The sequence below is a fragment of the Streptomyces sp. NPDC107562 genome, from assembly GCF_055657325.1.
Genome location: NZ_JBVKBE010000011.1, coordinates 233,136 through 276,757, shown reverse-complemented (window position 1 = coordinate 276,757; position 43,622 = coordinate 233,136). Strand labels below are relative to the sequence as shown.

39 protein-coding genes and 1 pseudogene are annotated in these 43,622 nt (G+C 70.4%); 23 read left to right on the top strand and 17 right to left on the bottom strand.

What is annotated here, in order from left to right:
* A pseudogene (locus ACZ7LV_RS27985) lies at positions 1–1,460 on the bottom strand (FG-GAP repeat domain-containing protein); the annotation flags it as partial.
* Positions 1,461–1,580: 120 nt separating this feature from the next.
* Entirely contained in the window at positions 1,581–2,570 is a 990-nt protein-coding gene (locus ACZ7LV_RS27980) for an SDR family NAD(P)-dependent oxidoreductase (RefSeq protein WP_471943198.1), read from the bottom strand.
* A gap of 165 nt (positions 2,571–2,735) precedes the next feature.
* Between ACZ7LV_RS27980 and ACZ7LV_RS27975 the strand changes: the two genes are divergently transcribed.
* On the top strand, positions 2,736–3,320 hold the full coding sequence (locus ACZ7LV_RS27975) for a TetR/AcrR family transcriptional regulator (RefSeq protein ID WP_471943196.1): 585 nt from the start codon (positions 2,736–2,738) through the stop codon (positions 3,318–3,320).
* 43 nt (positions 3,321–3,363) lie between these two features.
* Here the strand turns inward: ACZ7LV_RS27975 and ACZ7LV_RS27970 are convergent, their stop codons facing one another.
* A complete protein-coding gene (locus ACZ7LV_RS27970; RefSeq protein ID WP_471943195.1) occupies positions 3,364–3,861 on the bottom strand; it encodes a DUF6841 family protein in 498 nt (165 codons plus the stop codon).
* Between the two features lie 539 nt (positions 3,862–4,400).
* Here ACZ7LV_RS27970 and ACZ7LV_RS27965 point away from each other — a divergent pair.
* From ACZ7LV_RS27965 to ACZ7LV_RS27940, 6 genes are all read left to right on the top strand, one after another.
* Positions 4,401–4,895: a hypothetical protein gene (locus tag ACZ7LV_RS27965; RefSeq protein WP_471943193.1), complete on the top strand. Its 495-nt coding sequence runs from the start codon at positions 4,401–4,403 to the stop codon at positions 4,893–4,895.
* A gap of 151 nt (positions 4,896–5,046) precedes the next feature.
* Positions 5,047–5,577, top strand: a complete 531-nt coding sequence (locus ACZ7LV_RS27960; protein ID WP_471943192.1) for a (2Fe-2S)-binding protein — start codon at positions 5,047–5,049, stop codon at positions 5,575–5,577.
* Positions 5,564–6,553 carry an FAD binding domain-containing protein gene (locus ACZ7LV_RS27955; RefSeq protein WP_471943190.1) on the top strand — a complete coding sequence of 330 codons (990 nt, stop codon included), beginning with the start codon at positions 5,564–5,566 and terminating at the stop codon, positions 6,551–6,553. The genes ACZ7LV_RS27960 and ACZ7LV_RS27955 overlap by 14 nt, the downstream gene beginning before the upstream one ends.
* On the top strand, positions 6,550–8,763 hold the full coding sequence (locus ACZ7LV_RS27950; RefSeq protein WP_471943189.1) for a xanthine dehydrogenase family protein molybdopterin-binding subunit: 2,214 nt from the start codon (positions 6,550–6,552) through the stop codon (positions 8,761–8,763). The genes ACZ7LV_RS27955 and ACZ7LV_RS27950 overlap by 4 nt, the downstream gene beginning before the upstream one ends.
* Before the next feature lie 148 nt (positions 8,764–8,911).
* Entirely contained in the window at positions 8,912–9,622 is a 711-nt protein-coding gene (locus ACZ7LV_RS27945; protein WP_471943187.1) for a S1 family peptidase, read from the top strand.
* A gap of 117 nt (positions 9,623–9,739) precedes the next feature.
* Positions 9,740–10,327, top strand: a complete 588-nt coding sequence (locus tag ACZ7LV_RS27940; RefSeq protein ID WP_471943185.1) for a hypothetical protein — start codon at positions 9,740–9,742, stop codon at positions 10,325–10,327.
* Here the strand turns inward: ACZ7LV_RS27940 and ACZ7LV_RS27935 are convergent.
* The 3 genes from ACZ7LV_RS27935 to ACZ7LV_RS27925 all read right to left on the bottom strand — a co-directional run bounded on the left by ACZ7LV_RS27935 (position 10,264) and on the right by ACZ7LV_RS27925 (position 12,708).
* Complete coding sequence (locus tag ACZ7LV_RS27935; RefSeq protein ID WP_471943184.1) at positions 10,264–10,968, bottom strand: GNAT family N-acetyltransferase; 705 nt, start codon at positions 10,966–10,968, stop codon at positions 10,264–10,266. The two genes, ACZ7LV_RS27940 and ACZ7LV_RS27935, sit on opposite strands and share 64 nt — an antisense overlap.
* A gap of 176 nt (positions 10,969–11,144) precedes the next feature.
* Complete coding sequence (locus tag ACZ7LV_RS27930) at positions 11,145–11,843, bottom strand: 2-phosphosulfolactate phosphatase (RefSeq protein WP_471943182.1); 699 nt, start codon at positions 11,841–11,843, stop codon at positions 11,145–11,147.
* Positions 11,844–11,904: 61 nt separating this feature from the next.
* Positions 11,905–12,708, bottom strand: coding sequence for an MBL fold metallo-hydrolase (locus ACZ7LV_RS27925; RefSeq protein WP_471943180.1), 804 nt, complete (start codon positions 12,706–12,708; stop codon positions 11,905–11,907).
* 87 nt (positions 12,709–12,795) lie between these two features.
* Between ACZ7LV_RS27925 and ACZ7LV_RS27920 the strand changes: the two genes are divergently transcribed.
* Positions 12,796–13,389, top strand: coding sequence for a CGNR zinc finger domain-containing protein (locus tag ACZ7LV_RS27920; protein WP_471943178.1), 594 nt, complete (start codon positions 12,796–12,798; stop codon positions 13,387–13,389).
* A gap of 476 nt (positions 13,390–13,865) precedes the next feature.
* Here the strand turns inward: ACZ7LV_RS27920 and ACZ7LV_RS27915 are convergent, their stop codons facing one another.
* Together ACZ7LV_RS27915 and ACZ7LV_RS27910 are read right to left on the bottom strand one after the other, a co-directional pair.
* Entirely contained in the window at positions 13,866–14,588 is a 723-nt protein-coding gene (locus ACZ7LV_RS27915) for a hypothetical protein (protein WP_471943176.1), read from the bottom strand.
* Positions 14,585–15,217: an RNA polymerase sigma factor gene (locus ACZ7LV_RS27910; RefSeq protein WP_471943174.1), complete on the bottom strand. Its 633-nt coding sequence runs from the start codon at positions 15,215–15,217 to the stop codon at positions 14,585–14,587. The genes ACZ7LV_RS27915 and ACZ7LV_RS27910 overlap by 4 nt, the downstream gene beginning before the upstream one ends.
* A gap of 376 nt (positions 15,218–15,593) precedes the next feature.
* Here ACZ7LV_RS27910 and ACZ7LV_RS27905 point away from each other — a divergent pair, with 376 nt between their 5' ends.
* Together ACZ7LV_RS27905 and ACZ7LV_RS27900 are read left to right on the top strand one after the other, a co-directional pair.
* Positions 15,594–17,873 (top strand): peptidoglycan recognition protein family protein, encoded by a 2,280-nt coding sequence (locus ACZ7LV_RS27905; protein WP_471943172.1) that lies wholly within the window; start codon positions 15,594–15,596, stop codon positions 17,871–17,873.
* Between the two features lie 30 nt (positions 17,874–17,903).
* Positions 17,904–18,824, top strand: coding sequence for a hypothetical protein (locus ACZ7LV_RS27900; protein ID WP_471943170.1), 921 nt, complete (start codon positions 17,904–17,906; stop codon positions 18,822–18,824).
* A gap of 84 nt (positions 18,825–18,908) precedes the next feature.
* Here ACZ7LV_RS27900 and ACZ7LV_RS27895 read toward each other — a convergent pair whose 3' ends face one another.
* The 4 genes from ACZ7LV_RS27895 to ACZ7LV_RS27880 form a co-directional block, all read right to left on the bottom strand.
* Entirely contained in the window at positions 18,909–21,344 is a 2,436-nt protein-coding gene (locus tag ACZ7LV_RS27895; protein ID WP_471943169.1) for a SpoIIE family protein phosphatase, read from the bottom strand.
* A gap of 502 nt (positions 21,345–21,846) precedes the next feature.
* Positions 21,847–22,113 (bottom strand): hypothetical protein, encoded by a 267-nt coding sequence (locus ACZ7LV_RS27890; RefSeq protein ID WP_401669802.1) that lies wholly within the window; start codon positions 22,111–22,113, stop codon positions 21,847–21,849.
* A 258-nt stretch (positions 22,114–22,371) separates the two neighbouring features.
* Entirely contained in the window at positions 22,372–23,430 is a 1,059-nt protein-coding gene (locus tag ACZ7LV_RS27885) for a serine hydrolase domain-containing protein (RefSeq protein WP_471943167.1), read from the bottom strand.
* The gene (locus ACZ7LV_RS27880) at positions 23,430–24,263 is read right to left on the bottom strand and encodes an IclR family transcriptional regulator (protein WP_471943166.1); all 834 of its coding nucleotides are present in this window, start codon (positions 24,261–24,263) and stop codon (positions 23,430–23,432) included. Before ACZ7LV_RS27880 ends, ACZ7LV_RS27885 begins: the two co-directional genes overlap by 1 nt.
* 54 nt (positions 24,264–24,317) lie before the next feature.
* Between ACZ7LV_RS27880 and ACZ7LV_RS27875 the strand changes: the two genes are divergently transcribed.
* From ACZ7LV_RS27875 to ACZ7LV_RS27855, 5 genes are read left to right on the top strand one after another with little or no spacing between them, the layout of a single operon-like run.
* Positions 24,318–25,892 carry an ABC transporter substrate-binding protein gene (locus tag ACZ7LV_RS27875; protein WP_471943164.1) on the top strand — a complete coding sequence of 525 codons (1,575 nt, stop codon included), beginning with the start codon at positions 24,318–24,320 and terminating at the stop codon, positions 25,890–25,892.
* The gene (locus ACZ7LV_RS27870) at positions 25,889–26,878 is read left to right on the top strand and encodes an ABC transporter permease (RefSeq protein WP_471943162.1); all 990 of its coding nucleotides are present in this window, start codon (positions 25,889–25,891) and stop codon (positions 26,876–26,878) included. The genes ACZ7LV_RS27875 and ACZ7LV_RS27870 overlap by 4 nt, the downstream gene beginning before the upstream one ends.
* Positions 26,875–27,789, top strand: coding sequence for an ABC transporter permease (locus ACZ7LV_RS27865; RefSeq protein WP_471943160.1), 915 nt, complete (start codon positions 26,875–26,877; stop codon positions 27,787–27,789). The genes ACZ7LV_RS27870 and ACZ7LV_RS27865 overlap by 4 nt, the downstream gene beginning before the upstream one ends.
* Positions 27,786–28,631, top strand: a complete 846-nt coding sequence (locus tag ACZ7LV_RS27860) for an ATP-binding cassette domain-containing protein (protein WP_471943158.1) — start codon at positions 27,786–27,788, stop codon at positions 28,629–28,631. The genes ACZ7LV_RS27865 and ACZ7LV_RS27860 overlap by 4 nt, the downstream gene beginning before the upstream one ends.
* A complete protein-coding gene (locus ACZ7LV_RS27855) occupies positions 28,628–29,512 on the top strand; it encodes an ATP-binding cassette domain-containing protein (RefSeq protein ID WP_471943156.1) in 885 nt (294 codons plus the stop codon). The genes ACZ7LV_RS27860 and ACZ7LV_RS27855 overlap by 4 nt, the downstream gene beginning before the upstream one ends.
* An 11-nt stretch (positions 29,513–29,523) precedes the next feature.
* On the opposite strand, the gene ACZ7LV_RS27850 is transcribed toward ACZ7LV_RS27855, so the two are convergent.
* Positions 29,524–30,483: an ROK family protein gene (locus ACZ7LV_RS27850; protein WP_471943154.1), complete on the bottom strand. Its 960-nt coding sequence runs from the start codon at positions 30,481–30,483 to the stop codon at positions 29,524–29,526.
* A gap of 41 nt (positions 30,484–30,524) precedes the next feature.
* Between ACZ7LV_RS27850 and ACZ7LV_RS27845 the strand changes: the two genes are divergently transcribed.
* From ACZ7LV_RS27845 to ACZ7LV_RS27835, 3 genes are all read left to right on the top strand, one after another.
* Positions 30,525–31,289 (top strand): creatininase family protein, encoded by a 765-nt coding sequence (locus ACZ7LV_RS27845; protein ID WP_471943152.1) that lies wholly within the window; start codon positions 30,525–30,527, stop codon positions 31,287–31,289.
* A 70-nt stretch (positions 31,290–31,359) separates the two neighbouring features.
* The gene (locus ACZ7LV_RS27840; protein WP_471943150.1) at positions 31,360–32,487 is read left to right on the top strand and encodes a mandelate racemase/muconate lactonizing enzyme family protein; all 1,128 of its coding nucleotides are present in this window, start codon (positions 31,360–31,362) and stop codon (positions 32,485–32,487) included.
* The gene (locus ACZ7LV_RS27835; protein WP_471943148.1) at positions 32,484–32,879 is read left to right on the top strand and encodes a RidA family protein; all 396 of its coding nucleotides are present in this window, start codon (positions 32,484–32,486) and stop codon (positions 32,877–32,879) included. Before ACZ7LV_RS27840 ends, ACZ7LV_RS27835 begins: the two co-directional genes overlap by 4 nt.
* 141 nt (positions 32,880–33,020) lie before the next feature.
* Here ACZ7LV_RS27835 and ACZ7LV_RS27830 read toward each other — a convergent pair whose 3' ends face one another.
* The gene (locus ACZ7LV_RS27830) at positions 33,021–34,547 is read right to left on the bottom strand and encodes a hypothetical protein (protein WP_471943146.1); all 1,527 of its coding nucleotides are present in this window, start codon (positions 34,545–34,547) and stop codon (positions 33,021–33,023) included.
* Positions 34,548–34,673: 126 nt separating this feature from the next.
* Positions 34,674–35,366: an NAD(P)-dependent oxidoreductase gene (locus ACZ7LV_RS27825; RefSeq protein WP_471943144.1), complete on the bottom strand. Its 693-nt coding sequence runs from the start codon at positions 35,364–35,366 to the stop codon at positions 34,674–34,676.
* A gap of 76 nt (positions 35,367–35,442) precedes the next feature.
* On the opposite strand from ACZ7LV_RS27825, the gene ACZ7LV_RS27820 reads away from it, so the two are divergent.
* On the top strand, positions 35,443–36,072 hold the full coding sequence (locus tag ACZ7LV_RS27820; protein WP_471943143.1) for a TetR/AcrR family transcriptional regulator: 630 nt from the start codon (positions 35,443–35,445) through the stop codon (positions 36,070–36,072).
* Here the strand turns inward: ACZ7LV_RS27820 and ACZ7LV_RS27815 are convergent.
* On the bottom strand, positions 36,064–36,933 hold the full coding sequence (locus ACZ7LV_RS27815) for a PIG-L family deacetylase (protein ID WP_471943141.1): 870 nt from the start codon (positions 36,931–36,933) through the stop codon (positions 36,064–36,066). The two genes, ACZ7LV_RS27820 and ACZ7LV_RS27815, sit on opposite strands and share 9 nt — an antisense overlap.
* 1,379 nt (positions 36,934–38,312) lie before the next feature.
* On the opposite strand from ACZ7LV_RS27815, the gene ACZ7LV_RS27810 reads away from it, so the two are divergent.
* Together ACZ7LV_RS27810 and ACZ7LV_RS27805 are read left to right on the top strand one after the other, a co-directional pair.
* Positions 38,313–38,594, top strand: coding sequence for a hypothetical protein (locus ACZ7LV_RS27810; protein WP_401669760.1), 282 nt, complete (start codon positions 38,313–38,315; stop codon positions 38,592–38,594).
* A 404-nt stretch (positions 38,595–38,998) separates the two neighbouring features.
* Positions 38,999–40,021 (top strand): DUF4331 family protein, encoded by a 1,023-nt coding sequence (locus ACZ7LV_RS27805; RefSeq protein WP_471943139.1) that lies wholly within the window; start codon positions 38,999–39,001, stop codon positions 40,019–40,021.
* 40 nt (positions 40,022–40,061) lie between these two features.
* On the opposite strand, the gene ACZ7LV_RS27800 is transcribed toward ACZ7LV_RS27805, so the two are convergent.
* Positions 40,062–41,669 carry a hypothetical protein gene (locus ACZ7LV_RS27800; RefSeq protein WP_471943138.1) on the bottom strand — a complete coding sequence of 536 codons (1,608 nt, stop codon included), beginning with the start codon at positions 41,667–41,669 and terminating at the stop codon, positions 40,062–40,064.
* Positions 41,670–42,114: 445 nt separating this feature from the next.
* Between ACZ7LV_RS27800 and ACZ7LV_RS27795 the strand changes: the two genes are divergently transcribed.
* Positions 42,115–42,789 (top strand): nitroreductase, encoded by a 675-nt coding sequence (locus ACZ7LV_RS27795; protein ID WP_471943224.1) that lies wholly within the window; start codon positions 42,115–42,117, stop codon positions 42,787–42,789.
* A 226-nt stretch (positions 42,790–43,015) separates the two neighbouring features.
* Positions 43,016–43,498: a GNAT family N-acetyltransferase gene (locus ACZ7LV_RS27790; RefSeq protein ID WP_471943136.1), complete on the top strand. Its 483-nt coding sequence runs from the start codon at positions 43,016–43,018 to the stop codon at positions 43,496–43,498.
* The last annotated feature ends 124 nt before the right edge of the window (positions 43,499–43,622 follow it).

Sequence of the window (43,622 nt, the reverse complement as noted above, 5' to 3'; positions counted from 1 at the left end):
GTCTGCTCGGTGGCCGTCCGGTGGATGAGGTAGTCGCCGGAGACGTCGGTGATCCGTCCGCCGGCCGGAACCGTGCGCTGCCAGGGGCCGGACGGGCCGGCGATCCGGATCAGGTCCTGCTCGGCCGAGCGGTGCTCCAGCCATGCGATGCGGCCGTCGGTGGTGCCCCGGACGGGGGCGCAGGTGTCGTCGTCGGCCGCGCAGTGGGCGACGAAGGCGGAGGAGAAGAGGTCCTTGGCCGGCCCGAAGGTGGGAGTGCCGGACGGCGCGACGGTGCGGGTCCGTGCGGACCGGGAGCCGTCCGTGCCGTCGGAGGTGCCGTAGTCCGTGACAACGAGTCGGCCGTGGTCGAGTGCGAGCCCCTGGATCGGGAACGACGGCGCGGCGAGGGACACCACCTGCGTGACGAGGGGTCTGCCGTCGGGGCCCGGCAGGATGCGCTGGATCCCCCAGTCGTCCGTGCCGGTACGGCCGATGGCGAGGGCGGTGCCCTCGGACGACGCCGAGATGCCGGGGCTCGACTCGACCATGAGCTTGACCTCGGGACCACCCGCGATGGGTTTGGCGTACACGGCGTCGCTGCCGGTGGGCCGGTGAACCAGCCAGTCACCGACCACGGCCAGGCCCTGCACCGGGTTCGTCCCGCCCTCCAGCGTGACCTGGACCGGAGCGGCTGACAGGTCGGCGCGGTCATACACCTGGGCGGTCGGATCACCGAGGTTGAACAGGACCAGGTGTTCCCTGGAGACCAGTGCCCTGAGGTAGGACGTGGCGTACATCCCGGTCGCGTCCGCGACTTGCCCGGTCCTCCGGTCGACCGCAACCACCATGTACTGCCCGTTCTTGTGAGCGCGGAACAGCAGACTGTTCGCGTCGCGACCCACGGGCTGCCCCAAGGACGTGTCCTGCGGCACCCCGGTGACCGGCACATCTCGGGTGCTTCCGTCACTGGCCGGGAGCAGCAGATGCACCTCCGGCCGGAGGACACCGTTGTCGTCGGGCACCTTGCGGGAGGCGACGGCCACACCCTCATAAGTGGTGAGCACTGTCAGGCCCTCGGGGACATTGAGCGTGCGTGTGGTGCCGTCGACCGCGCTCCACAGGTCCACGACCTGGGCGCCGGGGTAGCGGAACTGGATCTCGTCGGCGCCCTTCGTCATCACGTAGGAGACGGACGGACGAGGCACGGAGACCGATCGCCCGTCGGCGTACCGCGTCCAGAGCAGCCCTTTGCCCTCGACGGAATGGAAGAAGCCCTGCTCACCCGCACCGTCGTGGCCCGCGTACGTCGGGTCGTCGGAGAGGTCGGCCCAGAGATAGGTGCTCCGCTGCGTCGCCGGCACCACCGTCTCCTGCGACGTGTCCGCCATGGCGGTGCCCGGCAGGAGCGGGGTCAGACCACCTGCCAGGACGGCGCAGGCGGTGACGAGATGCAGGCGTGTGTAGCCATGGCGAGCCATGGAAGTCCCTCCCCGGAAGCGTGGAGACGGTCCGACGCCGTACGGCGACCGCGGCCCCCCGGCCTGCACACCCGTCTCATGAGTCGGCTGATCGTACAGCCGACACACAGCCCTGGTGGATCACGTCACCGACTGTTCACCAGGACCGGCGACTTCGCGGCGCGTGGCGGCCTCGAGCATGTCGAGGGAGACCTGCCACAGGAGGGCCGCCCGTTCGGGGTCCATGGCGTGGGCCGCCACGCCGCGGCGGACGCCGGGGCGGTGCGGGGCGGCCTCGTTGCAGTCCTCGAAGTATCGGCCGGTGACCCCCTCGACCAGAGGGGATGCGGCGAGCAGTACCGAGGTGGCGGCCCCCTGCGGGATGTCCTTCCAGGACACGTCGGTACTGGAGGCCTCGAACGTGGCCGGGCTGTTGGAGACGTCACCGATGTGGCGGCCGAGCCGGGTGGCGGTGATGCGGCCGGGATTGAGGGCGTTGACCGTGATCATGTCCGGTGCCCAGCGGCGGCTCGCCTCGACTGCGAAGAGGACGTTGGCGGTCTTGGACTGGCTGTAGGCGGCCCAAGGGTCGTAGGGGTGGTGCTCGAAGTTGAGGTCGTCGAACAGGACGTCGCCGTTGACGTGCCCGACGGAACTGACGACGACCACGCGGGCCCCGTGAGCCGCAGCGAGGGCCTCGTGCAGGCCGCCTGCGAGGGCGAAGTGCCCGAGGTGGTTGGTGGCGAACTGCACCTCCCACCCCTCCTTCGTCCGCTTTAGCGGCGAGGCCATCACGCCGGCGTTGAGGACCAGCATGTGCAGCGGACCCCGCCACGCCGCCACGAACGAGCGCACCGAGTTCTGGTCGGCCAGGTCGAGCCGAGCGGCCCGCACACTTCCCGGGCCGCTCGGCGGGGTGATCTCGCGAGCGACGCGTGTCCCCGCGGCCATGTCGCGGACGCCGAGGGTGACCTCGGCGCCGGCGGCCGCCAGCACGCGAGCGGTTTCCCGTCCGATCCCGGAGGCCCCGCCGGTGACGACGGCGCGCCGGTCGCCGAGGTCGGTGCCGGCCACCACCTCGGCGGCGGTCGTCCGTGCGCCGAAAGGGAGCGTGATGAGGTGGTCCGTCATGGTGTCCTCCAAGGCACGTGAGGCGGGGAGGGTGGGCACGGCCGGGTGGCGCGCGGGCACGACACAGCCGTACTCTCGTATCCGGAACTGGTTCCGTTTCGCCTGCATGTCGACGGTAAGCGGAACTGGTTCCGGTTGCAAGCGGCGGCATGACGGGAGCGCGGATTGACCAGCAACGGCGGGGGTGCGACGCGGGGGCGCAGGTCCCTGCGCGCCGACGCCCAGCGCAACGAGGACCGGCTCCTGGAAGCGGCGGCAGCGGCGTTCGCGCGCGAGGGAGCGAGGGCGTCGGTCAAGGACATCGCCCGCGCGGCCGGCGTCGGAGTGGGCACCCTGTACCGCCGCTTCCCCTCGAAGGAAGTGCTGATCGAGGCGATCTACCGGCACGAAGTGCAGAGGCTCTGCGAGTCGGCACCCCACCTCGCGGCCACGCTGCCCCCGGTGGAGGCCCTGCGGACATGGATGGAGGATTTCATCGACTTCATGATGGCCAAGGACGGCATGGCCGACGCGCTGCGCGTGGTGCTGACCGACGACAGCGAGAAGCTGCACACCCGGGCTCTGCTGGCCGACGCCGTCGCCCACCTGCTCGCCGCTACCAGGGAGTCGGCCGCGCAACGCCCGCACGTGGACGCCGAAGTGGTGCTCATGGCGCTGGGCGGGATCAGTCTCATGGCCTCGGGCGAGGGCCGGCGCGACCTCGCCACCCGGCTCGTCGACCTGCTCCTGCACGGTGTCGTGGGCACCTGACAGTCCGACGCGTGCCGCCCAGCGGCGGTGAAACGCAGTCAGGTCACAAGGACACGACGACCCAGGTGTCGGTGAGCCGCTCCGCCTCCGTCGGATGGCCGGCGATGGCGATCATGTGCCAGGTGCCGGAGTCGTCCCGACGGACCTCGAAGTGGACGGCCACGCGCTCGATCTCGCGCTCGTCAGCCGCGCGACGTGACCAGATGGCGTCGATCCCGACGGCGCGTGAACTGTAGGCCGTGACACGGCAGTCGGGGACCTCGGTGTGCGTGTAGCCGGCCGCCTTCAGCGGCGCCTGACGGGCAGCCAGGTAGCTCAGCACCGATTCCGGGTCGGGGCACCAGTGGTACCTGGCGCGCGCTGGATCCAGGTCGTCGGAGGAGACGTGGAGCGGAGGACGCCAGTACTCCAGGACGGATCGGGGATCGGTGGCCGCGTTCCTGGCAGCGGCGACCCAGGCGGGGAAATACGCGTCGAAGAACCAGCCGCGGGCCTCCTCCGCCGCGCGTGCCAGGTCGTCCCGGTGAGATGCGGAGTGCATGCGCTTTCACCCTCTCTGCCGTCCATGTGAAGCGCAGCCCGCCTGACCGTTTTGGGGTCTGTGTCTGCGTCAAGGCGTCGGCTGCATGTGCAGGGCGATCATCGGCCGGGTACTCGCGACCGTACCCTTCGGCGCAGTCGTCCGCGCGGCGTGGTGCACGGTGCCTGTCGGGGGAGTGGCGCCGGAGGGTCCTTGCATCGCATAGGCTCTGCCCGAACTGATGACCGTTCCGCTGGGCGGGGTCGGCCAGTTCCTGATCAAGTCGCATGCCGGAGCACGTGAGAGACGCCGTGATTTCTGAGCCGGAAATGGTGGAGGACGCCCCTTCCTTCGGGGCGCATCGAGTGGTCGCCGATCCTGGCAGTGAGCCGGGGCAGCACCGCAGCGCACATCGGTGGCTGTGGGCCCTCGGTGGCATGCTGGTGGCATCGGCGGTGTGGTCGGTTGCGGTGTTCCGTCCAGGGTTCGGTGTGCCATGGTGGGAGACGCGCGACTACCAGCTGACGCAGCGCGCCTGCCGCACCGTTCAACTGCCCTCCATGAGCACGGAGATCGCGCCCATGGACAGCGTCAGCGTGATGTCCTCAGGGCTGACACAGGATCCCGCCCTCGATCACCTCCAGTGCTTCATACACCTGCGCCCCGACGCGCCGGCGGTGGGAGCCGGTGGAGGCTGGTTCGTCGACTACACCGTCAGTGTCGGTGTCACACTGCACAAGGAGACCGATCCCGGCGTCGAGTTCGACGCGCAGCGGCGGGTGACGGGCCTCGGGGTCGTGGCCGAGGAGGAGGTGGAAGCCGTCGCCGGCCTCGGGGACGGTGCGTACCTGATCACCTCGGATCTCAGCACCACGGAGCTGCGGGTTCGGGACGGCGGTGCGGTGCTCTCCCTCGGACTCTCGGCCGTGGTCAGCTACCTCGGCGACGACTCGGAACAGTCGGCGGACGAGGCCCCGGAGACCCCGGACGTGTCCACGTATGAAGAGGCGATGGTCAACGACATGCGTGTCCTCATGTCCCACCTGAAGAGGTAGATGTCGGGGGACTCAGGCGGTCCGCGCGGACATGATCCATCCCACGAATGGCGGGCTCCGACAGGCCGGTTTTAGTATCGACGAATAGCGCTTCGGACGTCGAGGTGCTCTGTCATATCGCCCTGGCCGGGATCGATCGAATCGAGGCGCTATGAAGCATGCCGAAACCACGACGCGCCCGAGCGCAGACACTCCAGAGCTCCCGAGCGTGGACGTCACCCTGCGGGTCAACGGCGAGTCCTATCGACTGCGCTTCGACTCACGGGTCACGCTCCTCGACGCCCTGCGCGACCACCTGGGGCTCACGGGCGCGAAAAAGGGCTGTGACCAGGGAGCCTGCGGCGCCTGTACCGTCCTTGTCGACGGGCGGCGCATCGTGTCGTGCCTTGCCCTGGCGGCCCAGTACGACGACTGCGAGATCACCACGATCGAGGGGCTCGGGGACGACGACAATCCGCACCCGATGCAAGAGGCCTTCGCCCGTCACGACGCGTTCCAGTGCGGTTACTGCACGCCAGGACAAATCATGTCCGCGGTGTCCCTGCAAGCCGAGGGACGCGCAGGCACCGACGAGGACATCCGTGAATTCATGAGCGGAAACATCTGTCGCTGCGGGGCCTATCCGAATATCTGCGCCGCGATACGCGAAGTCGCCGGGGAGGGCAACGATGCGTCCCTTTGAATACGTCCGGCCCACCCGGACCGACGATGCGGTAGCCGTCGCCACCGCGGATTCCCAGGCATCCTTTCTCGCCGGTGGCACCACGCAGCTGGACCTGATGAAGGACGGCGTCCTGCATCCCGACCGACTGGTCGACATCACCAGGCTGCCGCTGCGGGGCATCATGCACTCCCCGGAGTCCGTGCATGTCGGTGCCCTCACGACGATGGAGGACCTCGCCGCGGACTCGGTGCTGCGCGAACGGCTGCCGTTCGTGCGGGAGGCACTCCTGCTCGGAGCCTCGACCCAACTGCGGAACATGGCCACCATCGGCGGCAACCTCCTCCAGCGCGCGCGGTGCCGTTACTTCCGCGACCCCACCGTGGGTGCCTGCAACAAGCGCGACCCCGGGTCGGGTTGCGCGGCGATCACCGGTATCCAGCGCATGCACGCCATCCTGGGCACGAGCGAGCACTGCATCGCCCTGCACGCGTCCGACGTCGCGGTTCCCTTCGTCGCCCTCGACGTGATCGTCCACGTCCAGGGTCAGGACGGGCCCCGGTCCGTTCCGCTGACGCAGTTCTACCTCCCACCCGGCACCACGCCACACATCGAGAACGTCCTGAACCACGGTGAGCTGATCACCGAGGTGGAGATCCCGCTGCTGCCGGAAGGCACGCGCTCGCACTACATCAAGGTGCGCGACCGCGTCTCCTACGAGTTCGCCCTGACCTCGGCGGGCGTCGCCCTGGAGCTGGACGGCGACATGATCCGCGAGGCCAGGATCGGCCTCGGCGGAGTCGGCACCATCCCGTGGCGGGCCTGGGGCGCCGAAGAGGTGCTGCGCGGAACCAGGGCGTCCGACGGCACCTTCCGGGAGGCCGCCGAGGCCGCCCTCGAAGGCGCCCGCACGCTGCCCGGCACCGCTTTCAAGGTCGAACTGGCCAAGCGCACCTTGGTGCGCACTCTGGAGACCGTCGCGGGAGTGCCGTCATGACGACCGTGGAGACTCGCACGCCGGTGGTCGGCGAAGGCATCGACCGCGTCGACGCCCCGCTGAAGGTCACCGGCACGGCGAACTACCCCAACGACTTCAGCTACCCCGGCATGGTGCACGCGGCCCTGGTCGGCAGCACCGTCGCCGCCGGGCGCATCCGCAGCATCGACGCCTCCGACGCGCAGTCCGCACCGGGCGTCCTCACCGTCATCACGCACCTGACCGCCCCGCACCTGGAGCGCGGGCCGATGACCCTGCTCGGGCCGTCCGTGCCGGCGCCCATGCAGGACGACCGGATCCTGCACTACGGCCAGCACGTGGCCGTCGTCGTGGCCGACACCCCGGAGCAGGCCCGGCACGCGGCCTCCCTGGTGCGCGTCGCGTACGAGACCACCGAGCCCTTGCTCGACACGGAGGACCCCCGCGCTCAGATCGTGGAGGACCCGTGGGGCATGGACCACGAACGCGGCGACGTCGAGGCCGGTTTCGCCGAGGCCGACGTGGTGATCGACGAGCGGTACACCACCCCGGACAACACCAACAACCCGCTCGGTCTGATGGCCACCGTCGCCGCCTGGCACGGCGACTCGGTCACCATCCACGACTCCACGCAGTGGCCGCACAACGTACGCACCTCGATCGCGCACATCTTCGGAATCCCCGAGAGCGGGATCCGGGTTCTCGTCCCCTTCATCGGCGGCGGGTTCGGTGCGGGCCTGCGCGTGTGGTCCCACACCATCCTGACGGTGCTGGCGGCCCGCGAGGTCAGGCACCCGGTGAAGCTGGTACTCACCCGGCCGCAGATGTTCACCTCCGTCGGGCACCGCCCCGACAGCGTGCAGCAGATCAAGATCGGCGTCACCCGGGCCGGCGACCTCACGGCCATCGAACACCACAGCCTCTCGTCGGTGACCATGGAGGACGACGACTACGAACCGGTGGCCTCCGGCTCGGCGGTCGCCTATGCCTGCCCCAACGCCCTTACGCGGGACCGGCAGGCACGGCTGAACATTCCGTGCCCCGGCTCCATGCGCGCACCCGCCGAAGCACAGGGCAACTGGGCCCTGGAGTCCGCCATCGACGAGGCGGCCCACGCCATCGGCATGGACCCGCTGGCATTCCGCCTGCGCAACTTCGCCGAGACGAACCCGGTACTGGGACTGCCCTGGTCGAGCAACGCGCTGCGCGAGTGCTACACCCTCGGCGCGGAACGCTTCGGCTGGTCCCTGCGCACGCCCGAGATCGGCTCGATGCGGGACGGGCGGTGGCTCGTCGGGTACGGGATGGCGGCCGGGGCCTTCCCCTTCTTCCAGACCCCCTGCCAGGCACGGGCGTCGCTGCGCCGCGACGGCTCGGCCTATGTGCGCAGCGCCGCCGCCGACCTCGGCACCGGCACCTACACGGTCATGACGCAACTCGCGGCCGAACTCCTCGGACTGGAGATCGGCAAGGTCCGCTTCGACCTCGGCGACTCCGACATGCCGTACGCGCCCATGGCCGGCGGGTCCGGACTCACCGGAGCCCTGTCGGGCGCGGTCCGGATCGCGTGCGAGAAACTCGTCCACGAGTTCCTCGACGTCGTCCGGGACGACGAGGACTCCCCACTGCGGGGTGCCCGACCTGAGGACGTGGCGGTCGGCGGGGGCCGGCTGTACCGCATCGACGCACCGGACCAGGGGGAGGCGTTCGTCGACATACTCGCCCGGCACGGCCTGGAGGAGCTCAGCGCGGACGGCCGTAACACGCCGCCCGAGGCCGAGAAGATCGGCATGGCCCCCGCCGGTGCCTTCGGAGCGAAGTTCGTCGAGGTCCGTATCGATCCGCAGCTGGGGCTGTTGCGAGTGGCGCGCGTGGTCACCGCCATCGACGGCGGCCGCATCCTCAACGAGAAGACCGCCAGGAGCCAGATCATCGGAGGCACCGTCGGCGGTATCAGCCAGGGCATGTTCGAGGAGACCGCCACCGACGCCGGTACCGGACGTGTCGCCAACGCCACCTTCGGCGACTACCTGATGCCGGTCAACGCGGACATCCCCAAGATCGAGGTCATCTTCTGCGGTGAACCCGACCGCGCCTCCAAGACCGGCACGAAGGGTGTCGGAGAAGTCGGCCTGGTCGGTCTGGCGGCGGCCATCGGCAACGCCATCCACCACGCCACCGGCCGTCGACTGCGGTCCCTGCCCATGACCATCGACCAGCTGATGCTCTGACCTCGGCCCGAGCCGGGCCGCCCACCGCACCAGCTCCCCTGCCCACCAACCGGTTTGACCTGTGCACGCGCCGGAGTTGGCGTCTTTCAGCCTGCCCATCCGATCCGGAGAGCTGCACACTGGCAGGTGCATGGCAGGGGAGGTACTGGTGAGTCCGACGCATCGCGGAAGCCCCGTCCGAGGAGTCGTCCGGGCCGTCGTCGTGCTGGCGCTGCTCTTCGGCTGGTCCACCGCCTTCGGATCGGCGTCGCATGCCGCCGCGCCGTCGGCGCGACAGCCGGCCGTGTCGGTGCGCGGGGGTGACACCCTGTACAGCAACGGCACCCGCTGCACCGTGGGCTTCAACGCCCGCTCCGGCTCCGCGATGTACGCGTTGCTGTCGGGCCGGTGCGCCCAGGGCGCCCACACCTGGTACGCCGACGCAGCCCTGACGGTAGCCGTCGGCGTCACCGCGGGAGTGAGTTTCCCGGGCAACGACTACGCGAGCGTCCGGTACACCGACACGGCGGTCGCCTACCCGGGCGAGGTCTCGCTCGGCGCGACAGGTACCCGCGACATCACCGGTGCGGCCAACCCCTTCGTCGGACAGTCGATCTGTCACGTCGGGCGGGCCGGCGGATACCGCTGCGGGACCGTCCAGGCCGTGAACGTCACCGTCACCTACGGCGGGGGCACCGTTCACGGCCTCTTCCGGTCCACCGTCTGCTCCGAGCCCGGGGACACCGGTGGTCCCGCCTTCTCGGGCGGGACGGCCGTCGGCATCATCGTCGGAGGCAGCGGGAACTGTGGCTCCGGGGGCTCCACTTACTACCAGCCGGTCGTCGAGGGGCTGTCGGCGTACGGCCTGAGTGTCTACTGAGCTCCTTCCGCGAGCGGGTCACGTCGAGGAGGCCGGAGCTGCCCGAGTCGTGACCGCTGGAGGCGCGACGCGAGACCAGTTTTGAACGTGTTCAATCAGGGGCGTACGCTGGCCGCCATGAGCGACAGAGCCGCCCTGCTCAAGGGCATCCGCGTCTGGGTGGTCGTCTTCGTGGTCTGCTTGACGTTGAGCGGTGTCACGGCCTTCCCCTTGGTGCACGAACTGCGCCTGGCCGAGGACCTGTTCCGGTCCCTGTCCGTGCCGGAACACCTTCCGGGACTCATGGAGTGGATCGAGCGGGTCCGGCGCGGACTCGACACCGCCGACGCCGAGTACCCCTTCCTGCTCTACGGCACCGACTGGCTGGCGTTCGCCCATCTCGTCATCGCCGTCGCCTTCTACGGCCCCTATCGCGATCCCGTACGCAACATCTGGGTCGTCGAGTTCGGGATGATCGCCTGCGCCGGCATCGTCCCGCTCGCCCTGATCTGCGGGCCGATCAGGGGCATTCCCCTGTGGTGGTCGCTGATCGACATCTCGTTCGGGGTGTTCGGCGTGATTCCGTTGTGCATGGTGCGCAACAAGATCAAGCGCTTGGAGGCCATCACCTCAAGTCCCGTACCGGCGTGGGCTTCGAGCCCTCACGGCGTACGGAACCCGCGGAAGGTCACCTGCTTGCGGGGGACGAAGCCGAGTCGCTTGTAGAGGGCGATCGCGGTGGAGTTCGCCTCCGCCACGTGGAGGAAGGCTCCCTCGTCGCGGGCGGCGATGCGCGCGACGAGCGTGCTCACCAGACGGGCGGCATATCCGCGCCCCCGGGCTTCAGGGGCGGTGCAGACCGCGCTGATCTCCGTCCAGCCAGGAGGCCGGAGCCGTTCACCCGCCATCGCCACCAGCGTGCCGTGCTCACGAATGCCGAGATAGGTGCCCAGTGCGTAGGTGCGCGGCCAGAAGGGCCCCGGCTGGGCCCGCGCCACGAGGTCGAGCATCTCCGGCACGCTGTCCGCGCCGAGTTCGACCACATCGGGGCCTGCCCCCTCATGCGGCGGACCTGCCGGACCGTCGTCCGGCCAGACCATTTGCTGTCCGTCGAGCACGAAGACCGGTTCCCAGTCGGACGGCGGGGTCGCCGGACAGCTGAACATGTCGGCGAACTCGCCCCGGCCGAGGAGGCGGGCGAGGTCCTCCCACCTCGCCGGGTCCGGATCGGAGGACACCGAGGCGAAGGTGGCGACGTCGGGCAGATAGACGGCAGCTCCACCCAGGCTGCGGGCGAGATGCCGGTGGCGACCGCGCAGCGACTCACCCACCGGGTCGTCGAGTACGAAGTCGTCGCGCTTCACCATCGTGCCGTACCTCTGATGTCGTGTGCGGGGCCAGTTCAACGACACGATGCCATGCCCGCCCCATCGCCTCCGCCGCGGCATCGACGGCCCGGTCGACCGGGACGTCGCACAGCGGTGGTGGCGGTGCCGGGCACCTCGTGCGGGAGGAAGCCCCGCGTCGCCCGGCGCCGGCCCGCTCATCCCGCCTCGTCGGTCAACGAGGGTACGGCGCACGGCCGAAGGACCATGAGGGAGTCCTCGGGGGCCGCCACCATGGCGAAGGGGAACCGGTCGAGTGCGAGGCAGAGCGCGACGTCGTCAGGGTGGGTTCCCTGACGCACGCCCGTCGTCAACTCGGCGGCGGCACGCGACTCGCGGGCGCGGCGGAGGAACGTGGCGGCATCCGTCTCGCGCCCAGCGGCCCTGTGGGCGATGTACTGCGCGCACGCCAGATCTTCCTCGGCGCGCCCGTCCTCACCGGTGACCACGAAGGTGACACTGTCGCATCGGCGTGTCCGCAGGAGTCGTGCCGTCGCCTCGGCCACCACGAAGCCGGCGCACAGCACCAGTGGCGCGTCCTTGACCGCGAGAGCCCCGACCGTGCCGGCTGTGGTCTTCTGGACGACGGTCCTTCCGGCGAGGTCGAAGGACCGCAGCAGACCCGGTGAGTTGACGGCGTCGAACCCGATGACGGGCGGACCGTCCTTGAGCGCCACCCAGTCCGGGTGGCGCGCCTTGATCGACAGCGCCTCGTCCAGCGACTCGGCGAGGACGATCTTTTCCGCCCCCTGGGCGAAGGCCCAGGCGGCCACGGTGAAAGCACGCATGACATCGACCACGACCGCCGCGGGCGGGATGTCGACCAGCTCAGCCATGCCGAGGAATCGGGCGTCCATCCGGTCATGTTCGCGTATCCCGGCTCAAGGGAGCCAGGAATACGGTGGAGGCCCCAGCGGCTCAGTCCCGTCGGCCCCAGTCCAGGCGGTCGGTCAGACCCGCGGCGGTGAACGCGGCCAGCAGGTCGTCGCGCCCTTCCGTGAAGTGGGCCCAGCTGTCGTAGTGGACGGGGACGACGCGCCGGGCTCCGAGGAGCCGCGTGGCCTCGGCGGCCCGGACGCTGTCCAGGACGATCAGCTCGTTGTCGAAGAGCTCCGGAAAGCGGGGGGCGCCGGCGAAGAGGAGGGCGGTGTCCACGGGGGCGAAGCGGTCGGCGATCTCCGCGACCACGTCGAGGGAGGCGTTGTCCCCGCTGACGTAGACCGTCGGCAGACCCGCTCCCGCCAGGACGAAGCCGACGACCTGGCCGGTGATCGACTCGACCGTCTCCCGCGGGCCGGGGCCGTGGACGGCGGGGACACCCGTCACGGTGAGCGTGCCGCCGTCGGGGCGGTCCAGCTCGACCGACTCCCAGTCGGACAGGCCACGGGCCGCCCGGACGCCCCTGTCCTGGAGTCGCCGTCCGCCGCCGGGGGTGGTGAGGGTGAGCGGCACGTCGGCGAGCAGGGCCCGGCCGGAGGTGTCGAGGTTGTCGGGGTGTTCGTCGTGCGAGAGCAGGACCACGTCGACGGCTCCGAGGTCGGAGGGTGCACCGGTGGCTGGAGCGGTCTTGGTCAGGAACCGGCCGTCGGGCCGGGGGTAGTCGCCGGGGGCGTCGAACGTCGGGTCGGTCAGGAACCGCAGGCCGCCGTACTCGAACAGGGCCGTCGGACCGCCGAAGACGCGGACGGGAAACGAGTTGGTCGTCGCGGGAAGGGAAGACATGGCCAGACCTCACGGATGGAAGAAACTAAACCGTGATACGACCGTAGACGCATCTCACGGATACGTGCAAGCCGTACCATGAGGAACATGAGGGAGCCCTTGATCGAACAGCCCGGCCTTCCGCCCGCGCAGGGCGAGGAGGAACACCTTTCTCTCGCCCTCGCCAACAGTGCGATCGCCCTGACGAGCGGGCACACGGTCGATCTCCTGGGCACCCCCGCGCAGGCCAACCACTGGCTGACGGACCGCGGTCTGGCGCCGGCCGACGCCGGTATGCGGGAGATGTGCGTGACGCAGTTGCGTTCCTTGCGCGAGCAGATCAGATCGCTCTTCGCCGCCCGTGCCGAGAAGGTGCCCGCTCTTCCGGCGGCGGTGAAAGCGGTCAACGACGCGATGACCCGCGTCCCCACCGCCCCGTTGCTGCTCTGGGACGAGACCGGCCCGTACCGCGCCACCTCACACCCCACCACCGCCATCGTGGACCACGCCCTGGCCACCCTTGCCGCCGACGCCTCCGACCTTCTCACCGGCACCGAAGCGGATCGCCTCACCGCCTGCGGCTCCGCCCCCTGCAACCGCTACCTGCTGCGATACGGCCGCCGCCAGTGGTGCTCCACCCGCTGCGGCGACCGTGCCCGAGCCGCCCGCGCCTACGCCCGCCGCACCGCCGCTACCCCGTGACGCCTCAGCCACCCGAGAACGGGCAGCAGACAGGCTCCAGACGCCTTGAGCTCACCGAGTTCTCGAGACGGCCGTCCACCCCGTACTTCAGGCCGCGGCTCGACCTCGACGGTTCCGCCAGGTGAGCCGCGCGAGCAACTCACCGGGGAGGGGCGCGTCGAAGCGCGTCGCCGCGTCCACATGCACCGGCGCCGCAGCCACCCGCGCCGAGCATCGACCAGTCGTCGTACCCGGGATCATGCCTGCCGCGCGGAGCGGTGCTCGCACCGGGGACGAGGTGTCAGTACCGTGCCCTGCGTTGGGCGGGCCGCGTGGGCGAGCGACCGCCGGTCGCCTTCAGCGGCGTTGACTCGTGGGTCCACAGAACGCTGAAGGCATCAGGCATGCAGTGATCCTATGGACGGGGTCCGACAATCTCCCGGCCTACGGGCGCCCCGGGCGTGCGCGACCGGCTCGGTCAGGCAACTCGTAGCGCCTCACCGTGACTTCCCGCGGTCCGTGGTGTCCTTCTGCTGTTTGTCCTCGCCCTTGGGAGATGCGGGGGACGGGTCGGGGCTCCCAGCCCCGAGCGTGGGGGCCGCAGGCGTGCGCGTCGACTCGGCGAGCACTCCGGCGCAGTACGAGGCCACGTTCTCCGGAGAGCCCGCCGCTTCCTCCAGACGCTGCCGTACGGCGTTGTCGGCAGGGGTGCCCCTCTGCGCCTGTCGGGCATAGGCGCGGCAGTGGGCCTCCTGGTCCTGTGCCGTGGGCGGTCGTTCAGTGGCGGCTCGGTCGTGGCGGGCCCCTGGAGTCGCTGCTCCGGCTCCGCTCCCGGGCTCGGTCGAAGGGGGCCACGAGATGTGGGGCGCGGGTGATGTCCGACCTGGCGGTGAGGGGGCGGGTCGCGGGGAGGGCGAGGGGATGGCTCCGGTGGCGACGGCCACCCCGCCCAACAGCACGCCGCCGACCAGAGCACCGGCCCCGACCCTGATCCAGCGCCTGCGCCGCGGTGGTTCGACAGCGCGCCAGTCGTCCATGGGACGGGTGGGCAGGCCGGCGCCGTGTCCGTCACGAGCCGCGCGGAACGCGGCCAGGACGTGCTCGGGCGTCTGCGGAGCAGCGGGTGCCGTACGAGCGGCGGCGGCCAGGACGTCGTCCACGGTCGCGGACTGCTGTTCCTCCTCGCGGCGCACGGCGTCTCCAGATCGGTCGGCGGTCATCTTGCCTCTCCCAGCGGTCGGGAGTCGGAATTCGTCACGTGCTCGCTGCCGGGCACGGCGAGTTGTCCGGCGAGCCGTTTCAGGCCGCGGTGCACGGCGGAGCGGACCGCGCCGGGTCGTTTGCCCATGACGCGCGCCACGGAAGCTCCGTCGAGGCCGATCACCGTCTGGAGGAGTATGGCCTCTGCCTGCTGGCGGGGCAGGGTGTTGATCAGAGCGAGGGCCCGTTCGGTGGAGAGTCTCTCGAAGGCCTCGGTCGCTGTGTCCTGGCGGGCCGGAAAGCCCACGAGGTCGTCATGTTCCAGAGGGGACGCGCGGGGGCGGCTCTTGAGCCGACGCAGGTGATCGAGTGCTCGGTGCCGGGCGATCGTCGCGGTCCAGGCCCGAAAGCCGGCTCCGTCGCCGCGGAAGCGGCTCAGGTCGCGTGCGATCTCCAGCCATGCGTCAGAAGCCACGTCCTCGGCGTCCTCGCCGACCATCCCCCGCAGGAACCTCAGCAAGGGCGGGTGAACAAGGCGGTACGCCGTCGAGAAGGCAGCCTCGTCACCGCGCTGTGCTCGCGCGACCGCCTCTCCCAGTTCGTCGTCGTACGCCTCTGGCCTGCGCCTGCTGTCCCCACCCTTGGCCACGCTTCCCTCTTCGTTCCGTTCGCACGGCACACGGGTGCCGTATGTAACCCCCATCCATGCCAGCGACAGGAGCGAACAGAATGTCACGCCTCACATCAGCGCCCGTGGTCGGCGGTGCCCGGCCGGGCAGCCGTCCGCCGCTCCGGGGCGGGGGCGCGGTCGATCGACGGCCCCTCGCGGCGCACCCACCCCGATAGTGATCTACGTCACCGCGACCCGGTCCCGCGTGACGGAAAGCGGCTGAGGCGCGCTGGGACGTGCGGGCCGCCCCGAGGGGTGCGCCTCGTGTGACGTTCGTAAGTGGCCCTGGCGGGCCTTCTGTGGGGTGGGATACATCGTGAGTCGTCGTACATCGCATGCGTACAGACCGCTGAGCTTGAAACGGCGGACGTGGCTGACGCTCGCCGCGGTGGTCGTCGGGGGCGGAGGCGTGGTGACGTACGCGGTCGCCAGTCCGACGGGGCCGGGCGCGGAGGGCCGGGCGAAGCGACCGGTCAAGGTCTACGACCTCACGCTGCAGGGCACCGGAGCCGGCAAGCGGGAGCTGCCCCGCACGGAGACGGAGCAGTTCTCCCTCGTCGGCGTCTCGTGGACCGGAGCGGTGAAGCGTCTCGACGGCACGGCCCAGGTCCGTACCCGTGCTCTGGAGGGTGACGAGTGGAGCGCCTGGCGGGACCTGGAGGTGAACGTCGACCCGCCGGAGGATCCGAAGGCCGGGATGCGCGGTGCGTCCGAGCCGCTGTGGGTCGGTCCTTCCGACGCCGTCCAGGTAAAGGTCGTTCATGGGGACGGCACGACGGGCGCGCTGCCCAAGGGGCTCAAGGTCAGCCTGGTCGATCCCGGTGTGGTGACCGATGCCGAGGCGCGGGCGCCCGAGCCGGCGGCGTTCGTCGCCGAGGGGAGCAGCCCGGCGGCCACGGGCACCGAAGACGCGACCGCGACGCCGACGGACGGCCAGACCACCACGCCCCCGGCACCGAGCGACCCGGCGTCCCCGGCACCGAGCGACCCCGCGTCCCCGGAGCCGACCGACGCGACGCCCACGGCGGTACCCACCGACTCGGCGTCCCCCTCGGCCCCGCCGAGCCCGAGCCCGACCCCGAGCCCGTCGGCCACCAGGCCCACCGCGCCGCCGTCGACCGTGCCCCGGCCGCCCATCACCTCGCGTGCCGGCTGGGGCGCGGACGAGTCGCTCAGCCCGGACCCGTCCGAGTACAACGCCGACGTGAAGGCCGTCTTCGTCCACCACACCACCGGGGCCAACGACTACTCCTGCGCCGAGTCGGCGTCCCTGGTGCGCGGCATCTACGCCTACCACACGCAGGTCAGCGGCTGGAACGACGTCGGCTACAACTTCATCGTCGACAAGTGCGGCACCCTCTTCGAGGGCCGCAAGGGCGGCGTCGAGCTGCCGGTGCTAGGCGCCCACACCTACGGCTGGAACCGTGAGGCCACCGGCATCGCGGTGCTCGGCGAGCACACCTCCCTCAGCGCCTCCAACGCCGCGCTGGCCTCCGTCGCCCGTGTCGCGGCCTGGAAACTCGGCCAGTACGGCGCCGACCCGGCGGGCACCGTCCAGCTGAACGCCGGGGCGACCCAGAAGAACTACACCGGCACCAGTTTCACCGCGGGCACCAAGTACACCTTCAAGCGGATCTCCGGTCACCGCGACGCCTTCAACACCGAGTGCCCCGGCAACTCGCTGTACCCCCAGCTGTCCACGATCCGCGCCTGGGCGGCCGGTCCCGTACAGGGCCTGAAGGTCACCTCGATCACGGGGGCGGGCCTGTCGGGCTCGACGTACTACACGAAGGGCGCCATCACCACACGCTGGTCGGCCACCACGCCGGCCGCCCTCGTCTCCAAGTACGAGCTGCTGGTCGACGGCAAGGCCGTCGCCACCGCCGCCGGCACCGCCACCTCGGCGTCCGCCACCGTCGCCGCGGGCAGCCACTCCGTCGCCGTACGGGCCGTCCACCAGTCCGGCAGGACCACGACCACCGCCGCGCTGACCGTGGTCGGCGACACCACGGCACCCACCTTCACCACGACCCCGAAGATCTCCTTGCGTACCGGCACGGTCAGCACCACCGCCGTTCCGGTCACCCTCGGCTGGAAGGCCGCCGACGACAAGGCGTTGAGCTCGGTGAAACTGCTCTCCCCGACCACGGCCACCTTCGGCCCCACCACCACGGCCTCCAGCCGCACCGCGAAGTCCGGCACCGCCGGCATCTGGTCGATGCGTGCCTACGACGCCGCGGGCAACTACCGCACCACGTCGCCCTCCTACACCCCCATGATCCTGCAGGAGAGCTCCGCCGTCAGGTCCGGCACCTGGACGACCCGGTCCTCCACCAGCTACCTGGGCGGCACGTCGTACTCCAGCGCATCCAAGGGCGCGAGTCTCAGCTGGACGTTCACCGGCCGCTCCGCCTCCTGGGTGGTCTCCCGGGCCGCCACCTCCGGCCAGGCCTACGTGTACGTGGACGGCGTCAAGGTCAGCACGGTCGACCTGAAGTCCGCCACCACCCTCTACCGCCAGGCGATCTGGACCAAGACCTGGTCCAGCAGCGCCAAGCACACCGTCAAGATCGTCGTCGTCGGCACCAGCGGCCGGCCCACGATCACCACCGACGGCCTCGTCCACATCAAGTAGCCCCGCACCGTTCCCATGAGGAGAAGCGTGATGAGAACCAGGATGCTGGGCCGTTGTCTGGCCCGTACGGCGGCCGCCCTCACGGCGGCGGTGGCCCTGGCGGTGACGGCGGCACCGCTGACGGGCACGGCGCAGGCCCACGAGGCGGTCACGGGGTCGCTGAGTTTCAGTGGTGAGCCCGGCGAGTACATCTCCGGTGGCGAGTCCCACACCTACACTCCCGACACGACCGAGATGTTCGACATCTCGGGCCCGGTCTCCCAGTCGGCCGTGGGCGCGACGGTCGTCACACCGCAGGGCGAGCGCTGGTTCCTGCACATGGAGGCTCCCTACGGCCAGAAGCTGACCGCGGGCACGACCTACACCCACGCCTCGAGCTGGCCCGACGCCGGGCCGGAGGACCCGAAGTTGCAGTTCAGCGTGACGGACAGGTACTGCGAGAGCGGCACCGGCTCGTTCACCGTCTCGCACATCGCCTACGGCCCCTACGGCTACATCCGGGAGATCGACGCCACCTTCGAGCGCTACTGCAGCGGCTCCACGCTGCCCGTGCGCGGCGAACTGCACGCCCGGATGCCCGAGCCGCCGGCGGAGCTCGCCATCGGCATGGGCCTGAACACCACGGGGACGGTGGACACCCGCACGGGGCAGATCACCGTCGGCGGCACGGTGACCTGCAACAAGCCGACCCGCATCACCCTGACAGCCAGCGCGTACCAGGTCCAGAAGCGTGACACCGCGACCGGCTCGTACGAGGACCTGGTCGTGCTCTGCGAGCCCGGCGCACCGGTGCCGTGGACCGTCTCCTTCCCCAGCAACATCGACCCCACCGCCTCCTTCCAGCCGGGCGAGGCGGTGCTCCGCGGGGTGGGCAGGGCGGACGATCACGACTACCCCGTGAGCGTCGACACCGGCTTCCCGAGCGCCGGGATCACCCTCGTGAGGTCCTGATCCCCGACGGCCCGGCCGCGAGCGGCGGCCGGGCCATCTGTTGCAGTCGGTTCCGCCGTGATCAGTCCGTCCCTGGCCGGCGCCTCACGCGGCACAAGCAGCGCTGGATGGCGGATGAGCCAAGTTCGCTTCGGCCCAGACGACCTTGTGCCCCGGCACCGGACGGGAGCCCCAACGGCGGGAGAGCCGGGCGACCAGGGCGAGGCCACGGCCGTTCTCCTCCGTGGTGCGGGCGCTGCGCATATGGGGGGCGCGGGGGTCGGTGTCGGACACCTCGATGGTCAGGACCTGATGCTGGATCAGGCGCAGGCCGATCGGACCGGTGCTGTGGCGGACGGCGTTGGTGACCAGCTCGCTGATGATCAACTTGGTGGAGTCCTCAAGACCTTCCATGCCCCATGCGGCCAGTTGGACGGCGGCCAGGTTCCGGGCACGGCACGCGGCGGTCTCGTCATGGGGCAGGGTCCAGGTGGCGACCTGGGCCGGAGCGAGCGCGCGGGTACGGACGAGGAGCAGGCTGGCGTCGTCGCAGGCAGTCTGACTCCGGACCGGCTCCATCGCGCGGGTGCAGAGGTCCTCCAGGGACATGTCCGGCTGCGCGAGGTCGGCGCCCAGGCGGTGCATGCCTTCCTCGATGTCCTGGTCGCGGTTCTCGATCATGCCGTCGGTGTAGAAGGCGAGGAGAGTTCCCTCGGGCAGTTCCAGCTCCATGGACTCGAAGGGGACTCCCAGACCGATGCCCAGGGGCGCTCCGGTGGGGAGGTCGGGGAAGGTGACCGGACCGTCGGGGTCGATGATCGCGGGCGGCGGGTGTCCGGCCGCGGCCATGGTGCACCGGCGGGTCACCGGGTCGTAGACGGCGTACAGAAGCGTGGCACCCACCGGCGCGGCGCCCGGTTCGGCATCGTCGGCGTCTCCGTCAGCCTCTCGCTGGACCGCCTCGTCGATGTGCGCCAGCAGTTCGTCGGGGGACAGTTCCAGTCCGGAAAGGGCGTGGACGCCGGCCCGGAGCCTGCCCATCGCGGCGGCGGCGTTGATGCCGTGCCCGACCACGTCGCCTACCACCAGGGCCACCCGGGCGCCGGACAGCGGGATCACATCGAACCAGTCACCTCCGACACCCCTGTCGATGTCGGCGGGCAGGTAGTGCGAGGCCGCCTCGACGGCCGCGCCGCCGCGCAGTCGGCGCGGGAGCAGGCACCGTTGGAGGGCGAGCGCCGCGGTCTGCTCGCGGCGATACTGGCGAGCGTTGTCCAGCGACACCGATGCGCGCTCGAGGAACTCTTCGGCCAGGAGCACGTCGTCCGCCTGGTACGGTGCCGGATTCTCGGTGCGGACGAACACCGCCGCACCCAGCAGCGCACGCCGCCCGCGGATGGGGACGACCATCGCGGAGTGCATACCGTGCTCATCGATCTTCTGCGCCCGCTCCGGGTCCTGGTCGAGCCAGGAGCCCCGAGCGGCGCCCAGGGGTGCCTCCAGGCAGGTCCTCCCGGTACGCAGGGCCTCGGCGTACGGCGAGGCGGGACCCACGGGCACGGGCTCACCGTGCACCCACAGTGATTCCGGGATTCCTTGGACGACGGAGGCCAGGCCCGCGCGGCGGAGCACGGGGAGGCGCTCACCCACGGTGCCGACGCGGATCGGGGGCCCCTCGCCGAGAAGGACCGACTGCTCCAGGTCGACGGTGACGAAGTCGCCGAACAGCGGCACTGCCAGATCGGCCAGCTCCTGACCGGTCTGCATCACGTCCAGGGTCATTCCCAGGCGCGTACCCGCCTCCCCGAGGACCGCCAGGCGCTCGCGCTCCAGCCGGCTCCCGGTGAGATCGACGCTGATGGTGCACACGCCCAGCGCCTTGCCGTCAACGCCCTGGAGGCAGGAGAACGAGACCGCGTACGGGCGTTTCTCACCAGGACTCGCCGGCAGCCATGTCCGGTACCCGTGGACATTGGTGCTGCCACTCCTCAGGACCCGTCGCATCACCGCTTCCGTGGCTTCGGTCTCGACGCCCGGCCACACGTCGGTGAGCCCGCGACCGAGTCGCTGCTCCGGGGGGATGCCGTCATGGCTTTCCATCGTGTCGTTCACCCAGGCACACCGCAGGTCCAGGTCACGGACGACGACACCGATCGGCGCGCGGTCAAGAACGGACCCCCGCACCAATGCGTTGACCACGTCCCCGGACGGAACGCCGATATCGGTCGCGGACACAAGCCACCGCGCTGCTCCGTCGCGCCCCCGCAGCGCCGAGATCCGCATCCCGACGTCGATCATGCGGCCGTCCCGGTGGCGCACCGCCGGTACGCCCGACCAGCCGTTGCCTACGCGGCACTGTTCGACATAGGCCGGCATCGTCGGCGCTGCCTCGAAGAACGGGAGGACGAGTCCGGCGGATCGGCCGACCATCTCCCGCGCGGAGTACTCGACGAGGTACTCGGCGGCCTGCGTCCACGCGACCACCGTCCCCCGGTCGTCGAGCAGCGCGAACGCCGTGTCGGATATGTCAGATGCGAGCATTCGCTTACCGAGTGTCACTCGGTCGATGCTGGTCGTGTTCTCGGGCATCGAACTGTTCCGTTCTCGGGTGGCCGTGAAGCGCGGCGGTATGAGTAAAAGAGTGGAGTTTATCTCTTTTCGAATAGTTGACCGGACGGCGCTCCGCCCTGTGACAACGTGGCGCGCCCTGGCTGAGATGGCTCGGAGGGGCCTGACCCGGGTATGCGCGGCGCCTGCCCCTCCTCCCCGGCATTCCACCCATAGGGCCCTTCTCGTGGACGGAGAATCGGCTCAGGTGCCGCGCCGCATCGACAACGGGAGCGCCGGCCGGCCAGGCTCTGGCGTTCCGTGTCACGGCATCGACCTCTTCCTTCGCCTCACGGCGCAAGGCGGCCTCGATGCCCTCGCTGAGCCCCTGCCGCCGGGCCAGGGTTGTTCGCCTATGCCCGCCCGCTCAAGTGCGCGGCAGAAGGTACTTCGCCATCCCGACTCTTTCGCCGGCCCAAGTCCACGTGCCGCCCCGTCACCCCGCGGGTTCGATCCGCAGGACGGCTGCGTCGTCGCCGGCTTCGACGACCTTCAGGCTCATGGCGTCGTTGACGGTCGCGGCCGGTCCCTCCTCGCAGGTGAGCGAGACACCGCCGCCGCCCGCCGAGGACACGCCGCCCCCTCCGGAGCAGCCCGCCACGCTGTAGCCCGACCCCGTCAGCGGCGCGACCATGGTCACTTCTCCGCCGGTGATCGCCGTCACCTCGATCGGGCCCAGGCCGTAGGAGTCCGGCACTCTCACGACATCCCCCACGACCACCTCGATCTCGCAGGATCCATCGGCGCACGGCCCGGTCGGCGAGGGCGACGGTGTGGGGGTCGTACTCGGGACCGACGTCGACGAACCGGGAGCGGAACGAGTGGGGCGGTCGTCGGCGGGCGCGCCTCCCGAGGAATCCGAGGAACAGGACGTGAGAGCGGCGAGGACGACAGCGGTCAGAAGGACGGTGGATGACGTGCTACGCATCATGGCCCTCATCTTGCCCACCGCGTACGCCGGTTATGGGCACGCCGACCGCACGGGCCCGCTCGGGCCGACGCGGGCGGCGGCTTCGTGGAAGGCTCGGCGGACGCCGACGATCCCGTCCCCGGCGCGCTGCGGATGGACGCGGTTGGTGAGCAGCACGGCGTAGCGCGCGGTGGCGGGGTCCACCCACAGGCTGGTTCCGGTGAAGCCGGTGTGCCCGTAGGAGTCGGGTCCGAAGGAGTTGCCGACAGGCGAGTCCACAGGGTCCTGTCCTTGCCAGGCGAGGGACCGCCGGAGCGCGAGATGGTCCGTGTGCGCCGCCGTCATTCGGGCGAACGTGTCCGCGTTCAGGAGCTTTCCGCCACCGGCGGCGAGCGCCGCGCCGAGCAGTTCCATGTCCCCGAGCGTGGAGAACAGCCCCGCGTGCCCACCCACGCCGCCGAGCACCGCCGCGTTCTCGTCGTGGACCTCGCCGACGATCGTCCGGCCGCGCCAGGGGCAGTCCTCGGTGGCCACCGCTCGGGTGCGCCACTGCGCGCCCGGACGGAACAGGGTGTGCCGCATACCGAGCGGTGCACTGACCAGGCGGTCCACCAGGTGGTCGAGCGGCTGTCCGGCAGCTGCCTCGGCGATCAGGCCGAGGACGATGAAGCCCTGGGAGGAGTACTCGACGCGGACGCCTGGCCGCGCGGTCACCGGAAGCAGGCGGACCGCCTCCAGCAGCGCCGTACGTGTGGGGTGGTCGCGGTACAGCGGAACCCGACCCGGGATGCCCGACGTGTGGGTGAGCAGGTGACGTACCGTCAGATTCTCCTTGTCGCCGCCCCGGTAGTTGGGCAGGTGCGCGCCCACGGTGTCGTCCAGGGCGAGCGCGCCCCGTTCCACCAGGGCCATGACGGCGAGTCCGACGATCGGCTTCGTCACCGACGCGAGGTCCCACAGCTCTGTTCCGTCCAGCTCGGGGCCGTTCCATGCACGAGTCCCGTTCCAGCCCCGCTGCACGGCGCCGTTCGCGTCGCCGACCGACCAGGCGGCGCCCGAGTAGACGCGTTCCTCGCGTCCACGAGTGAGCACACGGTGGACGGCGGTCATCACTGATCGCCCTTCGGCGCGGTGTTCAGCGGGCCCGGCGGGGGAGTGGGCGCGCCGAGGCCCGCGGAAACCGTGCGTGCGGCGGCGCGCACCATCGGCCCGAAGACCTCCAGGCTGCCGGAGTCCATGGTGAACGTCAGTCCGCACACGGCGATGGCGCCGACGGCGTCGCCGTGCGCGTTCAGCACCGGCGCGGCCACCGACCGGACGTCCGGCTCCTCGTACTCGTCCTCCACCGCGTAGCCGCGCAGCGCGGCCCGGGCCAGTTCAGCTCGCAGCGAGGGGGGGTCGGTGAGGGTGCGGGGCGCGCGGGCCACCAGGTGGGACGCGTGGAGCACCGCGGACACCTCCTCGGGCGGCAGGGCGCAGAGCATGGCGAGCCCCACCCCGCTGGCGTACAGCGGTGCGCGATGACCGGGCCGTGCCGTCATCCGGTACTCGCGGGCCGGTTCGGACTGCGCCACGTACACCGCGTCGGCATCGTGCCGCACGGCGTAGAGCGCTACGTGGCCCGTGCGCTGCCGCAGGTCGGCGAGGACGGGACGGGCAAGCGCGAGGGCGGTGCTGTCGTCGAGGGCCGCGGCCGCCAGGCCCAGCAGGCGGGGGCCGGCGCGGTAACTGCCGCCTTCCGCGGGCTCGGCGAAGCCGTGTTCCGCCATGGCGCGCAGATGCCGGTGGACGGTGGGCTTGGTGAGCCCTGTCCGTCGTGCGATCTCGCCCAGGCGGTGGGGGCCGCCGGGTTGGACGAGTGCTTCGAGCACCTCCATCGCCTTCTCCACGGGCCCCTTGGCGGGCTCCTGGTCGACCGATCGGGTGTTGACCGCTTTCACCATGTCGCTTAGCTTAACCCAACCGCATTCCATCTGACGGAACGGAGATGCTGTTCAGTGGAACGAATTCGCCAGGGGCGCACGGTGGACCGGAGTGATCCGACCCGGCGCGGCGTCCTGCGGACCGGTGGTCTGCTGCTCGGTGCGCTCACCGCTCCCGCGCTGCTGAGCGGTTGCGGCACCGCGGCGGCAGACGGCGCGGGAAACGTGCTGCGGGTCTCCCAGCCGGGGGACCCCAAGACGCTGGACCCGCACAAGCAGGGCGACATGGTGTCGATGAACGTCCTGATCAACATGTTCGACACACTCACCACGCGGGGCCGGGACAACCGACTGCATCCCCGTCTCGCCCTGTCGTGGAAAGCCACCGACGCGCGCACCTGGCGCTTCGCCATCCGTCCGGGCGTCACGTTCCACAACGGCGAGGTGTGCGACGCGCGGGCCGTGGCCTTCAGCATCAAGCGCCTGCTCGACCCCGCGACGCAGTCACCCATCGTCGAGTTGCGCTTCGTCGAGGACGTCACCGTCGTCGACCGGCTGACCGTCGACATGCACACCACGGTGCACGATCCGATCCTGCCCGCCAAGCTGTCCCTGTTCGGCGGTGTGGTCGTCCCGCCCCGCCGTCTGGCCGAGGTGGGCGACGACGGATTCGCCGAACACCCGGTGGGCACGGGGCCGTTCACCTTCGTCAGCTGGCAGCGCGACCACGAGTTGCGCATGCGGGCCCACCCCGGCCACTGGAACGGACGCCCGAGCATCGACGGCCTCGTCTTCAGCCCCGCCCCCAACGCCTCGTCCTCCCTGGCCGCTCTGCAGAGTGGTGGCGTCGACCTCGTCGCCGGGCTCACCCCCGACGCCGCTCAGCAACTCCAGGGCTACGCCGGGGTGAGGATCGACGGCCACACCGGCATCCGCACCTCGTATCTCTCGCTGAACACACTGGAGAAGGGCCCGCTCCAGGACCGCCGGGTGCGCCGAGCGCTCAACCACGCCGTCGACGTGCCGCTGCTGATCGAAGCGGTACTCGACGGCAAGGCGACCGAGACACCCGCGCTCGTCCCCCGCGGCGCCTTCGGATTCGACCCCTCCGTCAAGCCGTTCACCCGCTCGGTGAAGACCGCCCGCGCGCTGCTGGCGGAGGCCGGATACCCGAGCGGCTTCGAGACGACCCTCACGGCCTCCAACGTCGACTCCAATGTCGCGGAGGCCATCTCGGGGCTCCTGGCCCGCGCGGGAGTACGCGCGACGGTCAACCTCCTCGACCCCGGCACCTACTCCACCCGGCTCACCTCCGACAACCGCGGAGCCCTCGGTCCCATGTATCTGGCGGCCAGCACCGTCTGGACGCTGGACGGGCAGAGCATCGTCCAGTCGAACGTGCGCAGCGACCGACGCCAGAGCCGCTGGCACTCCGCCGAGGCGGACCGCCTCATCGACGCCGAAGAGCTCTCCGAGGACCCCGCCAGACGCGAGCAGGCGTTCTCCGACCTGCAGCGGCTGATGCGCGAGGAAGCGCCCTTCGTCTTCCTGTACCAGACGGACAACATCTACGCCCGCAACGAACGGCCCCGCTGGCAACCGGGATCCGCCGGTGTGCTGGCCATGGAGAGCGCGGAGGTCTCCCGATGAGCCTCACCCTCGACAAGCCGCCCGCGGCACCGGCGGTCCGTCCCCCGCGAAGCGGCGGCTCACGCGTGCCGCGCATGGTCCTCCACCGCCTCGCCACCGCCCTGCTCGTGCTGTTCTGCACCGCGACAGTTGCCTTCTTCCTCGTCCGGCTGTCCGGGGACCCGGTCAAGATCCTGCTGCCGCCCGACGCGACCGCCGCACAGGAGAGCACGCTACGGGCCTCGCTCGGCCTCGACAGGCCGCTGCTCATCCAGTACCTCGACTACCTGTGGGGGATCTGCCGCTTCGACTTCGGCGACTCGCTCGTCTACAACCAGCCCGTCGGCGAGATCCTCCTCGACCGACTGCCCGCCACCGTCGAACTGGCCGCCGCGGCACTGACGGTGACCCTCGTCGTCGCGATCCCCGCCGGCATCTTCGCCGCCATGCGGCGCGGCCGCGGCTCGGACCACACGGTGATGACCGGCGTTCTGATCGGCCAGTCCACGCCGCCCTTCTGGGTGGGCATCCTGCTCATCCTGGTCTTCGCGGTCTGGCTGCGGGCCCTGCCCGCCTCCGGGTACGGCACCTTCGCCCACCTGATACTCCCCGCGGTCACGCTCGCCGTCTACTCCGTCGCCGTCGTCGCCCGGCTGCTGCGGTCCTCACTCATCGACGTCCTGTCCTCCGACCACATCCGCACCGCCCGCGCCAAGGGCTTCGGACCGCTGAAAGTGGTCCTCACCCACGGCATGCGCAACGCCTCCCTGCCCGTGGTGACCGTGGTCGGCCTGGAGGTCGGCAACCTGCTCGGCGGAGCGATCCTCACCGAACGCGTCTTCTCCTGGCCGGGCGTCGGACAGCTCACCGTCGAGGCCATCTCCAACCGCGACTTCCCGCTCGTACAGGCCACCGTCCTGTTCTTCGCCGCCACCTTCGTCGTGGTGAACCTCCTCGTCGACCTCTCCTACAGCTTCCTCGACCCGAGGGTGAGGACGTCCCGATGACCGTCATGTCACCTGCCGCGACCGACAGGACGGCCGCACAGGCCCCGGCCGGCGACTCCCGCTCCGCCGTGCTGCGCTCCCTGCTGCGCAGCAAACCCGCCGTCGCCGCACTCGTCGTGCTGGCGCTCCTGCTCGCGGCGGCCGTGTTCGCCCCGCTCGTCGCGCCCTATGACCCCAACGCGCAGAACCTGCTGCTGCGCCTGCGCCCTCCCGCCTGGCAGGAGGGCGGAAGCACCGCCCACCTTCTCGGCACCGACCAGCTCGGCCGCGACCTGCTCTCACGGGTCGTCCACGGAGCGCGGGTCTCCCTGCTGGTCGGCGCCGGAGCAGCGCTGCTGGCCGGCGTGATCGGCACGATCGTGGGTCTGTCCTCCGGATACTTCGGCGGCTGGACCGACCGCACCCTGATGCGACTCGCCGACGTCCAGCTCGCCTTTCCCTCACTGCTCCTCGCCCTGGCGATCGTGGGCTTCGTCGGCTCCGGCCTGTGGATGGTGATCCTCGTCCTCGGCTTCACCGGCTGGGTCTCCTACGCCCGTGTGGTGCGGGCCGAGGTGATGTCGCTGCGCTCACGCGACTTCGTCACCGAGGCCCGGGCGATCGGGGTCACCGACGTCACGATCATGCGCCGACACCTGCTGCCCAACGTGCTGGCGCCGCTGGCCACCATCGGCACCCTGCACGTCGCCGCGGCCATCGTCGCCGAGGCGTCCCTCAGCTACCTGGGGCTGGGCGTGCCCAAGGAGACGGTCACCTGGGGCGGCATGCTCGCCGACGGCCAGCTCTACCTCGGGACCTCCTGGTGGGTCGCCGTCTTCCCCGGCATCGCCCTGATGCTCACCTCCCTCGCCATCAACATCACCGGCGACGCCCTGCGCGACGTCGCGGACCCGAAGGCCTACCGCCGATGACGACGAACCGACCGACCACCGCGCCGAGCCGCCGCCCGGCGCACGACGAACCGCTGCTCCAGATCAAGAACCTGCGCGTCGACTTCCGGCTGGAGACCTCCGTCGTGCACGCCGTCCAGGACGTCTCCTTCGACGTCCGCGCCGGTGAGACCCTCGCCGTGGTCGGCGAGTCGGGCAGCGGGAAGACCGCCACCGCGCTGTCCGTCCTGCGCCTCAACCCCAGCCCGCCGTGCGTCTACCCGGCAGGCGAGATCGTCTTCGGCGGACGAGACCTGCTCACGCTGTCCGAGAGGGAACTGGGACAGGTGCGGGGACGCGAGATCGCCATGGTCTTCCAGGACCCGATGACGTGCCTCGACCCGCTGCAGCGCGTCGGTTCCCAGGTCGCCGAGGTGCTCAGGCACCACACCGGCATGTCCCGTGCCGAGGCCAAGGAGGCCGCGCTGGCCGCGCTGGAGGAAGTAGGCATCCCCGACCCGGCCGCGCGCTACCGGCAGTACCCCCACGAACTCTCCGGCGGCCTGCGCCAGCGCGTGATGATCGCCGCCGCACTGGTCTCGCGGCCCCGGCTCCTCATCGCCGACGAACCGACGACCGCGCTCGACGTGACCGTCCAACGGCAGATCCTCGACCTGCTCGTCACCCTCCAACGCAGGCACGACATGGCGGTCCTGCTCATCACCCACGATCTCGCGGTGGTCGCCGAGACCGCCGACCGCGTCGTGGTCATGAACAAAGGCAAGGTCGTCGAAACGGGCGACGTCCTCGACGTCTTCGACCGTCCGGCCCACGACTACACCCGCGAACTGCTCGCCGCGACACCGCGATTGGAGGCGGCATGAGCACAAGTACAGGTACAGGTACAGGCGCCAGGACGCCCGCGACCGCCAAGGCCCTCCTGGAACTCGTCGGACTGCGCAAGGAGTTCGGCACCGGCGAGGTCCGCGTCGCCGTCGACGACGTGTCGCTGGAGGTCCACGAGGGCGAGACCCTGGCCCTCGTCGGCGAGTCCGGATGCGGCAAGACGACCCTGACCCGGCTGCTCCTGAATCTCGTCGAGCCCACCGCGGGCAGCGTGCGTTTCGACGGACGGGACCTCGCCGCGCTCACCGCGGCCGAGATGCGCGGCGTCCGCCGTCAGATGCAGGTCGTCCTGCAAGACCCGTACTCCAGCATGAACCCGCGCATGCGCATCGGCGACATCGTCGCCGAACCCCTCGTCACCCACGACCCCTCCGCCCGAGGGCGGCGCGCCAGGGCCCGCAACCGCGAGCGGGTCGGGGAACTGCTGGAGGCCGTCGGCCTGAGCGCCGGCATCCAGGACCGCTATCCGCACGAGTTCTCCGGCGGCCAGCGCCAGCGCGTCTCGATCGCGCGGGCCCTCGCTCTGCGACCGCGCCTGCTGGTGCTGGACGAACCGACCAGCGCCCTGGACGTCTCCGTGCAGGCCACGGTCCTGGACCTGCTCGCGGACCTTCAACAGCGCCTCGGGCTCACCTACGTCTTCGTCTCCCACAACCTCGCCGTCGTACGCCAGGTCGCCGACCGGGTCGCGGTCATGCGCCACGGACGCCTGGTCGAGGTCGGGGACGCCGCGACGGTGTTCCGCACCCCCGAACACCCCTACACACGGCAACTGCTGGACGCGGTGCCGGACCTCGACCCGCGACGAGGCCGCCGCGCCGCCGAGCGGCTGCCCGCAGCGAGTGAAGAGAGCCGATGACCGACCGCGCGCTACCCGTGCGACAGCACCAGCCCGGCACCACCGAGGAGCGCGACATCGTCGACCGCGGCCTCACTGACCAGCACCCGCGGCTGCTCGGCACCCGAGAACGCGACAGCCGCCCGCAGCCGCTCCTCGACCACCGTACGGAATCGCTCGCCGCCCTCACGCGCCTCGCCGTGCAGGATGAACAGCCCCGGAGCGAACAACTGCTGGACGTTCACCAGCCCCAGCGCGAGGTTGCGCGCGTACTCCTCGACCACCCGGCCGGCAGGCCCGTCCCCTTCGCGTACCAGCGAGGCGAGCGAGACGCCGTCCCCGACACCCGCGGCACGTGCCCGCGCGCGCAGCCAGCCTGTGGTGGCGAGCGTCTTCCAACAGCCACGGTTGCCGCAGGTGCAGCGCTCACCGCCCGCCGAAACGGTCATGTGGGCACCGCTGCGGCCACCTGGCGGCGCCATCACGTCGCCGTCGTAGAGGACCCCCACACCGAGGACCTCACCGGTGGAGACCGAGGCGAAGGTCCGCCGCCCCCGGCCCGCACCGAACCAGCGGTCGCCCAGCACCTGCAGGCGCGCCCGGTGCTCGACCCGCACGGGCACGCCGGTGAGCGCGCCGAGCCGCTCCGCCACGGGATACCCGTGCAGCGCGGGGACGTCGTTGACCTCACGGATCAGACCCGTCAGCGGGTCGACCAGCCCGGCGGCGGCCACCCCTATGCCCCTGAGGTCCTGACCGTCGAAGACCGTGGCCGCCTCGCCGAGGGCGGTGTCGATGTCGGCCGGGGTCGCGCCCGACGCGTCGTACGCGGTCTCGACACGTTCCAGGATCCGGCCCGCCCCCGACAGCACCGCCGCCCTGATGCGACCCGGCACCAGTTCGACGGCCCCCAGCGTCTGCGGCGCACGGGGAGCTGCCGGTTGCGTGTCGGCCGCGGTGACCAGTCGCAACGGAGAACGTTTGTGGACCATGCGCCGACTCTGCCATGGGCCCGATTCGGAGAGGTAGCACCGTGAGCCAATCGAGACTCAGCGAACTGACCTGCCACGAAGTACGGCGGGCCGGTGCGCACGGCATCGCCCTGCTGCCCATCGGATCGCAGGAGCAGCACGCCACACACCTCCCGATGGGTACCGACACCTACCTCGTCGAGGAGGTCGTCGACCGGGCGCTGCACCTGCTCGGCCAGGAGGCATCCGCGCCCAAGGTGGTGCGGCTGCCCGCGCTGCCCTACGGGCACAGTCCGCACCATCTGTTCGCCGCCGCCGTCTCGCTGTCCGCGGCCACCCTCGGCGCGGTGCTGGACGAGATCCTGGACTCCCTCGTCACCAGCGGCTACCGCCGTGTCATGGTCGTGAACGGGCACGGCGGCAACGACGAGATCATGCGGCTGGCGGTGAAGCGGTTCGCGCTGCGTTCCGAGGTCACCGTCGCGGCCTGCTCCTACTGGAACCTCACCACGGGCCAGGACGACCCCGGCCGACCCGAGGTCACCCCCGGCCACGCCGGATGGTTCGAGACGTCCCTGATGCTGGCGGCCCACCCCGGCCTGGTGCGCACACCGGTCCCGGCGCGCGCCCCCGTCGAACCGCCGCCCCTGTTCGACCGTCCGCCCCACCCCGGCCTGACCGTGGAGCGACACGGGGAGTGGGCCCGGGTCGGCGGCGCCACGGACGACCCCTCCGGCGCCGACCGCGTCCCCGGAGAACAACTGCTTCAGGACCGGGCACGTGGACTGGCCCACGCCGTCGCGGCCTTCGACGCGGCCACGCGCTGACACCGGTCGTCGTCCCGCGCGCCACGGACGCCGCGCGGGCCGCCGCCCCCGCCCCTTGCAAGGAGAGAGAATGAAGATCACCGATGTCGACGTGTGGGTCGTCAACCTCCCACTGATCAATCCCTTCACCAGTTCCTTCGAGACCAAGACGGGGGAGACCCGCACCGTGGTGCGCGTCCGCACCGACGAGGGCGTCGAGGGCTGGGGCGAGACGATGTGGGGCAGCCCGGTGGCCGCGATCGTGCGGTCGATGGCCCCGGACCTGATCGGGACCAGCCCGTTCGCACTGGAGAGCTTCCACCGCAAGCAGCACATGGTGCCGTTCTTCTACGGCTACCTCGGCTACGCCGCGATCGCGGCCGTCGACGTCGCCTGCTGGGACGCGATGGGCAAGGCCACCGGGCAGTCCGTCACCGACCTGCTGGGGGGCTCCGTCCGCGACGAGGTGCCGATCACCGCACTGATCACCCGGGCCGACGCACCGGGCGCCGAGCGGGCCGACCTGCCGGCGGCCCTGGCGGAGCACGCCGTGCGGGTGGTGGGCGACGGCGGATTCCAGGCCGTCAAGCTCAAGGGAACCCGCGACGCCGAGGGCGACGTCGCCATCCTGCGCGCGGTGCGCGAGGCACTGCCCGAGGTGAACCTGCGCGTCGACCCCAACGCGGCCTGGTCCGTACCGGACTCGGTGCGTGCCGGCATCGCGCTGGAGGAACTCGACCTGGAGTACCTGGAGGACCCGTGTGGCGGCATCGAGGGCATGAGCCAGGTGAAGGCCAAGGTCCGCATCCCGCTGTGCACCAACATGTGCGTCGTCCGCTTCGAGGACTTCGCGCCCGCCATGCGGCTGAACGCCGTCGACGTCATCCACGGTGACGTCTACAAGTGGGGCGGCATCGCGGCGACCAAGGCCCTCGCGGCACACTGCGAAACCTTCGGCCTCGGCATGAACCTGCACAGCGGCGGCGAACTCGGCATCGCGACCGCCGCGCACCTCGCCGTCGTCTCCAGCACGCCGGTGCTCTCCCGGGCGATCGACAGCATGTACTACCTGCACGCCGACGACATCATCGAGCCGCTGCATCTGGAGAACGGCAGGCTGCGTGTGCCGACCGGCCCCGGCCTCGGTGTCACCGTGGACGAGGACAAGTTGCGGCACTACGCCGCCGTCAACGAGCGAGAAGGCGACCTGACCGGATGAACGAGCCGACGGTCAAGCAGCCGGTCCACACCCCCTCCGCCCCAGGCCCCGCAGGGGCCTACTCCCAAGGGGTGGTGGCAGGCGGATTCCTCTGGACGGCGGGCTTCGGCCCCCAGGACCCGGCCACCGGTGAGACCCCGGAGGGCGTCGCGGCGCAGACCACCCAGGTACTGCGCAACATCGGCGCCGTGCTCGCCGCACACGGACTGACGATGCGGGACGTCGTCAAGGTCACCGCGCACCTGCAACACCTGCAACGGGACTTCCGGGAGTACGACGCCGCCTACCGCACCTTCTTCGACGTGCCGTACCCCGTCCGCACCACCGTCGGCTCGGACCTGATGAACATCCTCGTCGAGATCGACGTGGTAGCCACCCTGCCCACCCCCTGACGCCGACCTGCTCCGTTGCCCACGCCGACCACGGGGCAGAAACCTGTCCCTTGCGGGGCACTGCGGCCGATCGGCAGTGCCCCCACCGGTCCATCAAGGCGACAGAGCACCGACCGCGAAGGGCGAACAGCGGCGAGGTCCTCACGCCCTGGGCACCAGGTCCGACATCGCGGACGGCGGAAGCGACGGGTTGGCGGCTGCGGCTTCCACCACTCGCCAATCGCTGTCGGTGAGCAGCTTCGAGAGGGCCGAGGGAGGCAGCGCCGGATGGCTCGAGGCTACGCGCCGTGCCTTGGTGTCCGCCAGGCAGGCGAGCAGCGCCGGGGCTGTCGCGTTGCGATGCCTGGCTACCTCGCGGAAGGACTTCTGCACCGATGGTTCGTGCCGGGTCAAGTCCTCCAGCAAGGCCCCGCTGGCGCCCGGGTTGGCCGCCACCTTGGCGACGACCCGGACTCCGTGCCGTTCGACCATGGCGCGCAACTGTGCTTCGGAGAGGCCCGGATGCGTGGCGATGGACTTGACGACTTTCGCGTCGGGGTCGGTGGCCAGCGCGTCGCGGATCTCGTTCGGGAGATCGCGTCGCTGGGCCAGGAGCATCCGTAGGGTCGGGTTCGGGGAATGAGCCAGATCTTCAACCTCGGCGGCAGTCGCCGCTGCTAGCCGAGGCAGCAGAGCGGCGCCGATCTTGGTGGCGCCGGCCAGGTCACGGAGCACGTCGAGTGGCACGCGCGGGTTGTGCGCGAGCCTGCGCCGCACATCGTGACCGCGGTCGTCGGCCAGAACCGACATGAGGGCGTCGTCGATCGCCGGATTCTCGGCAAGGGTGGCTCGGACACCGGGAACTGGGTCCGCGGCGAGTCGCCGGCACACCTCCGAGGGAAGATCCGGGCGGGCAGCGAGTGCCGAACGCAGAAGAACGGAAGAATGGTCGACGAAGCCCGAGGCGGCCTCCGTGGGCGTCGCCCCATTCCGTAGTGCCGCCTGTTGCATGTCGTGGACGGTGGACTCATGGGAGCCATCGCAGGCCGCTCCCGGCAGGAGATCGCAGTTCGGCCGTGGGCAATCCGGATCGTGTACGAACGGCGTTTCTTCGCGGTCGCAGACCAGACACCACCGCGCGGGAGGCAACCCCATGCCGGTGATCAGTGCCTTCAGGATCACCGGAGGTGTCGCCTCGTTGGCCGCCACCGCGCGGCGGACCTCGGCGTGAGGATGCTCCGCGAGCCTGCCGGCCACTTCCGGCGTGGCCCACCACGCGAGTTCTGTGACCACTCGCACGTCTGGGTCCGCCGCGAGTGTCTCCACCACATCGGACGGGAGGCCGGGGCAGGCAGCCAGTTTCTCCCGTCGCCCAACGACCGGGTCTGTGGCGAACAGGCGCGCCCACTCCGGGCTGCCACCACCCTCGTCCAACAGTGCGAGGGCCGCATGAGGTTGTGTCATCGGGTCGATGTCAGCGGCCTTCAACCTGCCCTCGTGGACGAGCCGTACAGCGCTCTCCTCGTCGCGCGAGGCCAACGCCACCGCCTGCGCATGGCTGAGGTGCGGGCGACCAGCGAGGTGCTCAGCGATCTCGGCGTCCGCGACCGCGATCAGCCGGTCGACCAACCCCGACGGCAGTGCCGTGTTGGCAGCGAGCCCGCACAGTATGTGGTGGACGTTGTTCACGGAGAACATCCTGTCCGGGCCACGGCTCGGAAGCTCCTGGATTTGCCGCTCCTTGCTTCCTGAGGGGGGTGGGCGGAGGGAATCAGCGCCGGTCAGAGTAGGTCGCGCGCGATGCTTGGCCAGGGCTCATTTCTTCTTCACGCCCTCGTTCCAGATCAGCTTGGCGATGCTCGGCTTCACTGCCGTAGTGATGACGCCCATGGCCGTCCGGACGTACCGCCGCTCCTTCAGCTCGAGCAGCATGCTCGCGGCGAGGTCGGCGCGGGCGGTGAAGACGCCGTCCGCGCTGTTCTCGGCGGTGTGGAAGTCCGTGACCGCCGGATGCTCGAAGAGGCCCGAAGGCCGGACCAGGGTCCAGTCGAGGTCCGACCGGCGAATGACGGCTTCCATGCGGCGCATGTCCTCGTGAAGGGTGCGGCCGAGGCGTCGATTCACCAACGGGTCGAGCACATGGTTGAAGAAGTGCGCGCCGGTGGGACGCCAGTTCGGGTCGGCGATGCTGGAACTGACGGCCAGCAGCCGCTTGATGCCATGGCGCGCCATGGCCCCGGTGATGACGGTCGCGCTCGCCGAGTACGTGCTGACGGTCTCTTTGCTGAAGCGCGCGCCCAGTGCCGACAGGACGGCCTCGGTCCCGTCGACGGCGGCGTCGACGGCCGCCGCGTCGGTGGCATCGGCGACGGCCACGGTGAGCCCGGGCCGCCGGGTGAGTGAGCCGGGGCGGCGGGTCACCGCGACGACCTCGTGTCCGCCGGCGAGAGCCTGGTCGGTGAGGTGACGGCCGGTCGGCCCGTTCGCGCCGAAGACTGCGATTCGCATGGTGTCGGGCAATCCCTTCGTACGGATCTCGGAACGCCCTTGACGGTGCCGGTCACGAAACGCACGCTCAATGCTGATGAATATCGCCGTCGCCGCGCCTGCCCGCACCCGTGGCCGCCCTCGCGGCAACCCGCCGACCCGCGAGTCGCTCGTCATCGCGGCCCGCGCGCTGTTCCTGGAGCGCGGCTACAAGCGCACCACCGTCCGCGCGGTGGCCGGGGCCGCCGGGGTCGACCCGGCGCTGATCGCCTACCACTTCGGCTCGAAGAAAGGCCTGTTCGCGGACGTGATGCGAGTCCAGTGCGCCCACGCGCTGGCGGCGGACGACGTCCTGGGCGGCGACCCGGCCACCCTCCCCGGCCGACTGATCGACGCGGTGACGGGCCTGTGGGAGGACGCCGACTTCCGTGAGCTCACCGCCCAGGGCGACGAGGCCGCCGACGTCATACGGGAATACCTCGAACGCGAGCTGCTGGCCCGGCTCGGTGAATTTCTCGGCGGCCGGGACGCGACCGCACGCGCCACGGCCGCAGTGACCATCCTCGGCGGACTGATCTACACGCGCTACCTCAATCCCCTCCCCACGCCCGCCGCCCTCACCCCGTCCGAGGTCCGCCGCGTCCTCACCCCTGCGCTGCGCGCGGCACTGGCCCCGCGCCCGCCCCGGCACCGCTCCGGGAGGCCCGGCGGGGGCGGGTCAGCGTAGCCCGGCGAAGAGGTCGTTCTCGGGTGTGGCTGCTCCGGTGGTGTCCTGGACTCGCAGGAAGGTTTCGACGCCCATGAGTTCGGCGAACCGCTCCTGACCCATTCTGAGGAAGAAGATGTTGTCACCCTGACTGGCGTGTGCGGCGAGCGCGTCGAGTTTCTGGCCGGCGAACGCGGTGGTGTCGACCCAGGTGGTGATCTCCTCGTCGGGGAGTCCGATCTCGACTGCCGCGGTGTCCGCGGCCGTCGCAGTGTCATCGACGGCCCCGGCGGTCGGCGTCGCGTCCGACGCCGGCTCGTCCGTGCCGAACTCGCGTATGGCCTGCTCGAAGCGCCGCATCATGGAGTGGGGTGCCGTCGTCCAGTACACCTTGGGTGTCAACGTCGTCATGCCGAGCGCCGCCATGGTGATGCGGTGGGTCTGGATGTGGTCCGGATGACCGTAGAAGCCGTTCTCGTCGTAGGTGACGACGACATCCGGCTGGTAGCGGTGCAGGAGTTCTGCCAGTCGGGCGGCGCCCTCCTCCACGGGGGTCCGCCAGAAGGATCCGGGGGCGTCATTGGTCGGCCAGCCCATCATCCCGGAGTCGGCGTAGTCCAGGGTCTCCAGGTGGCTGACGTTCAGGATTTCGCAGCTCGCCTTGAGTTCCTGACGTCGTATCAGGGCGACAGCCGCCGGATCGTGCCCGGGATCGCCTGGCTTGACCCCGCCTGGCCCGTCTCCACAGCCGCCGTCGGTGCACGTCACCAGGACCGTGCGGATGCCCTCGGCCGCGTATTGGGCGAGGACCCCTCCTGTGCCGGTGGCCTCGTCGTCGGGATGGGCGTGCACCGCCATGAGCGTCAAGGGCCGGTCATTCATGAAGCAGTCTCCTGTGAGAAAGGGCGTCGTACCGGGTTTGCAACGAGTGCCTGAGTGGTCCGGTCCCCAGTATCGATTGCCGCACGACCTGACGTATCAGAGGCCCCCAGGTCGACCGGATCGCCCACGTCTTCCGTCGGTCAGCCCGCTGGCGCAGACGAAACGGCCTGGAGGGAGGCGTCGTGGTACTTGCGCAGCCGCGGGAGCGCACGGCAGGCAGCCCGACCAGGGGGTCGTCGAAGGCGCGGCGGTCGGGTGTCAGCAAGTACCAGGGCCGCGGCGGCAGGGGGTAATCGTCGCGAAGGACCCCTTCTGGGAGGCTCCGGATGGGCAAGGTACGCCCAGACCCCGCTGTCGAGCGGCACCACGGGCCCTTCAAAGCCTGGCTCGCGCCAGGGCGCCCCCGTGAGGGGATGACGCGGGACCAGGAGGATGTCAGGACGAGGCCGTGGTGACCGGCCGGCCCTACGGACCTGGCTCCCGGGCCGGGCCGCCTCCCAGCGCCGGCTCCACGACCCGTCGGGCTCGACGGGTGGGACGCGATGCTCCGCGTGTTCCAGATCGTCCCAGTCCGGAGGAGGAGCGGCCGGGAGCCCAGAAGGGCGGCGTGTGACCGCGTCGGGTTCGAGCCACACCGTCTGCCACGTTCCGCAGTCGTCCATGCGCGTGGCAACAGCCCTCCCGCACCCCTGGCACGCCAGGTCGGGTCCGTCCCGACCGTCCACACCCCGGCAGTAGCCGTCGCACTTCTCGGGGATCAGGCGCATGGACCGGGAGTCGCCGGGAGCGAGGACGATCCTGTTCCGCGCGCCGAACAAGCTCCTCCTCGGCCCGGTTCACCGGGATCTTGCCTCGCGGAGGGGTGCGTGCTGTTCCTACGCCGCCCCGGCGGATGCCCGCGCCGGTCCGGGCCGCCGGTGCACCACCGGAGACCGGCGGGCGGATATCTCGGACAGCGGATGCGCTCATTGCTGCCCTTTGTTTGTCGGCCGCTCCGAATGCGCCCGTTTATCGAAGTTTGAAAACGCGGGACGGTTTACGGAGAAGCCCATTGGACTGTGCCAACGGCATACCATATCTGGTCAATCTGCCATGCGTGAAAGAGGTGCCCGGTTGACCGTGTCTGACGGTTTCACGCCCTTTCGTGCGCGCCCCCCGATCGGCTGACTGCCTCTCGTATCCGCAGAGTCTCAGCCGTACCGCATTGCACGACAAGCAGTCGCACCTGAGGTCCTTTAAGCGGCCGGTTTCCTACGGGATAACCGGTCGGGCGGACCTCTTCCGCTCCACCCCTATTTCTCGGTGCCGGTGGATTCCCCTACCTTACGGATTAATCCCGAAGGTCCTCTTCCGGGATTTCCGCTCACCTAGGAGGAACAATGAGGCGTCCCCTTCGTGCTCGACTGGCCGCGGCGGCCGTCGCCGCGGTGGCGATCGGTGGCATGACCGTCGTGGCCGCGCCCGCGGCGCAGGCCACGCCCAGCGACTGCACGGCCTACCTGGCCGCTCTGGGCTTCTCCAGCACCGACACCAACCTCGCCTGCACGGTCGGTGGTTCCGGCCTGCCGGCCGACCGGCTCCTGTGCCGCGTTCTCCTCATGAACGTGTCGTCCGTCCCGCCGCTCATCGCCGACAACGCCTGCCGCCTCGCGGCGGCCTAAGCACCACCGCACCACCGCATCACTGCACCACCAGAACACCTGGGAGGAATTGACCGGAGAGTCTTCCTCCCAGGTCGTTCGCGTGCGCCCGGAGAACCGGCCGCACGTTCGAGCGCGCACGTCGAAGGCGTGCGGAAGGAAAGAAACCCCCGCATGCCCCCGGCGCGCTCCCATAATGCGCCGGGGGCCACTGCTTTTGAAAGGACGCATTTCAGGGACAGTTCTCGGTGGCTTCCGTTTCCGTTCCGTCCTGGATGCGAAAGAACGCAACGAGTGCCCCCGCGCCCCCGCCACTGCCGACATGCGGACTCCTCCCTGTCGAACTAGCATTTGAGAGTGGGAGCGGGTAAATCTCGCGCTCCGGCGTCTGCCCTGATCGACATCGCACACCAAACGGACCTCTCATGTCCCATCATCTCGACACCCCCCTCGCGGCTCAGAGCGGCCAGCTGTTCATCGACGACCTGTACGTCTTTCCTGGCGAGAACAGCACCGTCTTCGTCGTCGACGTCAACTCGAACATCACCGGCGCCTACGCCGAACCGGGCTTCCACCCCGAGGCGCGCTACGAGTTCAAAGCACACTTCGACGGCGCCGAGTTCGAGTCCCTGACCTACCGGCTCTCCTTCGCCGAACCCGACGCCGACGGTCGTCAGCCCCTCCGCCTGCACATGCTGACCGGAGAAGAGGCGCGTGAGGACGCCGCCGACGGCGAAGTGCTGCTGGAAGGACGCACCGGCGAGACGGCCGAGGCCGACTCCACCCGAGTCTGGGCGGGGCGTGTCGCCGACCCGTTCTACATCGACCTGTCGCTGCTGGCGGTCGTCAATGGCGCAGTTGCCACAGGGGCCGCTGCGGACCTGTCGGCCTGGCACCCGCAGGAAGCCCAGAACAGCTTTGCCGGCACCACCGTCGAGACGATCGTGCTGGAGGTCTCCCACGAGCACGCGCAGTTGCGGCCAGGGGCCCGTGCCGGGGTGTGGTGCGCCACCAAACTGGCCACGGACGCCGGCGGGTGGCGGCAGATCAACCGCGCGGGACACCCGATGATGTGGCCGATCTTCTGGCCCGACGACACGGACTTCTCCAACCCCGCCAACACCCGGCATCCCTCCGAGGACGCGGCGGCCGACGGTCGGCTCATCGCGGAGCAGGTCGCCGCCGTCGTGGCGGCCACCGGGACCTCGGCCGACCCCTCCGGCTACGGCCGGACCGTGGCCCGGCAGCTGCTTCCCGACGTCCTGCCCTACGAGATCGGAACCCCTGCCAGCTTCGGTTTCGCCACCCGCAACGGCCGTACCCACGCCGACAACGCACCCGAAGCGATGCTGTCCCTGGTGACCAACACGGGCGTGCCCTCCGGACTCACCCCCGCGGTCGCCGACGACCAGCGGACCGACGTCTTCCCCTACGTGGTCCCCGCCTGAACCTGGGGGAGCTCGCGAGCCCGCCCGACGCCCGACCAGCTCAGACGGACGACGGCAAACCCCCGCTGACCGCGCAGTCCAGGATCCGCCCGTCCACCGTCCCCACGACCAGCCGCTGTCGGTCCGCCCGGTACGACGCGGACACCGGCGTGACCGGGTGGCCGTGGGCGCGCAGGGTGTGGCGGGCTCGCACCTCGCCCGTCGCCGTGTCGAGGACCTCCACCTCACCGGTGAGGTACACGACGTACAGCCTCCGCTCGTCGCCGTCGAGATCGGCGAGCGGCTTGTCGGTGCCGTACACCCAGCGTGCCTCTCCGTCCGGCAGCCGACGGCTGACGACGTAGGTGCCCTCACGGGCGTCCTGGTAGGTGGCGCCCTGCTCGTACGCGCGGCCCGCGTGGATGAGCGTGTGTGTCAGCTCGACGGCGGGGCCGTACGAGGGCCGGATCGGGGACTCCGGGTCCCAGCGCAACGGGAAGAGGGGGCGTGCGGCGGCGGGGCCGTGGGCGCCGGGAGGATCGATGACGTGGATCCACGGCGCGTCGTCGCCCGGGCCGGGGCCGTCCACGTACAGCAGACGGGCGCTGTGTCTGACGCGCGGTGCCGGGACGTTGGAGTGGCTGGTGGCGATGTCGAGACGTGCCGCCTCACGGTGCGTGGGGGAGAGGAGCACCGCGGCGTGTGTGCCGGTCCCTTGCGGGCGCAGGGCGAGCCAGCCTTCTTCCGTCGCGCACAGGGAAGGGGCGGCCGGCACGTCCACGGAGTCCACCCCACGGCCGTCCGCCGTCGCTATCCGCCGAACAGTGGTGGCGCGGTCGATGAGGCGACCCGCTTCCTCGTCGCGCCGGTAACCCCGGTACGTCACCCACGCCGACATGTCGTCAGGGGCCGCCTCGACCCGGACGCTTCCCTCCCCGTCCGCAGGAAGAGCCCACGTCAGGGCGCCCGAGGGATCCCAGCACTCGAGGTCCGTGTGCCGGCCGGTGGCGAGCACCCGGCCGTCGGCCAGCACCGCCAGGTCCCGCACTTCCGCCCGCCGCCGCCACCGTCCCTCCGTCAGCCGCGCGAGCGTGTCCTCCACGCGCGGGTCGTACAGGAGCCCGCTCTCGACCATCGGATGGCGTGCGTGGTCGGGGTCGACCAGACCGGCCGGAGCGGACAGCCAGTCGTCCGCCTCGACGGCCCACTCGAACCCCTTGCGGAAGCCGCCGTCCTTGTCCTCGGGGGACAGCATCATCGCGAGCCTGCCGTCCTCCAGCCAGCGCAGATGGCGCACTTGGCGGCTCTTGCTCAGCAGGTTCGTCACGCGCCCGGTCTCCAGGTGCAGCAGGAGCAGCTGTCCCTCGAAGTCCCACGTGCCGTCGTAGCGGCCGGTGCCGACGGCGACGAGCGGCAGCTCGGGGTGCGGCTCGATGGCACACACGGAGTAGCGGGAAACGACGACGTGGCGCGGACGGAGCGTGCCGGCGTCGTACACGCCGATCCGGTGACTGAGCCAGTGGCCCGTCCCCCGCCACATGACGTGTCCGAGGTCACCGGCCGCGACGACACAGTCGTGACGCGCGTCGGACACCGCCCACACGGGCCGGCCGATCTCGGCGAACGGCTGGTCCCCGAGTATGCGGCGGACGGTCAGCTGATCCGGCACCACGATCTCCCCCACCCCAGGTGGCGCACAGTCTGCCAGTCACGGCGCTCCCGCCGCAGCCCTGCAACCCGCCCTAAAACGTGCCTTCGCAGACGCGATCGCCCAGGCCAGGGAAATCGCAGCGAAGTCGGTCATGAAGGGATCATGAGGTCGTATATCGGAGCGCCGATCGGGAAGGGCTCCGCCGGCGCCAACTCCTCGGCGCAGGTGTGGGGAACCGGCAGGCGGCGACTCGCCGCAGATCGCTGTGTAGTGCGGGTGTTGCTCCTTCGTGCCTGGTGGCAGGCGGCCGTGAGAGTGCGTCCCGGAGCGTCTCTTGACGCGACGTCAGCGCCGGGGCCGAGGGCTGGTGGGCCCAACTGGCAAAGTTGCAGACGGAATCGTATCGAGTGATACGGTTGCAGTTGTAACGATGATCGTGCTACTCGAGCAGGAGATGTTGTTCGTGGATGTCTATGAGGCGGTCGCTAGTCGACGGGCGGTACGCAGCTTCACCGATCGTCCCGTCTCCAGACAGGTGCTGGAACGCGTGATGTCGACCGCGGCGTGGGCCCCCTCCGCGTCGAACCTCCAGCCGTGGAACGCCTACGTGCTCACCGGCAGCCCCCTGGAGGAACTCAAGAAGCGTGCGGGGGAGCGGCTGGCTGCCGGCGACGAATGGGACGAACCCGAGTACGAGCAGTACCCGTCGGAACTCAAGTCGCCTTACGCCGAGCGTCGATCGGCCTTCGGCAAGCAGCGCTACGGTGCGCTCGGCATCCGTCGCGAGGATCTCGAAGCGCGCCAGAGGGCCGCATCGGCGAACTGGGAGTGCTTCGGTGCTCCCGCCGCACTGTTCTGCTACATCGACCGCACCCTCGGGCGACCGCAGTGGTCCGACGTCGGCATGTTCCTGCAAAGCGTGATGCTGTTGCTGCGCGGTGAAGGACTGCACAGTTGTGCGCAGATGGCGTGGGCGAAGTTCCACAAGACCGTCGCAGAGGTCGTGTCCCCGCCCGACGACCAGATGCTCTTCTGCGGCATGTCGATCGGGTTCGAGGAGCCGACAGCACGCGACCCGCGAACGGGCCGCGCGGAACTCACGGAAACGGTCACCTTCCTCGACGACACGTCAGGCTGAGGCAGTGGTCAGGGCACGCGCCGGCGCCGCCGGCGCGTGCCCGTGCCATGTCCGTGTGAGGCCCTTCACAAGCTCACGGATGTGGCGCTGCCGGCCGCTATGATGCGGGCCATGGAATGTTTTGCCGCCGCGCGTACCCGCCTCTGAGGGACCCGCTCACCGCCGACTGACGGACTGAGCGGGCCGGTCATGCCCTGTTCTCCCTCAGCCTGAAAGGCACACTTCCATGCCCATTCGCGCGTTCGTCCCGGACGACCTTGCGACCCTCATCGCACTGACCACCGAGACGTTCCGGCCCTTCTACGAGGACTCCTTCCGGCCTCTGGTGGGTGACGTCGTCTTCGCCGGCCTGCACGACGACTGGCGCGGCGACTACCGCAAGCAGATCACCGAACTCCATGCCCCCGAGCGGCACGCCTACGTCGCGGTCGCCGAATCCGACGAAGGCATCGTCGGCTACGTGGCGTGGAGCGTCGAACCGACCCGCGGAACCGGCAGCGTCACGCACCTCGCCGTCGCCGCCGGACACCGCCAGCACGGCCTCGGTACGGAACTCTGCGAGCACGCCTTCGCGCAGATGCGGACGCTCGGAGCCCGGTCCGTCGAGATCGGGACCGGCGGGGACGCCTTCCACGCGCCCGCCCGAGCACTGTACGAGAGTCTCGGCTGCACCCCGTTCCCGGTGACCTACTACTACCGGGAGCTCTGACCCGGCACGGGGCCCCGATCCGAAACCGCCGCGGGGGATGGAGATTCGCCCCCCCTCCCCCCGGCGGGGGGGGGGCCCCCCCCCATCCCCCGCCGGACTCCATCAGCGGCTTCTTCTAAACGGT

What these genes read in the sequence shown, in the direction of transcription:
- ACZ7LV_RS27880 (WP_471943166.1), bottom strand. Translation starts at nt 24,263, where the DNA reads ATGGTGAAAGCGGTCAACACCCGATCGGTCGACCAGGAGCCCGCCAAG.
- ACZ7LV_RS27835 (WP_471943148.1), top strand. Translation starts at nt 32,484, where the DNA reads ATGAACGAGCCGACGGTCAAGCAGCCGGTCCACACCCCCTCCGCCCCA.
- ACZ7LV_RS27825 (WP_471943144.1), bottom strand. Translation starts at nt 35,366, where the DNA reads ATGCGAATCGCAGTCTTCGGCGCGAACGGGCCGACCGGCCGTCACCTC.
- ACZ7LV_RS27870 (WP_471943162.1), top strand. Translation starts at nt 25,889, where the DNA reads ATGAGCCTCACCCTCGACAAGCCGCCCGCGGCACCGGCGGTCCGTCCC.
- ACZ7LV_RS27895 (WP_471943169.1), bottom strand. Translation starts at nt 21,344, where the DNA reads ATGCTCGCATCTGACATATCCGACACGGCGTTCGCGCTGCTCGACGAC.
- ACZ7LV_RS27860 (WP_471943158.1), top strand. Translation starts at nt 27,786, where the DNA reads ATGACGACGAACCGACCGACCACCGCGCCGAGCCGCCGCCCGGCGCAC.
- ACZ7LV_RS27885 (WP_471943167.1), bottom strand. Translation starts at nt 23,430, where the DNA reads ATGACCGCCGTCCACCGTGTGCTCACTCGTGGACGCGAGGAACGCGTC.
- ACZ7LV_RS27940 (WP_471943185.1), top strand. Translation starts at nt 9,740, where the DNA reads ATGAGCGACAGAGCCGCCCTGCTCAAGGGCATCCGCGTCTGGGTGGTC.
- ACZ7LV_RS27810 (WP_401669760.1), top strand. Translation starts at nt 38,313, where the DNA reads ATGAGGCGTCCCCTTCGTGCTCGACTGGCCGCGGCGGCCGTCGCCGCG.
- ACZ7LV_RS27915 (WP_471943176.1), bottom strand. Translation starts at nt 14,588, where the DNA reads ATGACCGCCGACCGATCTGGAGACGCCGTGCGCCGCGAGGAGGAACAG.
- ACZ7LV_RS27950 (WP_471943189.1), top strand. Translation starts at nt 6,550, where the DNA reads ATGACGACCGTGGAGACTCGCACGCCGGTGGTCGGCGAAGGCATCGAC.
- ACZ7LV_RS27925 (WP_471943180.1), bottom strand. Translation starts at nt 12,708, where the DNA reads ATGTCTTCCCTTCCCGCGACGACCAACTCGTTTCCCGTCCGCGTCTTC.
- ACZ7LV_RS27815 (WP_471943141.1), bottom strand. Translation starts at nt 36,933, where the DNA reads ATGAATGACCGGCCCTTGACGCTCATGGCGGTGCACGCCCATCCCGAC.
- ACZ7LV_RS27930 (WP_471943182.1), bottom strand. Translation starts at nt 11,843, where the DNA reads ATGGACGCCCGATTCCTCGGCATGGCTGAGCTGGTCGACATCCCGCCC.
- ACZ7LV_RS27790 (WP_471943136.1), top strand. Translation starts at nt 43,016, where the DNA reads ATGCCCATTCGCGCGTTCGTCCCGGACGACCTTGCGACCCTCATCGCA.
- ACZ7LV_RS27850 (WP_471943154.1), bottom strand. Translation starts at nt 30,483, where the DNA reads ATGGTCCACAAACGTTCTCCGTTGCGACTGGTCACCGCGGCCGACACG.
- ACZ7LV_RS27840 (WP_471943150.1), top strand. Translation starts at nt 31,360, where the DNA reads ATGAAGATCACCGATGTCGACGTGTGGGTCGTCAACCTCCCACTGATC.
- ACZ7LV_RS27920 (WP_471943178.1), top strand. Translation starts at nt 12,796, where the DNA reads ATGAGGGAGCCCTTGATCGAACAGCCCGGCCTTCCGCCCGCGCAGGGC.
- ACZ7LV_RS27970 (WP_471943195.1), bottom strand. Translation starts at nt 3,861, where the DNA reads ATGCACTCCGCATCTCACCGGGACGACCTGGCACGCGCGGCGGAGGAG.
- ACZ7LV_RS27900 (WP_471943170.1), top strand. Translation starts at nt 17,904, where the DNA reads ATGAGAACCAGGATGCTGGGCCGTTGTCTGGCCCGTACGGCGGCCGCC.
- ACZ7LV_RS27955 (WP_471943190.1), top strand. Translation starts at nt 5,564, where the DNA reads ATGCGTCCCTTTGAATACGTCCGGCCCACCCGGACCGACGATGCGGTA.
- ACZ7LV_RS27805 (WP_471943139.1), top strand. Translation starts at nt 38,999, where the DNA reads ATGTCCCATCATCTCGACACCCCCCTCGCGGCTCAGAGCGGCCAGCTG.
- ACZ7LV_RS27935 (WP_471943184.1), bottom strand. Translation starts at nt 10,968, where the DNA reads ATGGTGAAGCGCGACGACTTCGTACTCGACGACCCGGTGGGTGAGTCG.
- ACZ7LV_RS27965 (WP_471943193.1), top strand. Translation starts at nt 4,401, where the DNA reads ATGAGCACGGAGATCGCGCCCATGGACAGCGTCAGCGTGATGTCCTCA.
- ACZ7LV_RS27855 (WP_471943156.1), top strand. Translation starts at nt 28,628, where the DNA reads ATGAGCACAAGTACAGGTACAGGTACAGGCGCCAGGACGCCCGCGACC.
- ACZ7LV_RS27820 (WP_471943143.1), top strand. Translation starts at nt 35,443, where the DNA reads ATGAATATCGCCGTCGCCGCGCCTGCCCGCACCCGTGGCCGCCCTCGC.
- ACZ7LV_RS27960 (WP_471943192.1), top strand. Translation starts at nt 5,047, where the DNA reads ATGAAGCATGCCGAAACCACGACGCGCCCGAGCGCAGACACTCCAGAG.
- ACZ7LV_RS27980 (WP_471943198.1), bottom strand. Translation starts at nt 2,570, where the DNA reads ATGACGGACCACCTCATCACGCTCCCTTTCGGCGCACGGACGACCGCC.
- ACZ7LV_RS27865 (WP_471943160.1), top strand. Translation starts at nt 26,875, where the DNA reads ATGACCGTCATGTCACCTGCCGCGACCGACAGGACGGCCGCACAGGCC.